The 54337-nt window shown below is 65.9% G+C and carries 53 protein-coding genes, 2 tRNA genes and 1 riboswitch (1 of these 56 cut by a window edge); of the genes, 15 read left to right on the top strand and 40 right to left on the bottom strand.

Annotation, left to right across the window (positions count from 1 at the left end; genetic code table 11):
• A protein-coding gene (locus tag YH64_RS04835; protein WP_052945935.1) for a tripartite tricarboxylate transporter substrate binding protein crosses the window boundary here: on the bottom strand, positions 1-548 show its 5' portion. It extends 439 nt beyond the left edge of the window; only the first 548 of its 987 coding nucleotides appear in the window; its start codon is at positions 546-548; its stop codon lies off the left edge, out of view.
• 218 nt (positions 549-766) lie between these two features.
• Positions 767-1690: a LysR family transcriptional regulator gene (locus YH64_RS04830; RefSeq protein ID WP_046803229.1), complete on the bottom strand. Its 924-nt coding sequence runs from the start codon at positions 1688-1690 to the stop codon at positions 767-769.
• A gap of 174 nt (positions 1691-1864) precedes the next feature.
• On the opposite strand from YH64_RS04830, the gene YH64_RS04825 reads away from it, so the two are divergent.
• Positions 1865-3037 (top strand): M20 aminoacylase family protein, encoded by a 1173-nt coding sequence (locus YH64_RS04825; protein ID WP_046803230.1) that lies wholly within the window; start codon positions 1865-1867, stop codon positions 3035-3037.
• Here YH64_RS04825 and YH64_RS04820 read toward each other — a convergent pair.
• The 11 genes from YH64_RS04820 to YH64_RS04770 form a co-directional block, all read right to left on the bottom strand.
• On the bottom strand, positions 3034-5634 hold the full coding sequence (locus YH64_RS04820; protein WP_082134357.1) for a mechanosensitive ion channel family protein: 2601 nt from the start codon (positions 5632-5634) through the stop codon (positions 3034-3036). The genes YH64_RS04825 and YH64_RS04820 overlap by 4 nt on opposite strands.
• Before the next feature lie 44 nt (positions 5635-5678).
• A complete protein-coding gene (locus YH64_RS04815) occupies positions 5679-6458 on the bottom strand; it encodes a 3-oxoacyl-ACP reductase (RefSeq protein ID WP_046803231.1) in 780 nt (259 codons plus the stop codon).
• A gap of 1 nt (position 6459) precedes the next feature.
• Positions 6460-7473: an ABC transporter substrate-binding protein gene (locus YH64_RS04810; protein ID WP_046803352.1), complete on the bottom strand. Its 1014-nt coding sequence runs from the start codon at positions 7471-7473 to the stop codon at positions 6460-6462.
• Positions 7474-7493: 20 nt separating this feature from the next.
• Positions 7494-8258, bottom strand: a complete 765-nt coding sequence (locus YH64_RS04805) for an ABC transporter permease (protein ID WP_046803232.1) — start codon at positions 8256-8258, stop codon at positions 7494-7496.
• Positions 8255-9019 carry an ABC transporter ATP-binding protein gene (locus YH64_RS04800; protein ID WP_046803233.1) on the bottom strand — a complete coding sequence of 255 codons (765 nt, stop codon included), beginning with the start codon at positions 9017-9019 and terminating at the stop codon, positions 8255-8257. The genes YH64_RS04805 and YH64_RS04800 overlap by 4 nt, the downstream gene beginning before the upstream one ends.
• Positions 9016-10476 carry an acyl-CoA reductase gene (locus YH64_RS04795; RefSeq protein ID WP_046803234.1) on the bottom strand — a complete coding sequence of 487 codons (1461 nt, stop codon included), beginning with the start codon at positions 10474-10476 and terminating at the stop codon, positions 9016-9018. The genes YH64_RS04800 and YH64_RS04795 overlap by 4 nt, the downstream gene beginning before the upstream one ends.
• Positions 10473-11555, bottom strand: coding sequence for a long-chain-fatty-acid--CoA ligase (locus YH64_RS04790; protein WP_046803235.1), 1083 nt, complete (start codon positions 11553-11555; stop codon positions 10473-10475). The genes YH64_RS04795 and YH64_RS04790 overlap by 4 nt, the downstream gene beginning before the upstream one ends.
• Before the next feature lie 69 nt (positions 11556-11624).
• Positions 11625-11716, bottom strand: a riboswitch (TPP riboswitch).
• Between the two features lie 14 nt (positions 11717-11730).
• Positions 11731-12228, bottom strand: a complete 498-nt coding sequence (locus YH64_RS04785; RefSeq protein ID WP_046803236.1) for a hypothetical protein — start codon at positions 12226-12228, stop codon at positions 11731-11733.
• The gene (locus YH64_RS04780) at positions 12225-12998 is read right to left on the bottom strand and encodes a hypothetical protein (protein WP_046803237.1); all 774 of its coding nucleotides are present in this window, start codon (positions 12996-12998) and stop codon (positions 12225-12227) included. Before YH64_RS04780 ends, YH64_RS04785 begins: the two co-directional genes overlap by 4 nt.
• Before the next feature lie 131 nt (positions 12999-13129).
• Positions 13130-13205 (bottom strand) — tRNA-Phe (locus YH64_RS04775).
• A gap of 85 nt (positions 13206-13290) precedes the next feature.
• Positions 13291-13366 (bottom strand) — tRNA-Phe (locus tag YH64_RS04770).
• A gap of 215 nt (positions 13367-13581) precedes the next feature.
• On the opposite strand from YH64_RS04770, the gene hemA reads away from it, so the two are divergent.
• From hemA to YH64_RS04745, 5 genes are all read left to right on the top strand, one after another.
• The gene (hemA, locus tag YH64_RS04765; protein WP_046803238.1) at positions 13582-14856 is read left to right on the top strand and encodes a glutamyl-tRNA reductase; all 1275 of its coding nucleotides are present in this window, start codon (positions 13582-13584) and stop codon (positions 14854-14856) included.
• 84 nt (positions 14857-14940) lie between these two features.
• Positions 14941-16023, top strand: a complete 1083-nt coding sequence (gene prfA / locus YH64_RS04760; protein ID WP_046803353.1) for a peptide chain release factor 1 — start codon at positions 14941-14943, stop codon at positions 16021-16023.
• 10 nt (positions 16024-16033) lie between these two features.
• A complete protein-coding gene (gene prmC, locus YH64_RS04755) occupies positions 16034-16867 on the top strand; it encodes a peptide chain release factor N(5)-glutamine methyltransferase (RefSeq protein ID WP_046803239.1) in 834 nt (277 codons plus the stop codon).
• Between the two features lie 131 nt (positions 16868-16998).
• Positions 16999-17325 carry a Grx4 family monothiol glutaredoxin gene (gene grxD / locus YH64_RS04750; RefSeq protein WP_006227137.1) on the top strand — a complete coding sequence of 109 codons (327 nt, stop codon included), beginning with the start codon at positions 16999-17001 and terminating at the stop codon, positions 17323-17325.
• 7 nt (positions 17326-17332) lie between these two features.
• Complete coding sequence (locus YH64_RS04745) at positions 17333-17896, top strand: UbiX family flavin prenyltransferase (RefSeq protein WP_046803240.1); 564 nt, start codon at positions 17333-17335, stop codon at positions 17894-17896.
• Positions 17897-17975: 79 nt separating this feature from the next.
• Here YH64_RS04745 and YH64_RS04740 read toward each other — a convergent pair whose 3' ends face one another.
• Complete coding sequence (locus YH64_RS04740) at positions 17976-19049, bottom strand: DUF6817 domain-containing protein (RefSeq protein ID WP_046803241.1); 1074 nt, start codon at positions 19047-19049, stop codon at positions 17976-17978.
• A 182-nt stretch (positions 19050-19231) separates the two neighbouring features.
• On the opposite strand from YH64_RS04740, the gene YH64_RS04735 reads away from it, so the two are divergent.
• Entirely contained in the window at positions 19232-20026 is a 795-nt protein-coding gene (locus YH64_RS04735) for a MetQ/NlpA family ABC transporter substrate-binding protein (protein ID WP_082134363.1), read from the top strand.
• A 61-nt stretch (positions 20027-20087) separates the two neighbouring features.
• On the opposite strand, the gene YH64_RS04730 is transcribed toward YH64_RS04735, so the two are convergent.
• Genes YH64_RS04730 through YH64_RS04715 form a run of 4 tightly spaced genes read right to left on the bottom strand, consistent with a single transcriptional unit; the run spans position 20088 to position 24295 of the window.
• On the bottom strand, positions 20088-20906 hold the full coding sequence (locus YH64_RS04730; protein WP_046803243.1) for an SDR family NAD(P)-dependent oxidoreductase: 819 nt from the start codon (positions 20904-20906) through the stop codon (positions 20088-20090).
• Entirely contained in the window at positions 20903-21694 is a 792-nt protein-coding gene (locus YH64_RS04725) for a citryl-CoA lyase (RefSeq protein WP_046803244.1), read from the bottom strand. The genes YH64_RS04730 and YH64_RS04725 overlap by 4 nt, the downstream gene beginning before the upstream one ends.
• Positions 21691-23286, bottom strand: coding sequence for a class I adenylate-forming enzyme family protein (locus YH64_RS04720; RefSeq protein WP_046803245.1), 1596 nt, complete (start codon positions 23284-23286; stop codon positions 21691-21693). Before YH64_RS04720 ends, YH64_RS04725 begins: the two co-directional genes overlap by 4 nt.
• A gap of 16 nt (positions 23287-23302) precedes the next feature.
• Positions 23303-24295, bottom strand: coding sequence for a tripartite tricarboxylate transporter substrate binding protein (locus YH64_RS04715; protein WP_046803246.1), 993 nt, complete (start codon positions 24293-24295; stop codon positions 23303-23305).
• Positions 24296-24398: 103 nt separating this feature from the next.
• Here YH64_RS04715 and YH64_RS04710 point away from each other — a divergent pair, with 103 nt between their 5' ends.
• Positions 24399-25217: an IclR family transcriptional regulator gene (locus YH64_RS04710; RefSeq protein WP_046803247.1), complete on the top strand. Its 819-nt coding sequence runs from the start codon at positions 24399-24401 to the stop codon at positions 25215-25217.
• Here the strand turns inward: YH64_RS04710 and YH64_RS04705 are convergent.
• The 4 genes from YH64_RS04705 to YH64_RS04690 form a co-directional block, all read right to left on the bottom strand.
• On the bottom strand, positions 25165-25710 hold the full coding sequence (locus YH64_RS04705) for a DUF934 domain-containing protein (RefSeq protein ID WP_046803248.1): 546 nt from the start codon (positions 25708-25710) through the stop codon (positions 25165-25167). The genes YH64_RS04710 and YH64_RS04705 overlap by 53 nt on opposite strands.
• On the bottom strand, positions 25703-27445 hold the full coding sequence (locus YH64_RS04700) for a nitrite/sulfite reductase (RefSeq protein WP_046803249.1): 1743 nt from the start codon (positions 27443-27445) through the stop codon (positions 25703-25705). Before YH64_RS04700 ends, YH64_RS04705 begins: the two co-directional genes overlap by 8 nt.
• Before the next feature lie 402 nt (positions 27446-27847).
• Positions 27848-28039, bottom strand: a complete 192-nt coding sequence (locus YH64_RS04695; protein ID WP_046803250.1) for a DUF2970 domain-containing protein — start codon at positions 28037-28039, stop codon at positions 27848-27850.
• Positions 28040-28113: 74 nt separating this feature from the next.
• Positions 28114-29049: a LysR family transcriptional regulator gene (locus YH64_RS04690; RefSeq protein ID WP_046803251.1), complete on the bottom strand. Its 936-nt coding sequence runs from the start codon at positions 29047-29049 to the stop codon at positions 28114-28116.
• Between the two features lie 247 nt (positions 29050-29296).
• Here YH64_RS04690 and YH64_RS04685 point away from each other — a divergent pair, with 247 nt between their 5' ends.
• Positions 29297-30634, top strand: a complete 1338-nt coding sequence (locus tag YH64_RS04685) for a DUF3100 domain-containing protein (protein WP_046803252.1) — start codon at positions 29297-29299, stop codon at positions 30632-30634.
• 84 nt (positions 30635-30718) lie between these two features.
• On the opposite strand, the gene YH64_RS04680 is transcribed toward YH64_RS04685, so the two are convergent.
• The 4 genes from YH64_RS04680 to YH64_RS04665 all read right to left on the bottom strand — a co-directional run bounded on the left by YH64_RS04680 (position 30719) and on the right by YH64_RS04665 (position 33332).
• The gene (locus YH64_RS04680) at positions 30719-31351 is read right to left on the bottom strand and encodes a hypothetical protein (RefSeq protein WP_046803253.1); all 633 of its coding nucleotides are present in this window, start codon (positions 31349-31351) and stop codon (positions 30719-30721) included.
• A gap of 131 nt (positions 31352-31482) precedes the next feature.
• Complete coding sequence (locus tag YH64_RS04675; RefSeq protein ID WP_046803254.1) at positions 31483-32091, bottom strand: glutathione S-transferase; 609 nt, start codon at positions 32089-32091, stop codon at positions 31483-31485.
• A 71-nt stretch (positions 32092-32162) separates the two neighbouring features.
• Positions 32163-32813: a carbonic anhydrase gene (locus tag YH64_RS04670; protein ID WP_046803255.1), complete on the bottom strand. Its 651-nt coding sequence runs from the start codon at positions 32811-32813 to the stop codon at positions 32163-32165.
• Positions 32814-32993: 180 nt separating this feature from the next.
• Entirely contained in the window at positions 32994-33332 is a 339-nt protein-coding gene (locus tag YH64_RS04665; protein WP_046803256.1) for an FxLYD domain-containing protein, read from the bottom strand.
• Between the two features lie 353 nt (positions 33333-33685).
• Here YH64_RS04665 and YH64_RS04660 point away from each other — a divergent pair, with 353 nt between their 5' ends.
• Positions 33686-34018, top strand: coding sequence for a PsiF family protein (locus tag YH64_RS04660; protein WP_046803257.1), 333 nt, complete (start codon positions 33686-33688; stop codon positions 34016-34018).
• A gap of 86 nt (positions 34019-34104) precedes the next feature.
• Here YH64_RS04660 and YH64_RS04655 read toward each other — a convergent pair whose 3' ends face one another.
• From YH64_RS04655 to YH64_RS04630, 6 genes are read right to left on the bottom strand one after another with little or no spacing between them, the layout of a single operon-like run.
• Positions 34105-35145, bottom strand: coding sequence for a cyclase family protein (locus YH64_RS04655; RefSeq protein ID WP_046803258.1), 1041 nt, complete (start codon positions 35143-35145; stop codon positions 34105-34107).
• Between the two features lie 4 nt (positions 35146-35149).
• Positions 35150-35929: a 3-oxoadipate enol-lactonase gene (gene pcaD / locus YH64_RS04650; RefSeq protein ID WP_046803259.1), complete on the bottom strand. Its 780-nt coding sequence runs from the start codon at positions 35927-35929 to the stop codon at positions 35150-35152.
• A gap of 53 nt (positions 35930-35982) precedes the next feature.
• Positions 35983-36279 (bottom strand): YciI family protein, encoded by a 297-nt coding sequence (locus tag YH64_RS04645; protein ID WP_006216052.1) that lies wholly within the window; start codon positions 36277-36279, stop codon positions 35983-35985.
• Positions 36280-36291: 12 nt separating this feature from the next.
• The gene (catC, locus tag YH64_RS04640; protein ID WP_006227165.1) at positions 36292-36567 is read right to left on the bottom strand and encodes a muconolactone Delta-isomerase; all 276 of its coding nucleotides are present in this window, start codon (positions 36565-36567) and stop codon (positions 36292-36294) included.
• A 15-nt stretch (positions 36568-36582) separates the two neighbouring features.
• Positions 36583-37227, bottom strand: coding sequence for a 3-oxoacid CoA-transferase subunit B (locus YH64_RS04635; RefSeq protein ID WP_046803260.1), 645 nt, complete (start codon positions 37225-37227; stop codon positions 36583-36585).
• Positions 37224-37913: a 3-oxoacid CoA-transferase subunit A gene (locus YH64_RS04630; RefSeq protein ID WP_046803261.1), complete on the bottom strand. Its 690-nt coding sequence runs from the start codon at positions 37911-37913 to the stop codon at positions 37224-37226. The genes YH64_RS04635 and YH64_RS04630 overlap by 4 nt, the downstream gene beginning before the upstream one ends.
• Positions 37914-38107: 194 nt before the next feature.
• On the opposite strand from YH64_RS04630, the gene YH64_RS04625 reads away from it, so the two are divergent.
• Positions 38108-38890, top strand: coding sequence for an IclR family transcriptional regulator (locus YH64_RS04625; protein WP_046803262.1), 783 nt, complete (start codon positions 38108-38110; stop codon positions 38888-38890).
• 50 nt (positions 38891-38940) lie between these two features.
• On the opposite strand, the gene YH64_RS04620 is transcribed toward YH64_RS04625, so the two are convergent.
• From YH64_RS04620 to ppc, 4 genes are all read right to left on the bottom strand, one after another.
• Positions 38941-39669 carry an SDR family NAD(P)-dependent oxidoreductase gene (locus YH64_RS04620; protein ID WP_046803263.1) on the bottom strand — a complete coding sequence of 243 codons (729 nt, stop codon included), beginning with the start codon at positions 39667-39669 and terminating at the stop codon, positions 38941-38943.
• A gap of 38 nt (positions 39670-39707) precedes the next feature.
• Positions 39708-41048: a short-chain fatty acid transporter gene (locus tag YH64_RS04615; RefSeq protein ID WP_046803264.1), complete on the bottom strand. Its 1341-nt coding sequence runs from the start codon at positions 41046-41048 to the stop codon at positions 39708-39710.
• A 178-nt stretch (positions 41049-41226) separates the two neighbouring features.
• Positions 41227-42162, bottom strand: coding sequence for a 3-hydroxyacyl-CoA dehydrogenase family protein (locus YH64_RS04610; protein WP_046803265.1), 936 nt, complete (start codon positions 42160-42162; stop codon positions 41227-41229).
• A 233-nt stretch (positions 42163-42395) separates the two neighbouring features.
• A complete protein-coding gene (gene ppc / locus YH64_RS04605; RefSeq protein ID WP_046803266.1) occupies positions 42396-45245 on the bottom strand; it encodes a phosphoenolpyruvate carboxylase in 2850 nt (949 codons plus the stop codon).
• Positions 45246-45410: 165 nt separating this feature from the next.
• Here ppc and queC point away from each other — a divergent pair, with 165 nt between their 5' ends.
• Positions 45411-46130, top strand: a complete 720-nt coding sequence (queC, locus tag YH64_RS04600) for a 7-cyano-7-deazaguanine synthase QueC (RefSeq protein ID WP_046803267.1) — start codon at positions 45411-45413, stop codon at positions 46128-46130.
• Between the two features lie 79 nt (positions 46131-46209).
• On the opposite strand, the gene YH64_RS04595 is transcribed toward queC, so the two are convergent.
• Together YH64_RS04595 and YH64_RS04590 are read right to left on the bottom strand one after the other, a co-directional pair.
• On the bottom strand, positions 46210-47412 hold the full coding sequence (locus YH64_RS04595) for an MFS transporter (RefSeq protein ID WP_143215250.1): 1203 nt from the start codon (positions 47410-47412) through the stop codon (positions 46210-46212).
• Entirely contained in the window at positions 47409-47954 is a 546-nt protein-coding gene (locus YH64_RS04590) for a GNAT family N-acetyltransferase (protein WP_046803269.1), read from the bottom strand. Before YH64_RS04590 ends, YH64_RS04595 begins: the two co-directional genes overlap by 4 nt.
• A 118-nt stretch (positions 47955-48072) precedes the next feature.
• On the opposite strand from YH64_RS04590, the gene YH64_RS04585 reads away from it, so the two are divergent.
• From YH64_RS04585 to YH64_RS04575, 3 genes are all read left to right on the top strand, one after another.
• Positions 48073-48963, top strand: coding sequence for a LysR family transcriptional regulator (locus tag YH64_RS04585; protein WP_046803354.1), 891 nt, complete (start codon positions 48073-48075; stop codon positions 48961-48963).
• A 77-nt stretch (positions 48964-49040) separates the two neighbouring features.
• A complete protein-coding gene (ilvD, locus tag YH64_RS04580; RefSeq protein WP_046803270.1) occupies positions 49041-50909 on the top strand; it encodes a dihydroxy-acid dehydratase in 1869 nt (622 codons plus the stop codon).
• Between the two features lie 179 nt (positions 50910-51088).
• On the top strand, positions 51089-51970 hold the full coding sequence (locus YH64_RS04575; protein WP_046803271.1) for a LysR family transcriptional regulator: 882 nt from the start codon (positions 51089-51091) through the stop codon (positions 51968-51970).
• A gap of 122 nt (positions 51971-52092) precedes the next feature.
• Here YH64_RS04575 and lpdA read toward each other — a convergent pair whose 3' ends face one another.
• A complete protein-coding gene (gene lpdA / locus YH64_RS04570; RefSeq protein ID WP_046803272.1) occupies positions 52093-53490 on the bottom strand; it encodes a dihydrolipoyl dehydrogenase in 1398 nt (465 codons plus the stop codon).
• 8 nt (positions 53491-53498) lie between these two features.
• Positions 53499-54337, bottom strand: an 839-nt coding sequence (locus YH64_RS04565) for a 2-oxo acid dehydrogenase subunit E2 (protein ID WP_185975335.1), incomplete at its 5' end; no start/stop codon positions are given.

Here is a 54337-nt window from a genome sequence, read left to right as displayed (position 1 = left end):
TGCAGGAACTCCGCGCCCACGCGCCGGCCCAGGTATTCCGTCATGATGTGATACAGCGAACCGACGCCCACGCTGCCGAAGGTCAGGGGGCTGGCGCCCGGTCGCTTGGCGTAGGCAATGAATTCGTCCACGGTATTGACCGGCAGGTCCGCGCGCGCGAGCAACACGATGGTGGCTTCGCTGATGGGCTGCGTCAGCCGGAAGTCTTCGGGCTTGTAGTGCGCGGCGGCGTTCAGGAACGGGCTGAGGATGACCTCGTTAGGCGACCCGTGCAAGAACGTGTAGCCGTCCGGCGCGCTGGTCAACACGCGGCGCGCGCCCAGCATGCCCGCACCGCCGCCCACGTTTTCCACCACCACCTGTTGCCCGAGCGCGTGCGCGATGTGTACGCCGAACTGGCGCGCGGACGCATCGCTGGCGCCGCCCGCCGGATACGGCACCACCAGGCTCAGCGGCTTCTTGGCCGGATAGTCCGCATGGGCCAGCGGCGTCATGGCACAAGCGGCAAGGCAAACGGCGGCCATCCGGGCCGGTAGATTCCAACGCATGCTGCTTCTCCCTTGTCATTTCTGTTGGCGCGCAGCCGGTTGTCCGGTCTGCCGTATGCAGTCTAGGCAGCGGCGATTGTTCGCATCAATGACTGGCGGGAGGTCCGATCATTGTGATTTTTGCATCGATGGAAGCGGCCGGCCAAGGCGCGGCCGGCCCGGGCGTGGCCGGGTCAGGCGCTGCCGGCTCAGGCGCGGCCGGCTCAGGCGCGGCCGGCCTAGGCGCGGCGGGACTCCAGGGCGGGAAAGGTCTTCAGGATGTGGCGCAGCATGCTGGCCGTGGCGGGCGGCAGATGCCGGCCGGCCAGGCTGATGACGTGCGTGCGGCTGTTGTTCAGGATGGGGTTGGCCAGCGGCAGCGACACCATCTGGCGAAACTGCGCGCCCTTGAGCGGCACGGACAGCGGGTTCACCACATAGCCCAGCCCCTGGCTGGCGAATTCCCACAGGATCTTGAAAGAGTTGGTCAGCAGCGCGGGCTTGAGCTTGACGTTTTCGTCCAGCTCGGCCGCCTGGATGTGCTGGCGCACGCCAAACGATTCGTCCATGGCGGCCCACCCGTAGGGCGCCAGGTCGGCCAAGCGCAACGCACGGCGCGACCGCGCCAGCGGGTGGTCTTTGTGCACGTGCACGCGCATCGGCGCGGCGCGCGAATAGTGCGACCGCAAGCGCACATCGTTGGGCGGCTGAAAGGCCAGCGCAATCTGTACGCGCTCTTGCACCAGGCAACGCACGGTCTCGTTAGTGCCGGCCACGTGGATGCTGTAGGTGATGTCGGGGTGCTTGCGCACGAAGGACAGCAGCACGGGCTCCAGCACCATGTCGACAAAGCCCTCGCCCAGCGCCAGTTCCACGTGGCCACGCGTTGCGCTTTTCAGGTTGTTGACTTCGGCCTGGAAGGATTCGTTCAGGTCCTGCTGACGGCGGGCGAACAGCGCCACCAGGCGCCCGGCGTCGGTAGGCACCACGCCGCGCCCACGGCGTTCCAGCAGCGTCAGCCCGGTGTCTGCCTCCAACCGGGCGATGGCGCGACTGATGGCGGACGGATCGGTATTGAGCTGATCGGCGGCGGCGCGCAACGTGCCGGTTTCTATCACTTGCAGCAAGCAGAGCGTCCGTTTGAACTCCAGGACATCATCCATGATTGGTTTCCATGACGGGCTTCCAAGAAAGACGCACCCCGCGTATTCGGCCGGATTGCATCGTTGCAAAAACCGCATCGATAAGACGCAATCATTGCTATCGGCTTTGTACCCGCGCCTGTCTATAGTCGATAGCCGTATTTCCCCCAAGCCTGCCTACGGAGAGACCGCAACATGGCTAACGTCCCATCGCCCATCAGCCCGGAACTGCTGCGCAACATGCGCGAATGGCGTCGCGACCTGCACGCCCATCCCGAAACCGCCTTCTGTGAATTCCGCACGGCCGACGTGGTGGCGCGCGAATTGGAGCGCGCGGGTGCCGCGGTGCATCGGGGCTTGGGCAAGACCGGCGTGGTCGGTACGCTGGCGCGGGGCGCGGGGCCGGTGATCGGGCTGCGCGCCGACATGGACGCGCTGGACATGCAGGAACTGGGCGACGCGTCGCACCGGTCGACCATTGCCGGCAAGATGCACGGCTGCGGCCACGACGGGCATACGGCCATGCTGCTTGGCGCTGCGCACCACCTGGCCGTGGACCCGGAATGGCGCGGCACGCTGCACCTGATCTTCCAGCCGGCCGAGGAACACGCGGGCGGCGGGCTGGCCATGGTGCAGGACGGCTTGTTCGACCTTTTTCCCTGCGACGCGGTGTACGCGCTGCACAACTCGCCCAATCTGCCGTTCGGCACCGTGTCCACGCGGGTGGGCACGGTGATGGCGAATTGCGACACGTATGAAATCAACGTCACCGGCAAGGGCTGCCATGCGGCGCAACCCGAGCATGGCATCGATCCCATCGTGGCGGCCGCGCAGCTGGTTACCGCCATGCAGGCCATCGTCAGCCGCAATGTGAAGCCCACCGACGCGTTGGCGCTAAGCATCACGCAGATTCATGCCGGCGATACCTGGAACGTGGTGCCCAACAGCGTCATGTTGCGCGGCAGTTGCCGCACGTTGACCGCCGCCACGCGCGACTTGGCCGAACGCCGCCTGCGTGAAGTGTGCGCGGGCGTGGCGGTGAGTTCCGGCGCCCGTATCGATGTGCAGGTGTTTCGCGGCTATCCGGCGTGCGTGAACACGGAAGCCGAGGTGCAGCTGGTGGTCCGTGCGGCGGCGCGCGTGGTGGGCGCGGACAAGGTTGATGCGGCTTGCACGCCGCGCATGGGCTCGGAAGATTTCGCCTATATGCTGCAACAGCGCCCGGGCGCGTACGTGTTTGTCGGCGCCGGGCGGCCAGGCGTTGAAAACCCGCCTGTGCATAACCCGTACTACGATTTCAACGACGACATTCTGCCGCTGGGCGCGCATTACTGGGTGGAACTGGTGAAAGCGGCGATGCCGGTTTAGCGCGGCGGGGGGCGGGGTTCTGACGGTTCGTGGGTGGCGGAAGGTGCGGAAGGGACGCGAGTAGTGCGAGTAGTGGCAGTAGAGGCAGCAGAGGCAGTAGAGGCAGTAGAGGCAGCGGACGCCGATTCGGCTGCCGCCGATGCGACGGGTGCGCCTGCACGCGCCAACGCCGCGCCCGCTTCCTCCGAGACCGTGCGCAGATGCAGATCGCGCTGCGGGAAGGCGATTTCGATGCCGGCCTGGCGCAGCGCATCGTACAGGCGCGTCAACAGGTCGCTGCGGATGTCGATCCAGCGGTCGAAATCGTACGTCCACGCGCGCACACTGAAGTCCAGCGTGCTGGCGCCGATGCCCATGAACAGTACCGTGGGCGCGGGGTCGGCAACGATGCCTGGCGTGTCGCGGGCGACGGCATCAAGCAGCGCGATCGCCTGGCGAGGGTCGGTGCCGTAGGCCAGGCCGATGCTGGCTTCAATGCGGCGGCTGCGGTCCAGCATGGTCCAGTTGGTCAGCTTGTCCGACAGCAGCGTGCCGTTGGGCACGATCACGTCGGCGCCTTCGAATGTCTTGATGCGCGTGGCGCGCATGCCAATGTCGCGCACCTGGCCGGACGTGCCGCTGATCTCTACCACATCGCCCGGTTGGATCGGCCGCTCGAACATCAGAATCAGGCCCGATACGAAGTTGTTCACCACGCCTTGCAAGCCAAAGCCGATGCCCACGCCCAGCGCGCCGAAGACGATGGTCAGCTGGCTGGTCTGGAAGCCCGCCGCCGACAGCGCAATGCCCAGGCCCAGCAGCAGCACCAGGTAGTACGACAGCGACGCAACGCTGTTGCCCACGCCACGCGGCAAGGCCATGCGGGTCAGCACTTCGTCGCGCAGGATCAGGCGGATGGTGCGCGCCGCCCAGAAGGCGATGATCACCGAAATAAAAAACAGCAGCACGTTGCCCAGGCTGATGGAAACTTCGCCGATGGTCAGCGTGTAGGACAGCACTTCGGTAACGAATGCATAGGTGGCGCGCAGGATGCGAAAGCGGTCCATCGCGTAGACGGCCCAACCCACCGCGGCCGTTGCGGTCAAGAGGCGGATCAGCAACTGCACCAGCGGCGGCGCGTGTTCGCGCCCCAGCCGGAAGCGCGAGATGCCTTGCCGGGTCAGCAGCAATTGCAGCAGGGTGATGATGACCGTCACGCCGGCATAAAGCACCAGCCCGAAGTAGCCGCAGCCGATCACCGCGCTGGTCAGCATTTCGGCCAGCGACACATTGCCGAACAGGTTCGCGACCAGCGACACGCCCAGCAAGGCGGCGGCGCCCCAGGCGATGGCGCGCAAGATGGACGCCAGCCGTGCCGAGGCGGCAGGGTGGACCTGACGGCGGGTGCGGTGCAGCAGCCACAAGATGGCGGCCAGCGCCAGCGCGGTCAGCGCCACGGTGGACAGGCGGTAGAACAGCGTGTTGGCCAGGAACAGAAAGCCCAGGCGCTCGGCCAGGAACAGTGCGGTGATTACGTGCGGCCATTGGTCCAGCTGGCGTCGCGCGGACGGCGGCAACAGGCGCAGCACCGGCACGGCGGCCAGCACCAGCGCTACCTGCTGCACCATCAACGGTGCGTCGGGCTCCAGCGCCAGCACGCCCAGCATCGATAGCAGCAACCAGGTGGACAAGGGCCGGCCCAGCACCCCGGCGGCGGTTTCGCTCATGACGCCCGCGCGAATCGCGTCGCGACTTTTTCTTGCCAGCCACAGCAGCAGCGGCAGCAGCAACAGTTGCAGCACATGCAGCGCGCGCTGATTGCCACTGCCCGCGGCGCCGTAGTCGCGCGCGAAGCGCACTTCGATGTCCAGGCCGGTGCGCAACAGGGCCAGGGTATCTTCGCCCGTGTCCTGCGATTTGCCTGCATCCCAGAGCGGTGGCGAATCGATGCGCATCAGCCGCGCGTCGATATCGTTGATGGCGTCACTGACCGCGCGGTGACCCGCCTTGATGCGTTCTTCGACGGCGTTGGCGCGCTGTTCAAGCGCGGCCTGGCGCGAAAGCGGAATGGACAGGGCCTGCGCCGCTGCCGTCAACTGCGCCTGGACGGCATCCACCCGGTCGGCCAGCGCGGGCGGCAGGCCGGCGGCGGAGGAAGAATCCTTGATGGCCTGCCATGCGGCGCGGCGGCGCAGCAGTTCGGCGGCGTCGCTGGCGTACCAGGCGGTAGCCTGGCGCAGGTCCGCCTGCCAGCGCGCCAGCCGGTTGGCGTCAAAGACCCAGTGCCGCTCCAGGCTTTCCACGCGCATGATGGGCAACGTGCGCAGTTGGGCAGGCTGGAATTCGTAGAGTTTTTCGTCGGCGGATTTGCCGATGGCCTCAAGCGCCGGGCCCAGGGTAGCGTCGGGGTCGGTCACGGCCACGCGCTGCAACACGCCCTCTGCGTAGCGGGTGTCGCTGTCCGCTCGCAATGGAATGTCCGCCATCTGGATGGCGGCGGGCGGGGCAGGCGGCGATGCGGAAGGTGGGTCGGCGATGGCCACGCGGGCGGCGGCCAAGGCCAGCAAGCCTAGGGAACATCCGAACAGGTACTTGAGGACTCTGGCTCGGACGCGCATGTCGCGACTCCGTAGGGATGCTGCGAGGCGGGGGGCAACCCACTCTAGCGCATCACCAGTCCGCCGTCCACGAACAGCACTTGCCCCGTCATGAAACCGCTCCAGTCAGACGCCAGGAACAGCACCGGCCCGGCGACATCCTCGGGGCGGGCGATGCGCCGCAGCGGCGTGGCGGCAATCAGTTGCTCGCGAAACGATTCTTGCGTGGCGCCGCTGGCGTCGGTCGGGTAAACCAGGCCGGGGGCCACGCAATTGACGCGCACGCCATACGGCCCCAGCTCAACCGCCAGATTGCGGCTGAATGCCACCAGCGCGGCCTTGGCAGTGGTGTAGTCGTGGTACGGCACCACCGGATGTTCGACCAGGTTGCTCGCGATGTTGACGATGCAGCCTTGCGCGCGCTGCTTGAAATGCGGCAGGGCGGCGCGGCACACGTTGAATGCGGCGCCGACCGCGCCATCGAACTGCGATTGATAGTCCTGCCATTGCAGCGAGTCGAAAGCGGTGCGCTGGCGGGGGTCGAACGCGTAGGGCCGCAAGGCATTGTTGACGACGATGTCCAGGCGGCCGGCGTCTTGCACGATGCCGTCGACCATGGCGCGCACGGCGTCGGGCACGCCGACGTCCGCCTGCACGGCCCAGGCATCGCCGCCGGCGGCCTGGCATTGCGCGACCACGCTGTCGGCCGCGGCCGTGTTGCGCAAATAGTTGACGACCACGGTGGCGCCTTCACGCGCGAAGCTGCGCGCGATTTCGGCGCCGATGCCTCGGCTGGCGCCCGTCACCAGCACCACCTTGCCTGCGAATTTCAACGCCGCATTCATGTCATGCCTCCGGCAACAAGTGCGTGTCGACAACGGCGGCGATGTCGATGGGCTGCTTGATGAGGCCCAACGCGTGGTAAGCGTCCGCCGCCTGTTGCAGCAAGCCGATATCGATGGTGCCCAAGGGCCTGCCGCCGGATGCGATGGATGCGGCGTTGCGCAGCCGGATCACTTCCAGGTTGACGGCCAGATCGGTGCCGTCAAGGGCGCGCTTGCCGGCCAGTTGGGCCGCTTCTTCGGGATGCGCGATCATCCACGCGGCGCTGTCGCGATAAGCCTTCAGGAAGGCACGCAGCAGGGCCTGCTTTTGCGGCAGTGCCGACTCGCGCACGACGAACAGGTCGCTGGATACGTTCAGGGTGTCGCTGACCTGCATCACATCGACCTCGCCCAGGCCGCGCTTGCGCCCCACCAGCAAGCCGGTGTCGGTGGCGGCGGTGGCGTCCACTTGCCCTTGGAGCAGCGGCGCAAAGTTCAGCACGCCGGTGACGACGATTTCAACATCGGCTTCGGTAAGCCCGGCCTGATGCAGCATCACCAGCAGGTTCTGGCGCGTGCCGCTGGACAGGCTGTAGACGCCGATGCGCTTGCCCTTCAAGTCGGCCGGCCGCGTGATGTTGGCCGACTTCAACGACACCACGTTGAAGACGTTTTGCGGATAGATGTCGTAGATGGCGCGCAGCTTTTCGCCCTTGTCCAACGCCATGAAAAACGAGCCGGGGTCGGTGAAGGCCACGTCGGCCTGGCCGCTGAGCAGGTTGCGGATGGCGTCGCCACCGCCCGCGCCGGGCAGGTAGACAAGGTTGACGCCCTGCGCCTTGAAGAAGCCCTTGTCGGGCTCGGCCAGCAGGTTGGTGATTTCGCTGATGGGCTTGCTCCAGCCCGCCAGCGTGACGGTGCCGCTAATGGCTGTGGCCGAGGCGCCCTGGGCGCGTGCCGCCAGCGGCGCCACGGACGTGGCGGCAAGGCCTGCGGCGGCCGTCAGCAAGGCGCGGCGGGTGGGGGAAAAATGCATGGATGCGGTCCGGATGAAAGTCATGATTGATCGGCGTAGGGACGCAGCAGGCGTCGTTCCAGCATCAGCGTGGCCTGATAGCCCAGCAATCCGATGGCCGCAATGGCGGTCAGCGCGGCGAACATCAGGGGCGTGTCCATCATGCCTTGCGCGGCGATGATGACGGCGCCCAAGCCTCGGCTGGCGCCGATGAATTCGCCCACTACGGCGCCCACCAGTGCCAGCACCAGCGCCACGCGCAGTCCCGCCAGGATGCCCGGCAGGCCGGCAGGCAGCTTCAGCCGCAGCAAGGTTTGCGCGCGCGTGGCGCCCAGCATGCGAAACAGTTGCAGCCGGTTCGGATCGACCTGGCGCAGCCCGGTCAGCGTGTTTTCCATCAAGGGGAAAAAACAGATCAGCGCGGTCATGACCACCGTGGGCGCCATGCCGAAGCCGAACCACACCACGAACAGCGGCGCCAGCGCCAGCTTGGGGACAACCTGGCTGACGATCACGTAGGGCTTGAGCACGCGGTCCAGCAAGGCCGATTCGGCCAACGCAATGCCGATGCCCAGGCCCGCCGCGCCGCCGATAGCCAGGCCCAGCAGCATCTCGGCAAGCGTTGCGCCGATGTGCGGCCACAGGTAGCCGGTGGCCAGGCTGGTCCACAAGGTTTTTGCGACGGCGGACGGGGCGGGCAGCACCAATGCCGAGATACCGGCTTGGCGCACGGTGATTTCCCAGGCGCCAAGCAGCGCGACAAGCAGCGCCAGCGCCAGCACGCGGAATCGAATGGCGGGCGTCATGGGCGCGCCCCGGTCATGAATTCGTACACCTGCGCGCAGGTGGCGTTGAACGCGGCGCCGTGCCGCATGGCTTGCGTGCGGGGCGCGGGCAGGTCCACCGGCAGGTCGGCCAGCATGCGGCCCTGGTGCATGACGGCCACGCGGTCGCCCAGGTATACGGCTTCGCTGATGTCGTGCGTGACGAACAGCACGGTGGTATTGCGCAAGCGGCACATGCGCAGCAGGTCGTCTTGCAGCTCGCCGCGCGTGATGGCGTCCAGCGCGGCAAAGGGCTCGTCCAGCAACAGCAAGGCGGGTTCAAGAATCAGCGCGCGGGCCAGCGCCACGCGGCTTTGCTGGCCGCCGGACAGTTGGCGTGGGTAGTGTTGTGCGTGGTCGGACAGGCCCAGCATGGACAGCAGATCGTGCGCGCGCCGTGCGTCTTCCGGCAGCGGTCGGCGTTGCAAGGACACGGGCAGCAGCACGTTGTCGATTACGTGTTGCCAGTCCAACAGCGTCGGCGCTTGAAATACATAGCCCAGCTGCGGGCCGGGCGCGGCGGGCGTGCCGTCTTGCAGCACCACGCGGCCGGACTGCGGCGTCAATAGCCCGGCGGCAAGTTTCAGCAGCGTGGTCTTGCCGCAGCCGCTGCGGCCTACCAGGCAATGAAAGCCGCCGGCTTGCAGGCGCCAGTCGATGCCGTTCACGATGGGCGCGCGGCCGGGGTAGGTGTAGACCGCCCCGTCGATGTGCAGGAAGGGGCGGGACGGGTCCGCCATCATGGTTCGTACGGCGCGTAGGGGTCGGCGGCGGTTTCGGCGGACTGTTCGATTTCCGTCATGCGCACCAGGTCCAGCAGGTTGAAACGGCCGTCGTGATGCCAGCCCGCTTCGGGCATGCTCATCGCGCCAATCGCGCTGACGCGGGTAACGCCTGCCGCGCCCAGCTGATCGGCCAGGCGATACAGCTCTTCGGGCGTGGCGGCCACGCCCGCCGTTTGCAGGTAGTGGTGGTGGGGCGCCACGCGCGCCGCCACCTCATCCAGCATGTCGATACCGGCCACCACGATGCTGCGTTGCAGGGCCGTGGGCGACAGCGCGGGCGCGGTGTCCACATAAGAGACCGTCCACGCGGCATCGGGGTCGCCGATCAACACGTCGGCAGCGTTGGACGGCAACTGCCATTCGATGGACTGCCGCCATTTGGCCAGCGCCGCCGATTCGGCCAGATCCAACGCGCGGCGCGGAAAGCGGCGATGCAGATTGGCCAGCTCGCCCGCCAGGTAAGCCGCAAAGTCGCGCGGCGATACCAGGCCGCCACGCTGCACGTAAAAGATCTGCGGCGAATAACAGCCCTGCTGGTCGTAGCGCATCACGTCCCATGCCGCACGGCGCGCCAGGGCGGGGGCCTTTTGTGCGTCCAGCGCGGCCGCGCTGACCACGCCAAAGCCCAGCTTGTGGCCATGCGGCAGAAAGCGCGTCGTGACGGGCAGGCGGCGCTGGATGGCATGCAGGGCATCGTTACCGCCGTACGCCACGACGGTATCGGCCTGCGCGTACAACGCGGCGGCGTCGTCCTCGCCCGCGCCACGCCACCAGACCACGGCCAGGCAGTCGGCCAGCGGCGGGTGCACCTCGGCCAACAGGTGCGCGAACCAGCCGGCAAACAGCGGCTCGGCGCTGGGCAGCTTGCCAATATTGCCGGCCTTGACCAGCAGGCCGCAGATCAGGCTCCACAACGCCAGCGCGGGCACGTTGCCGGCCCAGCTGTGCACCAGCAATTGCGGGCCATGCGCGCGCACCGCGCCGCCCTTGGCCGCGGGCTGAAAGCCGTCCAGCACCTTGGGGTTGGCGAAGTCTTCGGCCACAAAGCGATGCAGCTGCGGCGCACGAAAGGTCTTGAAAAAGCCGGTCAGGCCCAACCGCACCATCTGCGCGTCATAGCCGCTGACGATCGGCAACAGCGCATCGGCTTGTTGCCGAACCGGGTCGTTGGGGTCCAGCAACCGGGCGATGGCGCGGTCGATGACGTTGATGATCTCCGACACCGTCATCGTCTTCAGATGCCGCGCGCTGGCCTGCTTGACGCGTTCGGCCAGCGCTTGCATCTGTGCGGCGGTCAGCACCGGCACGGCCACGTCCACGCGCCGGCCGTCCTGCTCGAAGGGCAGGGTCTGCCATTGGGCATCGGCCGAGGTCAGCCCCGGCAGATAGCCCGCTTGGACGCGTTGCACGCTCATGGCCGCGCCGACTGAATGAATGCTTCGACGGCCAGCGAGCAGCCCTTGGCCTGCGCGCCTTCAGCACGGCCCAGCAGCAAAAAGCCGCCATCGGCGGGTTGCCCGACGTCTTCAGTGAGGATGGTGCTGACCGAATTGAAGTTGCCCAGGTCGCAGTGCGCCAGGATGCCGCGTTCGCCCGCGGGCACGGTGCGGCCGCTGGCGGGGTCGACCAGGCGCGAGCGAATCCAGTGCGGCCCCGATTTCACGGAAGGGACGGTGGCATTGCCGTCGTCATAAAACTGGGTGCTGAGTTCGGTCATGCCATACATGTTGATGCACAGCGATCGCGGCACGCCCAGCAGCTCGGACAGCTCGGAATAAAAGGTGTCCAGCGGCAGCTCGCGCGACTGGCCCTTGTAGCCGCCGGTGTCCAGGATGCGGCTGCCCGGCGGCAAACGGAACGTGCGGCCCGCGGTGCGCAGCGCATCGATCACATGCACGAAGCTGAAACTGGCTCCCAGCAGTGCATAGGGCTGGCCGTCGCGTTCAGCCTCTTCAAGGCGGCGCCACAGCCCATCCAGGTCGATGCCCTGCGGCGACATGAAATAGCGGCTGTCTTCGGTGCCGAACGCGGTCTTGGCCAGGGCCAGATAGTGGGCCAGCGACGAATTGGGCATGGCGACTTCGTCCGGAAACAGAATGCCCATCGGCAGGCGCGGCGTGCCCCGCATGACGCGCGCGGCGAAATTGCGGGTCATGGACAGGTCGTAAACCTCAAGATGCGGGTGAAAGTGCCGCCCGCGCATATCGGCGCGTGTCGTGCCGCTGGTCATGAAGACACGCTCGTCGGCCCGAGGCGCCTCGCAGCGCAGCTCCATCGCCTTGAAGGCGTCGATGGGCACGGCGGGAATGTCGCTCCAGGTCTTCACATTGCGCACGGTCGCGCCGCGCCGCTGGCAAAACGCGCGATACGGCGCGTTGGCGCCATATTGATACGCAAAAAGCCGGAGCGCCATCCGGTCGAACTGCGCATCGGTGCAGCCGTCCTGGGCAATGAATTCAAGAAGTTCCGCGACGGGCGGGGCAGCGTTGTTCATGGGCGTTCGTCGATTCCGGTACAAGGAAGCTCCGAAGCCCGCCCGCGCAAGCGGCGCAAGGGCGCGGCAGGGTCGGACGATTGCTCTTCTTACGCCGGCATGAACCGGGTCAAGTTCGCGGGTCTGAATCTCAGCACTGGCGTGCACCCCGGAGCGAAGGCAATGTTAACCCGCTCTAGGGTTCGCCGCTTAGGTCGAATCCTTGCTGACCATCCATTCGGAAGGCTGCGGGGTCATAACCGCTGGCCAGGACGATGGAACGCACCTGGCATACGCCAGCCTCACGTAGCCGTTCGCAGTATTTGTGCAGCGAGGAAGCGTCCTCATTGAGGACAAAGGGAATGCGCTCGTGACAAGCCTGGGCAATGAGTTTGATGTCATCACGCGCAACTGCGCGCCCGGTGCCATCGCCCCTTGGGCCCAGCGCATTCCACAATTGGGCGGCTCGCTGCCCGTGCGGGATGTTGAACGGCAGGTGGCGAAACTTTTGCAGTGGTAAGTCGGTCAGTGCTTGCTTGATGCCGAATTCCGCGGCAACGACTGCCGAAAAATAAATCGGCAGAGACTCGTCGAGCATCTGCCGGAAGTACCGGGTGGCAATTTGGTGGTTGGGGCGAGTCGCGTCGACGAGCGAGATCAGATAGCTGGTATCCAGCAACACTGCTGCCGTCATGAGTCGTCGCCACGCAGTGATTCAACCCATCGTGTTGCGTCGGGTACGTCCGCCCAGGCCGCGGTGCCTTTGCGTACCATTCGCTGGAATTCATCGTCGTCGTACGCGGGGTGGTGCACCTCAAACGAGCGCAGATTCAAATTGCGCAATTCACCGGTTCGTAGATTCTCTTCAGCGGTCACGTGCAGCAAGGCTGGGCGATAGAGGCGATTTTCGCTCTCCTGTGCCAGTAATTGCTGAGTGGCGGCTACCGTAAGCGATTTGCCATTTTCAAGCACAAGGTGAACGTTCGCTTTGGTCTTGCCGCCCCAGTCCACGATTTTGCCGTGTAAGTACTTTTCCACGGTTACCCAAATATCGACGGATTGTTTGAAGTCTGACTGGGCATTGACGATCGTCAGCGCGCGCCGCGTGTTGTCTTCAAGGGCGTAAACACGATCGGGATTGTTGCGTGCCTGGGCTTGCCAGCGCTCGATGACCGCCGCGCGCCGGGGATCAATGACTTCGAGAGAATTCGGGACGGCTAAGCGTTCCACATCGGCCCAGAGCGTTGATGCCGCCAACAACCCTTCGGCGACTAAAACCAGCGACCCTTCTTCTATCGACACCAGCACTGCGGCCGGGTTGACCTCTCGGGTGGACCCTTGCAGAAAGTCGCTGACGTCTTTTTGAAACTCGCCAAGCAGGCTCAAGGGAACAGCCTTTGGGCCCACATCAACGCCGTTGATGCGGTCGCGCACAGCGAAGCGAAGATTGGCGGCCGGTTTCATACCGACGATTGTAGACCTCGTGCCCGGCTTTTTTGCCGGCATGTAATATTTTGCAAGCGGGCGCCGAGGCGGGGGTAAACGCCAGAATTTGGACGTAAAAAAATCCCCACAGCGGTGGAGATCAGGAGGGCTGGTGGCCTGGGGCGGAATCGAACCACCGACACAAGGATTTTCAATCCTCTGCTCTACCGACTGAGCTACCAGGCCAACACGTACACGGTGCAAAAAGCCCAGCGCGGCGGCTGGGCTTTTTTGGGACTTGATATTGCTATCGCAATCCCAATAATTCTTTTGGTGGCCTGGGGCGGAATCGAACCACCGACACAAGGATTTTCAATCCTCTGCTCTACCGACTGAGCTACCAGGCCAACGAAGTCCGCAACTATACACAATTTTTTTTGCCCACGCCAGCCGTAGGGGCGGATCCGCCAACTATTTTTCGCGCCGTCGCGCCTGCCGACTGTTGGGTGAATGGAACGGAAGGTGCGACGCAGGGTCGCGGAAGTGGGCGCAAATGGGCTGGGGATAACCCGCAGGGGTATAATCTTTCAGTCATTTTCGTGGCAGTTCTTTACGCATCCACATGTCGGTCGCTGTCCTTGCCTTCGGTCTGAACCACACGTCCGCGCCGGTTTCGGTTCGCGAACGCGTGTCCATGCCCGTCGATCTGGTCAAGCCTGCGCTGGAAGGTCTGCGTTCGGCATTCGGCGGTTCCGTCCGTGAAGCCGCCATCCTGTCCACCTGTAATCGCACCGAAATCTATTGCGCGGCCGACGGTCACGTCGCTGATCAATTGCCCGCCTGGCTGGCTGAACATAACCGCCTGGACGCCGGCACGCTGCGCCCGCACCTGTACCGCCATCATCAAGACGACGCCGTCCGTCACGCTTTCCGCGTGGCCAGCGGGCTGGACTCCATGGTGCTGGGTGAAACCCAGATCGTGGGGCAGATGAAAGACGCCGTGCGCGCCGCCGGCGAAGCCGGGTCGCTGGGCACCTTGCTGCACCAGATGTTCCAGCGCACGTTCTCGGTGGCCAAGGAAGTCCGGTCGCAGACCGCCATCGGCGCACAGTCGGTGTCCATGGCCGCCGCCGCCGTCCGCCTGGCCGAGCGCGTGTTCGGCAACCTGGACCAGGCCCGCACGCTGTTCATCGGCGCGGGTGAAATGATTGAACTGTGCGCCACCCACTTCGCCGCGCAACGCCCGCGCAGCATGGTGGTGGCCAACCGCACGGCCGAGCGCGCCGAAATCCTGGCCAACCGTTTTTCGGCCAGCACCATGAAGCTGTCCGACCTGACAGATCGCCTGTCCGAGTTCGACGTCATCGTTTCCTGTACGGCAAGCTCCCTGCCCATCCTCGGCCTGGGGATGGTGGAACGGGCTACGCGCCTGCGCCGCCACCGCCCCATGGTCATGATCGACCTGGCCGTGCCGCGCGACATCGAACCCGAAGTCGGCCGCCTGGACGACGTCTATCTGTATTCGGTGGACGACCTGGGCCGGCTGGTGCAGACCGGCACCGACGCGCGCCGCGCTGCCGTGGTGCAGGCCGAAGCCATTATCGAAACCCGCGTCCAGGGCTTCATGCACTGGATGCAGTCCCGCGAAGTGGTGCCCGTTATCCGCGACCTGCACCAGGCCGCGGAAGACGTCCGCGCCGCTGAACTGGAACGCGCGCGCCGCCTGCTGGCGCGTGGCGAATCGCCCGAAGCCGTGCTGGAACAGCTGGCGCACGGGCTGACGCAAAAATACCTGCACGGCCCGCTGGCGGCCTTGAACCGCAGTGAAGGCGACGACCGCAAGCAGCTGCTTGCCTGGATGCCGCGCCTGTTTCCCGGCCGCGATTCCCGCCGTTAGCGAATCTGCCCCACGCCCCGCCTCCTGGCGGGCGTTCGTCTTGTGGGCGCCCGCTATTCCCGTTTTTTCTTTGGTCATTCCCCCATGAAATCTTCCATGCGCAGCCGGCTGGAGCATCTGTGTAACCGCCTGACCGAGGTGGACGCGTTGCTGGCCCAACCGGAAACCGCGTCCGATATGGACCGTTTTCGCAAGCTCTCGCGCGAACGCGCCGAGCTGGAACCCGTGGTCGACGCGTTCACCGCATTTGCCCGCACTGAAGAAGACCTGGCGACGGCGCAGGAAATGCTGTCCGACCCCGACATGAAGGCCATGGCCGAAGACGAGATCAAGTCGGGCCGTGGCAAGCTGGAAAGCCTGGAAAGCGCGTTGCAGCTCTTGCTGCTGCCGCGCGACCCCAACGACGGGCGCAGCGTGTTCCTGGAAATCCGCGCCGGCACGGGCGGCGACGAAAGCGCGTTGTTCTCGGGCGACCTGCTGCGCATGTACACCCGCTATGCGGAAGCGCGCGGCTGGCGCGTCGAGCTGATGTCGGAAAGCGCCTCGGAGCTGGGCGGCTACAAGGAAGTGATCGCGCGCATTGATGGCGACGGCGCCTACGGCCGCCTGAAGTTCGAATCCGGCGCACACCGCGTGCAGCGCGTGCCGGCCACCGAAGCGCAAGGCCGCATCCACACGTCGGCCTGCACCGTGGCCGTGATGGCGGAAGCCGACGAGATGTCGGAAATCGTCATCAACGCCAACGACCTGCGCATCGACACGTTCCGCGCCAGCGGCGCGGGCGGCCAGCACATCAACAAGACCGATTCAGCGGTGCGCATCACCCACTTGCCGACCGGCCTGGTGGTGGAATGCCAGGATGACCGCTCGCAGCACCGCAACAAGGACAAGGCCATGCAGGTGCTGGCCGCGCGCCTGAAAGACAAGGAAACGCGCGAGCGCCAAAGCAAGGAAGCCGCCGAGCGCAAGAGCCTGATCGGCACGGGCGACCGCTCCGAGCGCATCCGCACCTATAACTTTCCGCAGGGCCGCGTGACGGACCACCGCATCAACCTGACGCTGTACAAGTTGCAGCAGATCATGGAAGGCGACCTGGAAGAACTGACCGGCGCGCTGATCGCCGAGCATCAGGCCGAGCAGTTGGCGGCGCTGGGCGACGACCTCTGACGCGCGCGCCATGACGACGCCTCAGCTCAAAAGCCTGCTGCTCGACACCCGCCTGCCGCGCCTGGAAGTGCGGATGCTGCTTGAGCACGTGCTGCAAAAGCCGCGCGCATGGCTGCTGGCGCACGACACCGACCCGCTGGACCCCGACGTTGCCGCCGCGTTCAACGCGCTGCTGGCGCGCCGGCTGGCGGGCGAGCCGATGGCGTACCTGCTGGGCCACCGCGAATTCATGGGTCACCGATTCACCGTGACGCCCGACGTGCTGATTCCCCGTCCTGACACCGAAGTGCTGGTGGAAACCGCGCTGGAGTGCGTGGCGGGTATCGCCGGGCCTGCCGTGCTGGATCTGGGCACGGGCAGCGGCGCCATTGCGATCTCCATCGCCCTGGCCCGACGCGATGCGCGTGTCATGGCGTCCGACGTCAGCGCCGCCGCGCTGAAGGTGGCGGCGGCCAACGCGTGGGATCTGACCGCATCGGTGCGTTTCGTGGAAGGCAGCTGGTTCGATGCGGTGCCGGCCGGCGAGGGTTTCGATCTGATCGTGTCCAACCCGCCCTATGTGGCCAGCAACGACCCGCATCTGGACCAGGGCGATCTGCGCTTTGAACCTCGCGGTGCGCTGACCGACGGCGCGAGCGGGCTGCAAGACTTGAGCCGCATCGTGACGGGCGCCGCCCAGCACCTGAGGCCGGGGGGCGCGCTGTGGCTGGAACACGGCTGGGACCAGGCGCAGGCGGTACGCGGCTTGCTGGCCGATGCCGGGTTCGAGAATGTGCACAGCCGCCACGACCTGGCCGGCATCGAACGAATTTCCGGCGGACGCCGGCCTGCCGCGCGCGGTTGACCCGGGCCGTCTGTTACAAGAGTTTGGCGCGGAAAACGCGTTTGGCCTGACCCGCTTCCGGGGATTTCGGGCGGATTTTTCCGCTGTACCTATAATTGGCGTATTCCGTTATGCCTGTCCAAGAGACCACCATGAGCGACGTTCAAGAATTCATCCGCGAAACCGTGACCCAGCACCCCGTTGTGCTGTTCATGAAGGGCACCGCCCAATTCCCGCAGTGCGGCTTTTCCGGCAAGGCCATTCAAATCCTGAAGGGCTGTGGCGTGAAGAAGCTGGTCACCGTCAACGTGCTGGAAGACGACGAAGTCCGCCAGGGCATCAAGGAATTCTCCAGCTGGCCCACCATTCCCCAGTTGTACGTGGCCGGCGAATTCATCGGCGGCTCGGACATCATGAACGAGATGAATGAATCCGGCGAACTGAAGACGCTGCTGGAGCAATCCGGCGCCACGGCTTAACGCCGCGATGCGGCGGCTTGTTATCGGCATCACCGGCGCCACGGGCGCGTTGTACGCGGTGCGCATGCTGCAAGCCTTGCGCGGCGTGGATGATGTCGAGACGCATCTGGTGGTGTCCGCCTCGGGTGTGCTGAACATCAAGCACGAGCTTGATGTCAGCCGCCACGACGTCTACGCGCTGGCCGATCACGTGCATTCGGTGCGCGATGTGGGCGCCACGCTTGCCAGCGGCGCGTTCCAGACCGCCGGCATGGTGATCGTGCCGTGTTCAATGCGCACGTTGGCGGCGGTGGCCCATGGCCTGTCGGACAACCTCATCACACGCGCGGCCGACGTCACCTTGAAGGAACGCCGGCGCCTGGTGATGCTGGTGCGCGAAACGCCGTTCAACCTGGCGCACCTGCGCAACATGACGGCCGTAACCGAAATGGGCGGCATCGTGTTTCCGCCGCTGCCGGCCTTCTATCACCGCCCGTCGTCCATTGAAGAAATGGTGGATCACACCGTAGCGCGCGTGCTGGAATTGTTCGACATCATCGTGCCCGGCCCGCATTGGGAAGGCATGAAGTAGCCAGGCCGCTGCCGGTGTGCCGCGTGAAATGAAACAGCCCCGCATGCGGGGCTGTTTGCATGGTGGCGGCGCCCCGGGCTTACTCCACCAGCCCCAAGCCATTAAGCGCTGCCAGATTTTCCGGCCATTGACGCGCGCGGGCGTTTTGCAATTCGATGCGCGCCCAGGCCATCCAGCCCGCCCATTCAATGCGCTTGTCCCACGCCGTGCCCCAGGCCTGCAAAGCCGCCAAGCCAGCTGCCGCATGCGTTTGGGCCGCGTCGAAATCGCCCGTGGTCAGCGCCAGTTGCGCCAGCAGCAAACGCGGTTCGCCCACCCACGGGTTATGCGCCACGGCGGCTTCCAGAAGATGGCGCGCGCTATCCATTTCCGTCAGCGGGTGCATGCGCGTGATGACCTGCCAATACAGCGCGCTGGCGGCGGCTTCGTCGCGCGGGCTGAGCGTGGCGCGGCATGCGTCGAACGCCGGCGGGACGGGGATGCCGGTATCGGCCGGCATGCCGGACAAGGGCGCCAGCAAGTGCGACAGCATCGACAGGATATTTGACGGCGGCTTCAGCGGGCCGGGCCACAACGACGATGCCCAGTTGGTTTTCAGATCACGCCGCTGCTGCTGCGGATAACCGGCGAAGATTTCGTCTTGCCAGCTGTGCCATTGTTCGCCGATGTCGGCGGCGGACACGACGATGAACGCGGCGACCTGGCGCGGCGTCAACGTAAATACCTGGCCATCGGTGCCTTCAAGCGTCATGCCCGCACTGCCCGTGCCTTGGCCCGCCAGCACGGCCTGCACGAACTTCGTGCGAGGCATGGCGCAGAACAGGCTGACCCATTCCTCGGCTTCGTCGCCCAGCACGTTGCGCAACGTCTCGCGTTCGCGCTCGCGGTCGAACAAGGTCAGGTCCACGTATTCGTTGCCGTACACGCTGTGGAACAAGCCCAGCATGCGCACTTCGCGCGGCTGGTTCCACAGCGCCAGCGTGCGGTACACGCCTAGCAGATGGTGCTTGAAGGTGCCGGCCTTGTGCCAGTCTTCACCGGCGCTGCGGGCGAACAGCAGGTCCAGCAACGCGGGCAGGTCCGCATCGATCGCTTGGTAGTGGTCGGCAAGCAAGGAGCGCGCGTGCGGGTGTAGTTCGGCGGATGTGGGCATGGCGTGAATGCGGATGATTGATGGCAGCCGCTATTGTGTCCGCATGACGCGGGCTTGTCATGGCGCGGCGCTTTATACGATTTCGCGCATATCAATATGAATATTCATCGCTTCCGGTTTTGTAGGGCGCTGCATAGAATCGCGGGTCATTCTTTCTACTTTCAGAGATCCCTATGCGCCCCATGCGCCTTCGCCATTCCCTCGCCGTATTCGCCGTTGTGCTCGGTTTTGCCGGCACCCAAGCCATGGCGCAGGACGCCGAACTGAAGGTGGGCGTCACCGTGGGTCCGCACGCGCAGATCGGCGAAGTGGTGCAGCAGGTGGCGGCCAAGCAGGGCCTGAAAGTGAAGCTGATCGAATTCAGCGATTTCATCCAGCCCAACGCCGCGCTGGACGCCAAGGAACTGGACCTGAACATCTATCAGCACAAGCCTTTTCTGGACTCGCAGAACAAGGCGCGTGGCTACAAGCTGGTGCCGGTGGCCACCGCCGTGGTGCAGCAGATGGGCATCTATTCCAAGCGCCTGAAGTCGCTGGACGACCTGCCGCAAGGCGGCAAGGTGGCGATACCCAATGACCCCACCAACGGCGCCCGCGCGCTGCTGGTGTTGCAGGCGGCCAAGCTCATCAAGCTCAAGGACGGCGTGACGGTGACGGCGTCGCTGTTCGACATCGTTGAAAACCCCAAGCAGCTAAAGTTCATAGAGATCGAAGCGGCGCAGTTGCCGCATTCGCTGTCGGACGTGGACGCGGCGGCGGTCAACTCGGCCTACGCCATCCCGGCGGGCCTGTCGCCCGCCAAGGATGCGCTGGCGCTGGAAAGCAAGGACGCGCCCTTTGCCGCCGTGGTGATCGCCGCGCGTGAAGACAACAAGAACGACCCGCGCATTGCCCGCTTCATCAAGGCGTACCAGTCGGACGAGGTGAAGGCGTTTGTGGCCAAGCAGTTCCCGGGGGCGTACTCCACGTCCTGGTAAGCGTCGCGCCTGCGTCTGGCGCCTGACGATCAGGCGTAGCGCCTGAGTCCGGCGCCCACGATCAGGCGTACTTGCCCGTCAGCCCGCCGTCCACGACCAGCTCGGTGCCGGTGATGTACGACGCATCGTCCGACGCCAGGAACGCCACCGCTTTCGCCACCTCCCAGGGCGTGCCCATGCGGCCCATGGGCACCTGCTTGTCGCGCGCGGCCAGCGCGGCTTGCAGGTTGTCGGGGTCGAACATGCGCGCCACGTTCTGCGCCACGCGCGGGGTGTCGATCAGCCCGGGGATCACGGTATTCACGCGGATGCCGTCACCGGCATATTGCTGCGCCGCCATGCGCGCAAAGTGGATGACGGCAGCCTTGCTGACGCTGTAGGCCAGGTGTGGGTAACCCGTGTACCGGATGCCAGCAATGGACGACACCGTGACGATGGCGCCGCCGCCCTGTTGCCGCATCACGGGCGCCAGCAGGCGCGTGGCAATCAGCAGGCTGGTCACGTTTACCTGCTGGATGCGGTCCCAGTCTTGCAGCGAAATATCTTCCGGCCCGCCCACCTTGCCGATGCCCGCGTTGGCTTGCAGGATATCGATGCGGCCGTAGCGGCGCAGCGCGGCGTCCACCGCCGCCTGCATGGCGTCGGGGTCTGCCACGTCGGCTTGCACGGCCAAGGCGCTGCCGCCAATTTTTTCGACTTCATGGGCGGCGTCTTGCGCGGCCGCCAGGTTCACGTCCAGCGCCACGATGGCGGCGCCTTGCCGCGCCATCGTCACGCAGCTGGCGCGGCCGATGCTCCAGCCGCTGGCGGACGCGCCGGCGCCGGCCACCAGCGCGACCTTGCCCGCCAGCCGGGTATCGGTGCCCTGCGCCGCCGTCATGCCGGTCCTCCGTCCTCTTGCTGATGCGTCTTGCCCTTGCCGACGTAAGGAATGGCGTGGTCGATGGTTTCCCAGATGTAGCGGCCCGATGGGCTTTGCTGTTCTTCGGCCACGTGCGACACCAGGCCGGCCGCGCGCGAGATCACGGCAAAGCCGCGCATCAGGTTCGTGGGTACGCCGATTTCGCTAAGCAACGCGGCCACCGCGCCCGTGGCGTTGATGGTGATGTGCTTGCCATAGGTCTCGTCCACGGCGGCGGCCAGCAGGCGCAACGCGTTCAGCGACGCGCCCTCCAGGTCCGGCTCGGCCTCGGCCAGCGCCAGCAGCTTGATGGAACGCGGGTCGTCGGGCTTGTGCAGATGGTGGCCAAAGCCGGGCAGCGCCTGGCGCTGTTCGCGGAATTCGCGCGCGATGGCCAGCGCTTCGGCACGGCCGTCCGCCGCCTGCTTGATACGGTCCAGCAGGCGCGAGCAATTTTCCATGGTGCCCACGAATTGGCTGCCCACCGCCATCAAGCCGGACGCCACCGCGCCTTGCAGGTTTTCGGGGGCGCTCATGTAGATCAGGCGCGTGGCGATGGCGCTGGGCGTCATGCCGTGTTCCATCAACGTGACCAGCACCGCGTCCACGATGCGCATGTCCACCGGGCGCGCGTCGCGGCCCAGGATCTGCATGATCATGACTTCGGTAAAGGTCTTCTTGCCGATCAGGCCGTCAACCAGATCGACGTCGCGGTACGACATGCCGGTCAGGTGATGGGCGCAAAGGCGGGTTTCAGGTGGGTTCATGGCGTCTCCTTTTGTGCGGCGTCGCGCACGGCATTCTTCAGGACCTTGCCCACGCTGGAGCGCGGCAGGCTGTCGTGGATATGGAATTGCTTGGGCGTGGCGACCGGCCCCAACAGTGCGCGCACATGCGCCTTCAGCGCGTCGGCATCGGCCTGCGCGCCTGGGTGGAACTGCACGGCGGCGTGCACGGCTTCGCCCCATTTGTCGTCGGGCAGGCCGAACACCGAGCATTCGTACACGGCCGGGTGTGACGACAGCGCGTTCTCGACATCGACCGGGTACACGTTGAAGCCGCCGGTGATGATGACGTCGCGCAGCCGGTCTTTCAGAAACAGATAGCCGCGTGCGTCGATCAGGCCCGTGTCGCCGGTATGCAGCCAGCCGTCCACCAGCGTTTCGGCGGTTTTCTCGGGCAGGCGCCAGTAGCCCGTCATCGTCAGGTCGCCCTGCACCACGACTTCGCCGATTTCACCGCGCGGCAACAGCGTGCCGTCGGGCGCCATGATGGCGACGTCGGACAGCCATGTCGCCCGCCCGACCGAGGCCCGGTTGCGCGGATCGTTCAAGTCCGACGGGCGCAGCACGGTGGCGATTTGCGGCGCTTCGGTCTGGCCATAGGTGGTGCCCAGCACGGGGCCGAAGAAGTCGCGCGCGCGGTCTATTTTTTCCGGCGGCATCGGCGCGCCGCCGTAGATCAGGTTGCGAAGCTTGGGAAAGTCGGCGCGCGACACGCCGTCCTGCGCCATGATCATGTAGATCAGCGTGGGCGGCATGAAGCTCAGCGTGCCGCCGCGCTCGCGAAAGGCGGCGGTGATGGTGGCCGGCGTCACGCTGTCCAGCAGCAGGTGCGCGCCGCCGCAGGCCAGTATGGGCAGCATGTAGGTGCCGGTGCCGTGCGTGATGGGCGCGGACACCACGTAGCGGTCCTCGCACGTCAGCTGCCAGCTGGCGATCTGGTTGATGATGCCGGCGTTCCACGCGCGGTACGGTTGCATGACGCCCTTGGGCAGCCCGGTGGTGCCACCGGTGAACTTGATGGCCTGCGTGGCGTCACGGGACAGCGCGTGGCGCGTGGGCTCGTGTCCGGCGTACTGACGCAGCAGCGCGTTCAGGCGCAGGCTTGCACCGGTGCGGGTGCTCGTGTCCTTGCCGCTGCCCGTGGAGGTATCAGCGGCTGTGGCTGTGCCCGTGTCAGCGTTCCCGTCTCCGTCCCGGTCGGCATCGTCGAGATGGATGCGTGCGCCGTCCGCCCACGGCGCCAGCGGGTCGCCGGTGGCGTCCACGATGACGATGGACGGCGTGGTCGCATCCAGGATGCGCCCGATCTCGCGCGCGGTGCTGCGATAGTTAAGCGGGACCCAGATCTTTCCGCTGGCCAGCACGGCCAGCAGCGCCAGGATGTGCCGCGCGGAATTTCCCGCGCACAGGGCCACGCGCGTTTGCGGTTCGGGGTCCAGGTCTTGCAACGCGGCCGCCAGGGCGCGGGTACGGGCAGCCAGTTCGGCGTAGGTCACCGCGCCTTCGGGGCCGTCCAGCGCAATGCGTTCGGGATACTGCTCGGCCGCGCGGAAAAAGAAATCGATCGGGTACACCCTGTGCTCCTGAAAACTAGTTGGCCTTGATGTCGGCCCGTTTGACGACGGCGGCCCATTTGTCGATTTCGCTGTCGATCTTCTTGGCGAAGGTCTCCGGCGTGTTGGGCGTGGTCGGCGCGTAGAAGCCGGCCTGCTTGTAGGACGCCTGCAAGGCGGGGCTGGCCAGTGCCTGGTTCAGCGCTTCGTTCAGGCGCGCGATGACGGGCTGCGGCGTGCCGGCGGGAGCGACCAGGCCAAACCACGATTCCACGTCAAAGCCCGGCAACCCGGATTCAGCCAGCGTGGGCACGTCCGGCGTAGCGGGCAGGCGCTGCGGCGATGTCACGCCAATGGCGCGCAGCTTGCCGGCCTGCACGTGCGGCAACGACGAGGGCAGGTTGTCGAACATGGAATCGACCTGTCCGCCCAACAGGTCGGCCACAGCCGGACCGCTGCCGCGATACGGCACGTGCAGAATGTCGGTGCCCGTTTCCATCTTGAACAGCTCGCAAGACAGGTGGATGGACGAGCCGCTGCCCGACGACGCGCAGGTCAGTTTGCCCGGATGCGCGCGGGCGTAGGCGATGTATTCCTGCACCGTCTTGACCGGCACCTTGGGATTGACCACCAGAATGTTCGGAATGGTCGCGACCAGGCCGACGGGCTTGAAGTCCTTGATGAAGTCGTAGTTCAGCTGGCTATACAGGCTGCGGTTGATCGTGTTGGCGATGGAACCCACGTACAGCGTGTAGCCGTCCGGGGTGGCGCGCGACACGATCTCGGCGCCGATGTTGCTGTTGGCGCCCGTCTTGTTTTCCACGACGAAAGTCTGGCCCAGCGCCTCGGACAGCGACTTGGCCATCAAGCGCGCGACGATATCGGTGGCGCCGCCCGCCGCGTAGCCCACCACCAGCGTGACGGGGCGATCGGGGTAGGGCTTGGCCGCCAGGGCAGGGGCGCCGGCGACCAGCGCGCTGCCCAGGGTCAGCGCAAAGGCGGCCAGCCGCCTTGTGTATGCAGTCTTCATGAATGTCTCCGTCCTGTTTTGTCTAATATTTGGACAGATCTTCGTCTGCCCGTTTTGATATTGGGCTTTGATGCAAGCGTCAGCAACGCAGGGTGTCCAAAATATGAACAAAGCGGAATCGGATTCGGAATCGCAGTCCTCGGGGCCCGTGGTCTTGCGCCGGGGCCTGCGGGTGCTGGGGGTGTTGCGGCAAGCGGGGGCGGGCGGCATGCACGTCACCGACATTGCTCGCGCGGCGGGTATGCAGCGCTCTACCGCGTATCGCTACCTGGAAGTGCTGGTGCAGGAAGGCTATGCCCTGCGCGAGTCCGAGGCGCCGCGCTGGCGTATCGCGGAACTGGGCGTGATGATGGCCGGCGACCCACACGCGCAGGCCGTGCGCGGCTTGCGGCCGGTGCTGCGCCAGATCAGCGACGTGACGGGGGATTCCGCCTTTCTGATTTGCCGCGCGGCAAACGATTCGCTATGCCTGCATCGCGAAGTGGGCAATTACCCGGTGCAGGTATTGGCGGTAACGGTGGGGCACCGCCAGCCGTTGGGCGTGGGCGCGGCCGGCCTGGCGCTGTTGGCGGCATTGCCGCCGGCCGAGGCCGATGAAGTGGTGACGCAAAACGAAAAGGCCTTGCGCGCCTATGGCGGCATGACCGGTGTGCAGATGCGGCGGCTGGTTGAGAACACGCGCGACCGGGGCTGGTCGGTGGTGGGCAACGCGGCGGTGCCCGGCGTGCTGGGCGTTGGCGTCGCCGTGTGCGACGCCAACGGTTATCCGCGTCTGGCGGTCAGCGTATCCAGCCTGATCGACCGGATGCAGGCGCCGCGCCAGCGCAGCATCGCGGAACTGATCCGCGGCCAGCTGGCGCAAGACGACGTCAAGCCGCGGCCGGGGTCGGTGCGCGATACGTTTTCTGGTAGTGCACCGTGAACGTATTGAAGGCGTCCAGCGCCTTTTTGGGGTCGTGGCCCGGCTTGACCAGAAAGCTGCTGAAGCCGACGCGCGCCTGATAGTGGATGGTGTCGATCATCACGTCGCCCACGGCGCGCAGTTCGCCCGTCCAGTGGTATTGCGTGCGCAGCAGCTGCGCCAGCGAATAGCCACGGCCGTCGGTGTAGTTGGGAAAGTCCACGGCGATGAAGGCGATGCCGGCGGGGTCCAGCGTGCCGTCGGGCTCAGCCAGGTCACGCAGGTCGGCGTCGGGTTCCAGCAGCACGGCCACGGGATGCTTGTGGCGGCGCAAGGTGGCGCGCGAGGTTTTCCAGATGGAAAGCGGCACGATCCAGCCGGGTTCGTCCGTGGGCACCTGGCCCTCGGCGGCCACTTCGGGTTCGGGCACGAACGGGCGCGCCGTGTCGGCTTGCAGGCGGCCGTCGCGGATCAGGTGCGGGCCGGGGGCGTCGTGGGCGTAGAGGTCAGGCATGGGCGGGTTCGGCGCTTTGTACGGGTTTGGCGAAGGCGGGATCGGCGTAGACGTCCTGCTTGAAGGGGTCGATGCCGACGCGGTCCACCACGTCGATGAAGCGTTCGGTTTCGCTGTCGCGCAAGCCCAGGTAGGTGCGGATCAGGCGATCGACAACGCCGGGCACCTGGTCGCGTGCGAATGACGGGCCGATGATGCGGCCCACGGCAGCGCCGCCGCCGCGCGTGGATTCCAGGTCGGGCAGGGGCTTGGCGGCGCCGTTCTGGCGGCCACCCAGCGTGACCTGATACCACTCTTCGCCGGCCTTATCGACACCCAGGATGCCGATGTGCCCCACGTGGTGGTGGCCACAGGAATTGATGCAGCCGGAGATGTTCAGGTCCAGTTCGCCGATTTCGAACAGGTAGTCCAGGTCGTCGAATTGGCGTTGGATGGCTTCGGCCACGGGGATGGACACGGCGTTGGCCAGCGCGCAGAAGTCGCCGCCCGGACAGGCGATGATGTTGGTCAACAGGCCGACGTTGGGCGTGGCCAGGTTCAGCGCTTCCAGCTTCTGCCAGAGCTCGTGCAGGCGGGCGCGGCGCACGTCGGCCAGAATCAGGTTCTGTTCGTGCGAGACGCGCAATTCGCCGTAGCCATAGGCATCGGCCAGGTCGGCCACGGCGTCCATCTGGTCGGCGGTGATGTCGCCGGGCGGCACGCCGGTGGGTTTGAGCGAGACGGTGACGGCGGCGTAGCCCGCGACCTTGTGCGCGTGCACGTTGGTGCGCAGCCAGCGCGCAAAGCGCTTGTCGCCGGCGGCCAGCGCGTCGGTGTTGTCGGCATCTTGCGCGGCGGCGGCATCGTATTGCGGCCACACGAAGCGGGCCTTGATGCTGTCCACGAAGTCCTGGGTGATGGTGTCGGGGCCGTCTTTGATCAGTTGCCACTGCTCATCGACCTGCTGCGCATAGACCTCGGGCGTCAGGTCCTTGACCAGGATCTTGATGCGCGCCTTGTACTTGTTGTCGCGGCGGCCGTGCAGGTTATAGACGCGCAGCGCGGCTTGCAGGTAGGTCAGCAGATGCTGCCATTCCACAAACGGGTTGATCAGCTTGCCGACGATGGGCGTGCGGCCCATGCCGCCGCCGACCCACACGCGAAAGCCCAGCGTGCCGTCGCGTTCAACGGCTTGCAGGCCGATGTCGTGCACGCCGACGGCCGCGCGGTCTTGCACGGCGCCGCTGACGGCGATCTTGAACTTGCGCGGCAGGAAGGCGAATTCGGGGTGCAGGGTGGACCACTGGCGGATGATCTCGCACCACACCAACGGGTCGACAAGTTCATCGGGCGCGACGCCGGCGAAGTGGTCGGTGGTGGTGTTGCGGATGCAGTTGCCGCTGGTCTGGATGGCGTGCATCTGTACGGTGGCCAGTTCGGCCAGGATGTCCGGCACGTCTTCCAGCTTCGGCCAGTTGAACTGGATGTTCTGGCGGGTGCTGAAGTGGCCGTAGCCGCGATCCCATTTACGGGCGATGTGCGCCAGCGTGCGCAATTGGCGCGACGCCAGCATGCCGTAGGGAATGGCCACGCGCAGCATGGGGGCGTGGCGTTGGATGTACAGGCCGTTCTGCAGGCGCAGAACGCGGAATTCATCTTCGGTGAGCTGGCCGTCGAGGAAGCGGCGCGTCTGATCGGCAAACTGCGCCACACGCTGCTCGACAAGCTGCTGGTCGACGGGGTCATACACGTACATGTCTACTGCCCTTGTGGTCTTCTCGGTCTATGCCCTGTAGCGTCCGGCGCGCAGCGTCGGAAAAGGGGATTCATAACCGTAACAGCCAGCAGACGGCAGCGTCTAAGTCATTCTCGTAATATGGAAATAAGGCCCCCACGCTTCGCGCCTTCGGCGCTCTCTGCCCCCCAAGGGGGCGTTTCCTCCCTTGGGGCGGCCCTGCGGGAGGAATGAAGGCCCCCACGCTTCGCGCCCTTCGTGCGCTCTCTGCCCCCCAAGGGGGCGTTTCCTCCCTTGGGGCGGCCCTGCGGGAGGAATGACGGCCCCCACGCTTCGCGCCTTCCGCGCTCTCTGCCCCCCAAGGGGGCGTTTCCTCCCTTGGGGCGGCCCTGCGGGAGGAAAGGGTCCCTTCGCGCAGCGCTATTACAAGGCGGCGGTCACTGCCCAGCGCGCGACCAGGACCAGCAGGATCACCAGCACCGCCGCCAGCAGCAGCCCTGTTGCAATCAGCGGGCCGGGTTTGTTGTGGGCGATGTCGGCGTGGTAGCCGCGGCCGCGCCGCACGCCGAAGAAACCCCAGAGCACGGAGCGGACCGTGCGCAGGAAACTAAGCATATGCGCCTCGTGGCGGATGAGGGGAACTGGCACTGTAGGCGCTGGCGGGCGCGCCAAACAGAGGCAGATTCGCGTCAGGCGACCGTATCAGTTGGCGGCGGCGCCGGGGTGCCGATGCCGCGCACGATGTGTTCCAGCAATTCGCGCGCAGCGGGCGAAATGTGGCGGCCGGCGCGGCTCAGCACGTGCAGGCTGCCCTGGTTCAGGATGGGGTTGGCCAGCGGCAGGCTGGCCAGGCGCTGGGCACGCATGTCGGCCGTGACGGCGATGGGCGGCGTCAGCGCGTAGCCGATGCCCGCCGCCGCGAACTGCCACAGCGCCTTGAACGACGACGTCGTCAGCACGTTGCGCAAGCGCACCTGTTCACTGATCTCGGCCGCCTGAATGTGTTGCCGCACCCCAAACCCTTCCTGCATCGACGCCCCGGGGTAATCCGCCAGATCGGTCAGCAGCAGGGGGCGGCCCAGCCGGGTCAGCGGATGGTCCTGCCGGACGATGGCGCGGATAGGCTCGGGCCGCGAATAATGCGTGCGCAGCCGCGCGTCGTTGGGCGGCTGGAACACCAATCCTATATAGGCGCGGTCGTCCACAATGCGCTGCACGATCTCGGACGTGCGCGCGACATCGATGTCCAGCGTGACTTCCGGGTGGCTGCGCCAGTACCCGGGCAGCACGCGGTCGAACATCAGTTCAACGAAGCCTTCGCCCAGCACCAGGTCGATATGGCCGCGCTCGGCTTTGCGCAGGCTGTCGATTTCAGAGAAGAAGCTTTCCTGGATGTTCTGCTGCCGCTTCACATAGCGGGCCAGGATGTGGCCGGCGTCGGTGGGCACCACGCCGCGTCCGCGCCGTTCGAACAGCGCCATGCCGCAGTCGCGTTCCAGCGCGGCGATGGCGCGGCTGACGGCGGACGGGTCCATGTCCAGCACTTCGGCGGCGCCACGCACCGAGCCCCGGCTCATGACCTGCATGAAATAGTGAGTGCGGCGGGCGTCGAGTTTTTCGTCCATGGCGGGTTCCAGGCGGGCGGATGCGGCGGCAGATACACAGTTCCGGTTAAGGGTTTACCCGTATCGAAACCGATGCCGTGCAAAATTTTCCCAGGAAAAGGCCGTGCGTTGCATTTTACGCAACGTTTATGCGCGGGCGGTGTCATGGTTGCCTGAAAGACCCCCGGCGAAAATTCCGCCTGCTGCCGCAGCGCTGCGTTTGCCCGGCACGCGCACAAAATCTACTCACGTTCATCAGGGGAAATCGATGTCTCTCGCCAGCGCCAGTCTGGCCGCGCCTTCCATGTCGCTATCCGCCCGCGTTCGAATGCTTGCCGCCATTTTGTTGGTGGTGGGTATTTCCGAAGCGATCGGCAGCGTCACGTTTTCGGTGGGTCCGGGCAAGATCGTTCTGCAACCGATGCTTTGGGCCATCTTCATCGGCGCTATCGTGGCGGCTTTCGGCCAGCGGCTGCCCGTGGGCGCCGGCATCGACAAGGCCATGCAGACCCGCATCAGCGGCTATCTGCAATACGCCTTGCTGCCCTTCCTGGCCAAGCTGGGCCTGATGGTGGGCGGCGCGTTGCCGCAGGTGCGCGAAGCCGGCTGGGCGCTGGTGTTCCAGGAATTCGGTCACTTCTTCGGCACCATGGCCATCGGCCTGCCGCTGGCGTTGCTGCTGGGCATCAAGCGCGAAGCCATCGGCGCCACGTTCTCGGTGGGCCGCGAGCCCAGCCTGGCCATCATCGGTGAACGCTACGGCATGAATTCGCCCGAAGGCCGTGGCGTGATGGCCGAGTACATCACCGGCACGGTGATCGGCGCGCTGTTCGTCGCCCTGATGGCCGGCTTCATCACCAGCCTGAACATTTTTGATCCGCGCTCGCTCGCCATGGGCGCCGGCGTGGGCTCCGGCAGCATGATGGCCGCGGGCGTGGGCGCCATCGCCTCGCAGCAGACGCCTGAAATGGCGCATCAGGTGGCCGCGCTGGCCGCCGCCGCCAACTTGCTGACGACCGTGGTTGGCGTGTACTTCACGCTGTTCATCTCGCTGCCGACCACCATCTTCCTGTACGGCAAGCTGGAGCCGGTGCTGGGCCGCTGGTCGCGCGGCAAGGCCTCTGAATCGGTTGTGGATGACAGCGTGTCGGAAGACGTGCCGGCGCATAACGCCAAGATGGGTTTTGGCGACCGCCTGACCGCCTATGTCATCTGCGGCCTGTTCGCGCTGGTGGGCAACCGCCTGGGCTACAACGTGCCGTTCATGGACGCCTTGCCGGGCATGGGCATCATCATCCTGCTGGTGGTGCTGACCGACCTGATCCTGCGCGTCGTGCCCAAGCTGCCGGCCGTGTTCGTGCTGTCGCTGATCGCCATGACGGCCGGGTGCCCGGGCGTGCTGCCGTACTCGGACCAGATCATCGCGCTGGTCGGCAAGGTGAATTTCCTGCCGTTCACCACCGTGATCCTGGCCATGGCCGGCCTGTCGATCCTGAAAGACCTGCCGGCGTTTCGCAAGCTTGGCTGGAAGATCGTGGTGGTGTCCCTGGCCGCCAACGCCGGCACCTTCATGGGCGCCACAATGATCGCGGAATTCTTCCACTGATCGATCCGCGCGGGGCGGCGCCGATGGCGCCGCGCTGAACGCGAATGAAAAAGCCGCCTGGCGTTGTCAGGCGGCTTTTTCGTTTCAGGCCAGGCGTGCGGCAGCGCCCGAGCGATAGCGCGCGTTGTCCGTGACGTTTTCCGTCGGCCCGATGTTGACGACCGCCGGCACGGCGACGGCGGCGGCCTTCACGGCCACGGCTGCCTGCAATTCCACTTGCGGGTTGGCCATCGCAACGCGATACGGCTGCAACGGCGTCAGCCCTTCGATGGTGCCCAGATCGTTCGCGTTGCCGGCGCGCTGGGCGACCGGATCCGATTGCGCCGCATAGGCGTCCAGCGCGCGGCGCAAGCGCGCATCGGCGAATTGATCGCGCAGGATATCGGGGTTGAGTACGTCGGCGGCCAACGGCGCCAGCGCCTCGGCGCGCAGGCCGGTGTGGGCAGTGGTGTGGGCAGTGGTGTCGGTACGGGTATTGGCGGCCGGTCGGGTTCGCGCAGCCTCGGAGGCCTCGCGCGCGCGAGCAAGGCGTTGCGCTTCCCAGGCGGCCTGGGCCTGCTTGGTGCGCTGGGCTTCGCGCAGGGCAGCCTCCCGCACGGCGGCTTCCCGCGCCAGGCGCTCGGCTTCAAACGTGGGTCGGGTGTCGTCCACCAGCGGCACGCGCGCCGGATAGGGCGCGGCAACACGGGTAATGGGCGAAATCGCAGAGACGTTCATGGTTGCTCCCTGTGCAAGTCGACAAGACCCGAATCGTCGGGTCTGCCGGGGGCTGACATGGGGAAAATTTACCGCGTTGCGGGCGCGGCGTCGTGTCAGCCCGTCGCACTAGGAGTCAAGGCGTAACCGCGTCAGACGGGCGGCAGGGTCGCCTGCATGGAGGGGCGTGCGTTAAAGGTCTTGAACCAGGCGGCAACGCCGGGGTGCGTGGCGCGCCAGTCGTAATCGCCGAAGCGGAAGTCCAGATAGCCCAGGGCGCAGCCGATGGCGATCGTGCCGATGTCCATGCGGCCGTCCAGGCGGACCACGTCTTTTTCCAGCTGAGCCAGGGCGTCGTGCGCCTTGCTCAGTTGGCCGTCGACCCAGTCGGTCCAGCGCAGGGCTTCGGGGCGCAGCGCCACTTCATAGCGCGCCAGCAACGCGGCGTCCATGACGCCATCGCCCAAGGCCTGGTCGGCCAGTGCCTGCCAGCGCGCGGGGCCGTTCGCGGGGAACAGCGTGCCGCCGCCCAGGTCGTTCAGGAATTCGCAGATGACGCGGCTGTCGTACAGCACCTGGCCGTCGTCCGTGATCAAGGTGGGCACCTTGCCCAGCGGGTTGCTCGGGATGATGCTTTTGTCGCGGGCGACGGGGCCGGCGGCGCTGGGCAGTTTCTCGATGCGGTCGGTCAGGGCCAGTTCGTGCGCAATGACCATGCATTTGCGCACGAAAGGCGAAGCCGGCGAGAAGAACAATTTCATATCGGTCCTTGGGGTTGCGTAACGTCTTTGAAGAAAGCGAAAAGCAGCCGCAAGCGTACCGGATATGAGGCTTATTCGGTGATGCCGGTTTCCAGGCAGGGATTGAATTCGCCGGTTTCCGGATCGCGCAGGAACAGCACGCCGGTGGCCACGCCGAAGTACGTGCCGTGCAGCTCCAGCTCGCCCTTTTCAACACGGCGGCGAATCGACGGGAACGTCATCAGGTTGTTCAGGCTGTGTTCGACCACGGCCAGTTCCAGGCGCTTGAGCTTGGTCTGGCGGTCGCCGCTGCCCGGGCCCAGGCGTTCGGCCACGGGTTCAATCTGCGACATCCATTTGCCGATGAAGTCCCCCTTGGACAACGGCTTGGCGTCGTCGAAGAATGAACGGATGCCGCCGCAGGACGCGTGGCCCAGCACGACGATGTGCTTGACGTTCAGGCCGTTGACCGCGAATTCGATCGCGGCGCTGGTGCCGTGATAGGACGATTCCGAATCCGGCTCACAGGGCGGAACCAGGTTGGCCACGTTGCGCACGACGAACATCTCGCCGGGGCCGGCGTCAAAGATCACTTCGGGCGACACGCGGGAATCGCAGCAGCCAATAAGAAGAATTTCCGGGCTTTGCCCGAGTTCAGCCAGCTTCTGATAACGGCTGCTTTCCGAGTGGAAACGGCCGTCCAGGAACGATTGATAGCCTTCGGTGAGTCTTTTGGGGAACATGATGGTCGCTTCCTAGAAACAGGGCCAGGCTTGCTGGCACGCCGACAGACGCAATAAGGGGCTTCGTATGGAAGCCCCTGTTATCGAGTCGGCAAGCGGAATTTTCCCATATTTGTCCCTACAACCCCCTGTCTAAACCCTGATTCGATCAGGGTTTTTTGAGGTCGTCTCCGTCATCGGCTATTGCGCCCGCACATCCAGTACCGTGACCTTGGTGAATTTCAGCGGCGTCATCGCTTTGACCAGGCGGATCTGCCCTGGGGGAATCGGGCCGATCACGTCGTCATTCACCCGGCCCACCTCGCGCCCTTGCGCGTCGTACAGCACATACGTCAGCACCGCGCTGGACACCGGCCGGCCGGACAGGTTGGCCAGCGAACCCGTGATGGTGGACATGTTCATATTGGTGTCGCGCACCGCCTGCACGTTGCCCAGCGTGACGCCGTACGTCAGGCTTTGCGCGCCCGCGGCGCCGGACAGGCCGGCAAGCAAAAGAACAAAGGCATGGGCAAGTTTCATGGCGGTCTCCTGGTGTGCCGGCGTAGGGGGCGCTTGACTGTCCGCGCTGCCGTTTGCGCCGTCCGCGCTTCTAGCGGACAGGGCTATCTCACTCCATTCCCAGGCCAGGCACAACGGGTCAAAAGGATGAATCGGTAACAGGTTGCGTGGGTTGTTCCGATATTCGTCGCTTACTGACAAGGATGCGTCGGAATGTCTCCAAATTGAGATCTTTCGGCCTTGTCTTTTCCTAACTTTTCGATGCTTGCCGTGTGTGGCCGTTTGTTCGATGATGGCGGGGCCGGCACGTGGCCGGCCGCTCGTCCGGGTGCGCGCATCCACGCAAACGGGCGCCTAACGCAAGGGAGAAACTCATGCTTTCCCGTACTAGCCAGTTGGCCTCGGCCATCGTGTTGTCCGCATGTTTTTTCGGGGCCTACGCCCAGACCCCCGCCGCGCCCGCGCCCGCCAAGACGCCCACGCCGCAACAGCAACGCATGGCCGACTGCAACAAGTCCGCCACCGGTAAAACGGGCGATGACCGCAAGGCCTACATGAGCAGCTGCCTGAAGGGCGAAGCCCCCGGGGCCGAAAAGAAGCTGACGCCGCAGCAACAAAAAATGAAGGACTGCAACGCCAAGGCCGGCGATCAGAAGCTGACGGGCGATGCGCGTAAAACCTTCATGAGCACCTGCCTGAAGGGTTGAAAACGCTTGCACGAATAAAAAAAGCGCCAGGCTCTCGTCTGGCGCTTTTTTTTGCGTGGCCGTTGGCCGCGCCGATTGCCGTGGACTTACACCGTCGCAATCGGCGTGACCGGCGACCCGATCGCATGCGGCAGGCGCAGCGGCGGGGCGGTCAGCATGAAGTGATGGCGGCCGTTGGCATGGAGAAAGTCCGCCAGGTCTTTCAAATACCAAAGCTCCGCCAAGGGCAGGCCTAGCTTGAACAGGCAGTGATGGTGCAGCGGCAGCATGGCGCGCGGGCCGGTCTTTTCCCGCGCGGGATAGGCCTCAACCGCGTAGTTGTCGGCGCAGATCGCGGCGATGCCGCTGTCCGTGATCCATTGCAGCAAGGCCGTGTCGGTGCCGTCCAGCGCGGCGCCGTAGGTGTGCAGCACTTGCGGGTCCGGCGTGCCGTTCATGGCCACGACCGCCTCGGCGTAACCGGTGCGCAGCACCAGCATGTCGCCGCGTTCAACCGTGATGCCATCCGTGTTCAGCACATGCATCAGTTCGGCATGGCCGATCAGCGTGCGGCCCGAGCCGTAGTGTCGGAACAGGTCCACCAGCACGCCGCGCCCCTGCATGCCTTTTTGCGCCAGGTTTTCCACGCCCAGCTTCAACGCGGCGGACGGGCCGCCGGTTGAGCAAGCGCAGCCGGTATGTTCGCTATCGGCCGGGCCGACCACGTCCACGCCCGCCTGAAAGCCGTTGTAATAGCGCAGTTCCGGCGTGCCGTCGCCATCGGCGTCAAACAGCGCGCCCACGTGCGCCAGCGCGTCCCACTGCGTGGAATATTGCATCGACAGCAGCACCTGGTCGTCGCTAAGCACGTCCACCGCGTCCGGATTGACGTTACGCAGCGGAAAGTTCAGGTACGGCGTGTCGGCCAGCCGCGTCGGGCTCAGTTGCGGCGGGTGGCGGCGCGGGTTCAGCACGTTGCCGCCGGGCAGGTCCAGCGGCAACGACAGGCAGAACGTCTTGCCCGCGCGGATCTCGCGCGCGCCCTTAAGCACTTGTTCTTCGGTAATGAGATTCAAACGGCCCAGTTGGTCGTCGGGTCCGAAGTCGCCCCAGTTGGAGCCTTCGGGCCGATGTTTCCAGCGCTGCATGCGGTTACTCCGTCAGGAAGTCGACGACCGCGCGGGTGAAGGCTTCCGGTTGCTCCCAGTTCGAAATATGGGAGGTGTTCAATTCGACATAGCGCGCGCCGGCGATGGCGGCGGCCAGTTCCCGGCCTTGCACGGGTGTGGCGGCCATATCGTGCGAGCTGCTGATGACCAGCGTGGGCGCGGTGATGGCCGACACTTGATCGCGGTAGTCGGCGTCGCGCAGCGCGGCGCAGTTGGCCGAATAGCCGGCGTCCGGCGTGCGGCGCAGCATGTCGATCAGCACTTGCGTCAGGCCCGGTTCGGCGGCGCGGTAGCCGTCGGTCAACCAGCGTTCGACCAGCGTGGGCGCCATTTTTTCCAGCGTCTGCTCGGCCACGGCGGCGATGCGCGTGCTCCAGCCTTCCGCTGATCCGATGCGGGCGGCGGTGTTGCACAGGATCAGCTTGCCGATCCGTTCCGGGTGCGCCAGCGCCAGCGCGATGCCGGTGGGGCCGCCCATCGACAGGCCGCAAAAGTGCGCGCGCTTGATGTTCAGGTGCGCCAGCAGTTCGGCAACGTCGCCGGCAAGCTCTGCAAAGGTGTATTCGCCATCGGGTACCGACGACTTGCCATGGCCGCGCGTGTCGTAGCGCAGCACGCGGAAATGCTGGGTCAGTTCGGGAATCTGGCGCGCCCACATGTCGGAGCAGGTGCCCAACGAATTGGAAAGCACAAGCACCGGTGCGTCGGCGGGGCCATCGATGACGTAGAACAGCCGGGCCTGGCTGAGATCGGCGTAAGCCATGTGGGAAGTCCTCGGATGAAAACGCGGCCGCGCAAAAGGCGGCCGCGACAGGATTACAGGTGGCAGGTGCCGTCGACGTAGGCTTTGCGCCAGCGCGTGATGGTCACGCGGTCGAATAGATTGGCTTGCGAAAACGGGTCGGCGTCGATGAACTGTTGCGCGGCTTCGCGCGTGTCCAGGTCAACGATGTACAGGCCGCCGCCGGCGTCCTTGCCGTCGTCTTGCAGCTTGGCGCCGCACGCCAGCAGCAGCTGCTTGTTGGCGTCCAGGTATTCCAGGTGCGCCGCGCGATGTTGCTGGCGCACTTCCTGGTGGTTGGGCTTGTCGAACGTTTCGATGATGTAGGGCATGAAGTGCTCCTGTCAGATCGCCGAGGGATGGCGCGCCAGCGCCGTGACGTTGATGTCCATGTACGGAAACAGCGGCAGCGACGCCAGCAGCGTGTGCAGCTCGTCATTGCTTTCGACGTCGAAAATGCTCACGTTGGCGTAGCGGCCCACCACGCGCCACAGCTCTTTCCACTTGCCGTCGCGTTGCAGTTGTTGGGCCAGGGCCTTTTCGTCCGCCTTGAGCTTGTCGGCGCGTTCGGCCGGCATGTCGACGGGAAGATTGACTTGCATTTGAACCATGAACAGCATGATGGGGGCTCCTGATTAGCGGGAAAACTTCAACGGCAGGCCGGTCAATGCCAGCAGCTCGTCAGCGGTGACATCGCCGAACATGTCGGTCACGGTGACGCCGTCGGCGCGGATGTCGAACACCGCCACGTCCGTGTACACGCGCGACACGCAGCGCACGCCCGTCAGCGGATACGTGCACGCCTCGACCAGCTTGCTTTGGCCTTCGCGCGTTTGCAGTTCCATCATCACGAAGACGTCTTTGGCGCCGATGGCCAGGTCCATCGCGCCGCCCACGGCGGGGATGGCGTCGGGCGCGCCGGTGTGCCAGTTGGCCAGGTCGCCGTGCTGCGACACCTGGAAGGCGCCCAGCACGCAGATGTCCAGGTGGCCGCCGCGCATCATCGCGAACGAGTCGGCGTGATGGAAGAACGAGCAGCCGGGCAGTTCGGTCACGGGCTGCTTGCCGGCGTTGATCAGGTCGTAGTCTTCCTGGCCCTTGGCGGGCGCGGGGCCCATGCCCAGCATGCCGTTTTCGGTATGCAGGATGACTTCGCGGTCAGCCGGCAGGTGGTTGGCCACCAGCGTGGGCAAGCCGATGCCCAGGTTGACGTAGGCGCCTTCGGGGATGTCCTGCGCGACGCGGGCGGCGATCTGGTCGCGGGTCAGTTTGGTGCTCATTGCTGCTCCTTGGCGGCCGGGGCGGCGTCGATCTGCACGACGCGCTGCACGAAGATGCCGGGGGTGACGACGGTTTCGGGGTCCAGCGTGCCCAGTTCAACCACTTCGCGCACCTGCGCCACGGCCACGCGCGCGGCGCTTGCCATGATGGGGCCGAAGTTGCGGGCGGTCTTGCGGTAGACCAGGTTGCCCCAGCGGTCACCGCGTTCGGCCTTGATCAGCGCGTAGTCGGCGTGCAGCGGATATTCCAGCACGTAGTGGCGGCCGTTGATCTCGCGCACTTCCTTGCCATCGGCCAGCGGGGTGCCGTAGCCGGTGGGCGAAAAGAACGCGCCGATGCCGGCGCCGGCGGCGCGGATGCGCTCGGCCAGGTTGCCCTGGGGCACCAGTTCCAGTTCGATCTTGCCGCTGCGGTACAGGCCGTCGAAAATCTGCGAATCGACCTGGCGCGGGAACGAGCAGATGATCTTGCGCACGCGGTTCGCGCCCAAGAGGGCGGCAAGGCCGGTGGTGCCGTTACCGGCGTTGTTGTTGATGATGACCAGGTCTTTGGCGCCCTGTTCGAGCAGGGCGTCGATCAATTCCATGGGCTGGCCGGCAGTGCCGAAGCCGCCGATCATGACGGTGGCGCCGTCGGGTACGTCCGCCAGGGCGGCCGCCGCGCTTGCAACAAGCTTAGAGATCATGATGTTCGCTCATAGGTGGCGTGTCATAATTTGTTCTTCACTAGAACTTTCGTTCTTCTGAAGAACATCGTTTCATGGGGACCGCACAGCGTCAAGGCAACCCGACGCATGACGATCCTCCATCGTTTGGCGTTGCCCGCAATGGCAACGAACGGCTCGCCAGCGGCGAGCTTTTTACTCTTGGGACCTACCGGATGGCCGAGCAAGACCCCCAGCAGCCCAGCGACAGCTACGTGCAATCCTTCGCGCGCGGCCTGTCGGTGATCCGGGCGTTCGGCCCGGGCCGTTCGCAGATGACGCTGTCCGAAGTGGCCGCCGTGACGGGGCTGACCCGCGCCGGCGCGCGCCGCATCCTGCTGACGCTGGAACACCTGGGCTACGTCACCGTCACCGACCGCAAGTTCGAACTGACCCCGCGCATCCTGGAGCTTGGCTACGCCTACCTGTCCGGCACGCCGCTGTGGAACCTGGCCTTGCCGTACATGGAAGAAGTGGCCGAGCAGACGCGCGAATCGTGCTCGGTGTCGGTGCTGGAAGGCGCCGACATCGTGTACATCCTGCGCCTGTCCACGCACAAGGTGATGACCATCAACCTGGCCGTGGGCAGCCGCCTGCCCGCGTGGGTGACGTCGATGGGCCGCGTGCTGCTCGCCGGCCTGTCGGACGCGGAACTGGACCGGGTGCTGGCCATGAGCCAGATCCAGGCCTACACCCCGCAAACCGTTACCGACGTTGCCGAACTCAAGCGCCTGCTGGCCGGCGTGCGCGCCGACGGCTACGCGTGCGTGGCGCAGGAACTTGAACCCGGCCTGCAATCGGTGGCCGTGCCCATCGTTGACCGCAGCGGCCGCGTGATCGCCGCGATGAACGTCAGCGGGCAGTCCAACCGCTTCACGCGCGAGGCCATGCTGGACGCGTTTTTGCCGCCCTTGCGCCACGCCGCCGACCAGATCAACCACGCGCTGCTGCGCCGCTAGGCGCGGCGGGCAGGCACGAAGGTCGGGGCGGTTCGGCATGGCGAGCGGGCTCAGATCGGGGCGACGCCCAGCGTCGTGCCGCCACACACATACAGCATCTGGCCCGTTACGAAGCCGTTGTCGGGCGACAGGAAGAACATGGCGGCGCGCGCCACATCTTCCGGCGTGCCCAGGCGCTTGACGACGATGCTGTTGATGATGCGCTCGGTTTGCGGAGCGCCCGCCGGATTGCTCTTGGTGAACAGGTCGGTGGCGATCGGGCCGGGGCCGATGGCGTTGACGGTGATGCCGTCGCCGCCCAGCTCCATGGCCAGCGTGCGCGTCAGGCCCACCAGCCCGGCCTTGGTGGCCGAATAGACCACGCGATCCGGCTTGCCTAAAGCGGCGCGCGACGACATGTTCACGATGCGGCCAAAGCCGGCTTCGCGCATGGCGGGCAGCGCGGCCTGCACCAGGATCAGCGCGGTGCGCAGATGCAGGTTCACCACATAGTCCAGATCCGCCAGGGTGGCCGTGTCGGCCGTGCCCGGGCGGGTGGCGCCGGCGTTGTTCACCAGGCCCACGATGTTGTAGGCGGCGGTGACTTCGGCGGCCACTTCCTTGGTGCGCGCTTCATCGGTCAGATCGGCCTGATACGAGACCAGCCCGGCCGGCGGATTCTCGGGCAGTCGGTAGTCGATGTTGACCACCTTGTGGCCCGCATCCAGCAGCATGCGGATGATGGCGGCGCCTATGCCGGCGCTGCCGCCGGTGACGAGATACGCAGTCGGTTTGCTCATATCGGTTTCCAGTCTTGTTCAAAGAAAGCGCGTGGGGATCAGTGCGTGGCGTAGCCCCAGGCCAGCACGGCGGTGATGTGGATCACGCCCACCCACAGCATCATGATGACGGTGTAGCCCATCACGTCGCGCAGCTTCAGCTTGGACAGGGCCAGCGCCGGCAGGATCCAGAAGGGTTGCACCAGGTCGTTCCAGGCGTTGCCCAGCATGACGGCCATGGTCGTCTGGTTCATTGCGCTGCCGATTTCCTTGGCCGCGTCGATCATGAACGGACCCTGGATGACCCAGTGGCCGCCGGCCGACGGCGCAAAGAAGTTGATGAAGAACGAGCTGATCAGGCCCCAGAACGGCAGCGTGGCCGGCGTGGCAAGATCCACGAACACTTGCGAGATCGACGTCACCAGGCCGGACGCGGCCATGATGGCCATGATGCCGGCGTAGAACGGGTATTGCAGGATGATCCCGGAAATCGTCTTGATGCCTTCGGTCAGCTTGGCCACGTAGGCGGCCGGCGTGCCCAGCAGGATGATGCCCAGGAACAGGATGATGAAGTTGATCAGGTTCAGGTCCAGCGAGCCGCCGTCCATGAAGTGGAACGTGACGTAAGCAATGCCCAGCGCGCCGATCAGCAGGCTCAGGATGCGGCTGTTGTTCAGCTTCGAGGCGATGGTGCCTTTTTCCAGCATGTCTTCGCTGGCGTTGGAGGCATTGGCGTCGCGGTCGATGCCCGGGTCCACTTCAACGATCTTCTCGCCCTTCTTGGGGTGCAGCCACGCGTTCAGCAGCGGCAGCGTGATGATGATGACCAGGCTGGTGATCAGCATGGGCACCGAGAAAATGGTTTCCGACAGCGGGATGGTGCCCATCTGCTTGGCGGTGGGGTGGCCGGGGGTGGCGACCAGCACCGGGATGCTGGCGGACAGGCCCAGGCCGTACATCGTGAAGCCGCTATAGGCGGCCGCGATGATCAGCGGGTAGTGCACGCCCTTGACCTTCAGCGCCAGCTTCTTGGCGACGATGCCGCCGATGACCAGGCCAAAGCCCCAGTTCAGGTAGCTGCCCACGCCGCCAACCAGCGTGGCGACGATGATGGCGGTGTGCGGCTTGTGCACGTGGCTGACGATGCGGTTCAGCAGGCGGTCGGTCAGCGGCGCGGTGGCCAGCACGTAGCCCATCGCCAGGATCACGGCCATCTGCGTCGTGAACGCCAGCAGGTTCCAGAAGCCCTTGCCCCAGGCGCGGGTCACGTCGCCGATGCTCTGGCCTTCGATGCCCATGGCCAGCAGCACGGTCAGCAAGGTCAGTGCAATCGCGAAAACAAAAGGATCCGGCAGATACTTGCGCATCAGCTCGGTAAAGAATGAAGCGAGTTTATTCATGGTGCCTCCAACAACTCCGTAGGCGGGTTCTTTAGTGCCGTGCCCCGCGCGCCATCGGGTGGCGATGCGCAACGGGGATCGACGATTGGTTTTCTTTGTGTGGTGGGGCTCGTGGCCCGATGGCGCGGTGGGCAATGCCCCGCGCCTTATCTGTTGTGAATTCGAAAAAGAAACGCCGTCAGGAGTCGTCGGCCTTGCTGTTCAGCCATGCCGCCAGTTCGCCCAGCGCCGCGCTTTTCTCGCGCAGCACGCGTTCGCGGCGCTCGGGGCTCCAGGTGTAGAAACCCTGGCCGCTCTTGGCGCCGATCTGGCCGCTGTCGACCTTGCTTTTCAGCAGGTCGGAAGGCTCGGTGCGGTTTTCGAGATCTTTGTACAGGTAGCTGGCAATCGCGTAATGCACGTCGATGCCGTTCATGTCGCGCTGTTCCAGCGGGCCGGACAGGGCCAGCCGGATGCCCAGGCTCCACTTGACCACTTCGTCGATGTCCTCGGCGCTGGCCACGCCCTTTTCCAAGAGCGAGATGGCTTCGCGCGCCAGCGCATGCTGGATGCGGTTGGCGATGAAGCCGGGGATGTCCTGGCGCACCAGCACGGGCCGCTTGCCGGCAAAGCGCAGCGTCGCCATGACCTGCGCGACGGTGGCGTCCGACGTGTCGTCGTTGCGCACGACTTCCACCAGCGGGATGACGTCGGCGGGCGTGAAGAAGTGCGCGCCCACGAAGCGGTCGCGGCGCGCGACGGCGCTGGCGATGGCGTTGATGGACAGGCCCGACGTGTTGGTGGCAAAGAGCGTGTGCGGGGGGCAAAGCGCGTCAAGCTTGGCGAAGATGCCGCGCTTGAGCTCCAGGTTTTCCGGCACCGCCTCGATCACCAGTTCGACGTCGGCCGCGGCCTCCAGGCCGGCATCCATGCGGATGCGCGCCAGGGATTCCTGCACCTGGTCGGGCGCGTAGACGTTCAACTGACGGTCGATGACGGCGCGGGCACGGTCCAGCGCGCCGGGCATCGGGTCGATCAGGACGATGTTCAGTCCCTTCGAGGCGAACAGGGCGGCAATGCCGCTGCCCATGGCGCCTGCGCCGATGACGGCGAGATTCTTGAGGGGAGTATCCATGACAGTTCGCTTGGGGCTGCTTGCAGCCGGGCGTTGCAGGCGGGCACGCGGGGAACCAGGCGGTTTCTGTCTCGTTCTCAGGGTGCCTTTCTGTGCGGCGCGGCCAGAAAAATCGTTATGTTCTATATACGAACATTTGTGCGTGTATAGAATTTCTGCCAGGGATAGTACTAAAAGTCTCCCGGGGTGGACAAATGGCCCCTCAACGGTGTTCGGCAGGTGGACGCTGCCGCCTAGCCGGAATTGCGCAGGCCCGCCGCGATGCCGTTGATGGTCAGGTGGATGGCGCGCTGCACGCGTTCGTCTATTTCCGCCTTGGGATTGTTCTGCGCCGCGCGGTGGCGCCGGATCAGGTCGATCTGCAAGTAGTTCAGCGGGTCGATATACGCAAAACGTTCGCGCAGGGAATCTTGCAGCGTGGGGTTGTCGGCCAGCAACTCGCGTTGGGTCAGCAGTTTCAGCATGGCCAGCGTGCGGCCATGTTCGGCGCTGATCAGCCCGAAGACGCGCTCGCGCAGGCCGCGCTGCGGCACCAGCTGCGCATAGCGCGCCGCGATGGCCAGGTCGGACTTGGCCAGCACCATTTCCATGTTGGACAGCAGCGTGCGGAACGCGGGCCAGTCGCGCGCCATCTCGCGCAGTTGCGCCAGCCGCGCGCGTCGTGAACGCGGGCCGCCTTCGGCGCCCACTTCCAGATAGGCCTCGATGGCCGAGCCCATGCCGTACCAGCCGGTCAGCATCAGGCGGCATTGCGCCCACGAAAAACCCCACGGAATGGCGCGCAGGTCTTCGATGCGCTGGCCCTTCTTGCGCGAGGCAGGACGCGATCCGATGTTCAGGCCGGCGATTTCACTGATGGGCGTGGCGGCAAAGAAATACTCGGCAAAGCGCGGCGTGTCGTACACCAGGCCGCGATAGGTGCGCTGCGCGGTGTCAGACATGAACGACATGGCCGGGCCGTGCTGCGCCATGTGCGCATCTTCCGCGCTGGTGGCTTCGGCGCGCGGGGCCAGGCTGGATTCCAGCGTGGCGGCCACCAGCAGTTCCAGGTGCCAGCGGCCAACCTCGGCGTCCTTGTACTTGCTTTGGATGACTTCGCCTTGCTCGGTCAGCCGGATCTGCCCGGCGACGGTGCCGGGCGGCTGCGCCAGGATGGCGTCAAAGCTGGAGCCGCCGCCGCGTCCCACCGAGCCGCCGCGGCCGTGGAACAGGCGCAGGCGCACGTGGCGCGACGAAAACACGTCCACCAGCGCGCGTTCAGCCTGGTACAGCGACCAGTTTGACGTCAGGAAGCCGCCGTCCTTGTTGCTGTCGGAATAGCCCAGCATGACTTCCTGCGCGCCGTTCTGCGCCTGCTTCACGCGCTGGCGCACTTCGGGCAGGTCCAGCCAGGCAGCCATGATGTCGGCGCCGCGCTGCAAGTCGGGAATCGTTTCGAACAAGGGCACGACCATCAGGCCGTCGTCGGGGTCCAGGTCCTGCCCGACCGGGGCGATCAAGCCCGCTTCCTTTTGCAGCACCATGACTTCCAGCAGGTCGCTCAGCGTTTCGGTGTGCGACACGATGGTCTGGCGCACGGCCTGCTTGCCGTAACGCGCGCGACCGGCGGCGGCGGCGCGCAGCACGGCCAGTTCGCGGGTGGTGTCTTCGCTGTAGGCGATCCACGGCGAAGCCAGCGGGCGCGCCTGTGCCAGTTCGGCACGCAGCAGCGCCACGCGGGCGTCTTCGTCCAGCGCCAGGTAGTCCAGCGGCTTGCCTTCATGCAGCGTGCCGGCGCGCTCGAACAGTTCGGCCAGCGCGCGTTCGTGCACGTCGGAGCTTTGGCGCAGGTCGACCGTGGCCAGGTGAAAGCCGAACACCTCCACCGCTTGTTGCAGCCCCGACAGGCGCAGCTTGGCGATGGGCGAGGCGTGGTGCGCGGCCAGCGACGCGGCAATCACGGCCAGGTCGGCGGACAGTTCCCGCGGTGCTTGATACGCGGGCGCCGCCACGGTGCTGCGGCGCGCCAGGTCCTGCCCCGTCAGCGCTTGCGCCGTGGCGGCCAGTCGGGCATAGACGCCAACCAGCGCGCGGCGATAGGGCTCGTCGCTGCGGTGGGGGGAATCGTCGCCGCTGTTATCGGCCAGCGCCAGCAGTTCCGGGTCCGCGGAGATCAGCAGGGTGGTGATCGACAGTTCCGCGCCCAGCGCGTGGACCTCTTGCAGATAGTGTTCAAACAGCACCGTGGCCTGGCGCAGCAGCGCGCGTTCCAGCGTGGCGGCGTCCACATTGGGGTTGCCATCGCGGTCCCCGCCGATCCAGCTGCCCATGCGCAGAAACGGTTCCAGCGGCGCGGGCGGCGCGGCAAACGGCTTGGTCGGTTCGCGGTTCAACAGCTTGGACAGGTCTGCGTACAGGCGCGGGATGACTTGCAGGAAGGTGCTGCGGTAGTACGACAGGGCGTTTTCGATCTCGTCGGCCACCGTCAAGCGCGTGTAGCGCAGCATGCGCGTCTGCCACAAGGTGGCCACGCGGCCAAGCAACGCGGCATCCAGCTCGGCCAGCTCGTCGGGCGTCAGCACGCCGTCGCGCTGGGTCAGCGCCAGGGCAATTTCGCGGTGCACGTCCAGCGTGCTCTTGCGCTGCACTTCGGTCGGGTGCGCGGTCAGCACCGGCACCACGCTGGCGTCGGCCAGCAGGCGGCGGATGCGCGCCACGCCCACGCCTTGCTTGCCCAATGTCTGCACGGCATCACGCAGGCTGCCACGCGGCGCGGTGTCGCCGGCCAAGGCGCGGGTGCGCTGGCGGCGGTTCTGGTCGCGGTCTTCGGCAATGTTGGCCAGATGCAGAAAATAGCTGAAGGCGCGCGCCACGGAATTCGGGTCGTTGCCTTGCAAGCGCTTGACGCGCTGTTCCAGCAGCTTGCTGTCCGCCTCGTTGCCTTCGCGCCGGAATTTCACGGCGGTGCGGCGCAACGTTTCAATGGTGTCGAACACCCGTTTGCCTTCGCATTCCGCGATCACGGCGCCCAAAAAACGGCCTAGCAGGCGGATATCGTGGCGCAAGGGTTCTGCGGACTCGGACTGCGGGCGGCTGGCTTTCATCGGGCGGGGGTTCCGTCAGGCTGAATGAAGAAAGGAAAGACGTGGGCGTTGCGGCACTACCAGGAAAATCGGACCGATTGATTTTACGCAGCGTTCCTTACGGGAACGGCGCTTTGCCTCGGTTAAAGTCCGGGATGTCCCTTCGTCTTTGTAGAAGCCCCCTTTATGCAAAATCATCAACGTCGCGCGCTCGTGCTGTTCTCGGGCGGCCAGGATTCCACCACTTGCCTGGCGTGGGCGCTGGACCGCTATGCCCATGTGGAAACGGTGGCGTTCGATTACGGTCAGCGCCATCACATCGAACTGTCGGCGCGCTTGAATGTGCTGCGCGACATCCGCGCCAACTTTCCGGATTGGGCGCCGCGCCTGGGCGAAGACCACTTGCTGGACTTGAAGGTGCTGGGCCAGGTGGGCGACACCGCCATGACCAGCGACCGCGCCATCGAGATGCAGGCTAACGGCCTGCCCAACACTTTCGTGCCGGGGCGCAACCTGCTGTTCCTGACGCTGGCGGCGGCGCTGGGCTATCGGCGCCAGCTGGACGTGCTGGTGGGCGGCATGTGCGAAACGGACTTTTCCGGCTACCCCGATTGCCGCGACGACACCATCAAGGCGCAGCAGGTGGCGCTGGGCTTGGGGCTGGGCACGCGGATGACGATCGAGACGCCGCTGATGTGGATCGACAAGTCCGAAACCTGGGCGCTGGCCTATCAGTTGGGCGGCGACGCCCTGGTGGAAACCATTGTCGAAGAAAGCCATACCTGCTATCTGGGCGAGCGCGGTGCGCGGCACGACTGGGGCTACGGCTGCGGCGAATGCCCGGCGTGCAAGCTGCGCAAGATCGGCTGGGAAAAGTGGGTGGCGGCCTCGGCCGCGGAAGGCTGATGGCCAGTGGCGGGCGGGATGCGGGCTTGGGGTTGCGCAGGCGTAGCCGGTGCAAGCCGGCGCGTGCGGCCCTCCAGGCCTAAGCCCGCCTGGACGCGGGCACAGCCACCACCCTGCCGATAAACCGCCGTCTTAATAAATAAGCCGCCGCCGCGATCACGCCCGCCAAGGCCGCCGACATCGCCATGGCGGTGCGCGCACCCTGCGTCTCGATCAAGAACGCATACGCCACGGGCGCCGTGGCCGTCAGCAAAAAGCTGGGCACCAGCAGCGCACCGACCAGCGTGCCGTAGCTGCGGAAGTCAAACAAGGCCAGCGGCAGCGTGCCGCGCGTGATGGTCAGCAGCCCGTTGCACGCGCCGTAAAGCAAGGCATAGGCGGCAATGGCGTACACGCTGCCGTTCGACAACCACGCCAGCACAAAGCACAGCGGCATCAAGGTGGTGACGACCCACGTCAACGTCAGCGGATGCAGTCTTGCGCCCAACGTCACGTCGGCCATGCGGGCGGCGAACTGGCCGACGCCCCACAAGGCCGCCACGCTGGCCGCCGACGCGCCGGCCACGCCCAAGCCCATCATCAGCGCGATCAAATGCGCGGCGTTGCCGGCGGCCAGGAAGTTGGTCAGCATGGCGATCACCGCGTAAAGCGTGCCGGCCAGGCGGCGTTCGGAGGCGTTGCGCGTCAAGCCGGCGCCCGGGCGGTCGGCGACAGCGGCGGGCGCGGCATACCGTTGGCGAGGCAGCGCCAGATACAGCGGCAAGGTCGCCAACGCCAGCGCGCCATAGACGAGCACCGCGCCGCGCCACCCCAGCCAGCCGGATAGCGCGTGTCCGGCCGGCCACATCACCGTGGATGCCAGCCCGCCAAACAGCGTGATCTGCGACATGGCCCGGCGCGCGGTCGGCCCGGCGGCGCGCGCCAGCGACGCAAACGCGGCGTCGTACAGGCACAGCCGCATGCCCACGCCCAGCACCAGCCACGCCAGGTAATAAGCGGCCGGCCCGTGCGCGGCGGCCAGCAGCGCGCAGCCCGTTGCCCCGATCAACACGCCCACCGGCATCACGCGATGCCCGCCCCAGCGGTCCACGGCCCGGCCCGCCAACGGCGACACCAGCGCCATCGTGACGATGGCGGCTGAAAACCCGCCATAGACGAGGGACGCGTTCCACCCCAGGTCGGCCGTCATGGCCGGGCCGAACGCGCCGATCAGGTAGAACGTGACGCCCCAGTTGACCAGCTGGGTCAACCCCAGGCAGACGACGGCGCGCGGCGCGATCACGGGCGCTGCGGTGGCGTCGTGTCGCCTTCGCCCAGGCTGCGCTGCATCAGCACCGTGTCACGCCATTCGCCATGCTTGTAGCCCACGGATCGCAGCGTGCCCACCGGATGAAAACCCTGGCGGGCATGCAGCGCCAGCGACGCGGCGTTGCGGCTGTCGCCCACCACCGCCAGCATCTGGCGCCAGCCGGCAGCGGTGCAGCGGTCGATCAGCGCGGCCAGCAGCTTGCCGCCGATGCCCAGGCCGGCGCGGCCGGCTTTCACATAGACAGAGTCCTCAACCGTGTGCCGGTAGGCCGGGCGGGGGCGGTACGGCGTGACATAGGCGTAGCCGACGACTTCGCCATTGATCTCCGCCACCAGGTACGGCATGTCTTTTTCCAGCACGGCCCCGCGGCGCAGCCGCATGTCGTTGATGGAAGGCGGCTCCAGTTCGAAGGACGCGGTGCCGTGTTCAACGTGGTGCGCGTAGATGGTTTTGATGGCGGGAAGGTCAGCATCCGCGCTGTCGCGGATGAGCAGGGTTGGCGTGTTGGGCGACATAAAGGGGGCGTAGCGAAGAGTAGGGGAAATGGGCCAGCCGCCAGTTTGGTCCGAAATAAATCATAAATGAAGCTTTGGAAGATTATGATTTGCATAAGAAAAACTTTTGGTTGGCGTCATGCGAGGCTTGAACCTGGTCCATCTACGCATCTTTGCGCAGGTAATTGAGCTTGGCAGTTTCTCGGCGGCCGCCGAGCGCGGGGGCGTCACCCAGCCAGCCGTCAGCCTGCAAATCCGCCAGTTGGAAAGGCGTTTTGGCCTGAAACTTGTCGAACGGGTCGGCCGCCGTGCCGGCCCGACTGCCGCCGGGCTTGAACTGCTGACCCATATCCGCGTGATCGACGCGGCGCTGGCGCAGGCCGAACAGGCCATGACCGCGCATGCGTCCCAGGTGTCCGGCCGCATCCGGCTGGGCACGGGCGCCACCGCCTGCACGTATCTGTTGCCGCCCATCCTGGCGCAGCTGCGCCGACGCTTTCCCGCGCTGGATATCGTGGCCAGCACCGGCAACACCGCCGATATGCTGCGGGCCCTGGAGAACAATACGCTGGACATGGGGCTGGTGACCCTGCCCGCGCCCGGCCGCATGTTCCAGGTGACGCCGCTCATGGAAGACGAGTTCGTGGCGATCTTCCCCGTTCGCGACTCTGCCTCGATTCCGGAGCAGGTGACGCCACAGGCCTTGTCTCCGTGGCCCTTGGTGCTGTTTGAGCCTGGCGCACGTACGCGCCGCCTGGTGGACGACTGGTTCGAGGTGGCGGGCGTGGCCTGCAAGCCCTTCATGGAGCTGGGCAGCACCGAGGCCATGAAGGAAATCGTGGCGGCGGGCCTGGGCTGCGCGGTGCTGCCCAAGCTGGCCGTTTCCGGCACGGGACACCGGGACGCGCTGGTGGTGCGTTCGCTGACGCCGCACTTGGCGCGCGATCTGGCCATCGTGATGCGCCGCGACAAGCCGCTGAGCCGGGGCTTGCGCCATTTGCAGGAAGCGTTACTGGCGCTCAGGGCATAGGCTGCCGGCACGCCTGCGCCCGATCCAGCGTATTATTTACCGTTTTGCCGCCACGCTAACAGCACTCGAGACAAATCATGCCGCACTACCGTTCCCGCACATCGACTCACGGCCGCAACATGGCCGGCGCCCGCGCCCTGTGGCGCGCCACTGGCATGAAGGACGGTGATTTCGGCAAGCCGATTATCGCGGTAGTGAACTCGTTCACGCAGTTCGTGCCCGGCCACGTGCACCTGCGCGACCTGGGCGCGCTGGTCGCCAAAGAGATCGAAGCCGCCGGTGGCGTCGCCAAGGAATTCAACACGATTGCCGTCGATGACGGCATCGCCATGGGCCACGGCGGCATGCTGTATTCGCTGCCGTCGCGCGAACTGATCGCCGATTCGGTCGAATACATGGTCAACGCGCATTGCGCCGACGCCATGGTCTGCATTTCCAACTGCGACAAGATCACCCCGGGGATGTTGATGGCCGCCATGCGCCTGAACATCCCGGTCGTGTTCGTGTCCGGTGGCCCGATGGAAGCGGGCAAGGTCAAGTCGCCCACCGACGGCAAGGTCATCGCCAAGATCGACCTGATCGACGCCATGATCAAGGCCGCCGACCCCAACGTGTCGGACGCCGAAGTGGCCGAAGTCGAACGCAGCGCCTGCCCCACCTGCGGCTCCTGTTCCGGCATGTTCACCGCCAACTCGATGAACTGCCTGACCGAAGCCATCGGCCTGGCCCTGCCTGGCAACGGCACCATCGTCGCCACGCACGCGTGGCGCAAGGGCTTGTTCGAACAAGCCGGCCGCCTGGTCGTCGACCTGTGCCGCCGCTACTACGTCGAAGAAGACGAATCGGTCCTGCCGCGCAACATCGCCACCAAGAGCGCGTTCCAGAACGCGATGGCGCTGGACGTGGCCATGGGCGGCTCGACCAACACCGTGCTGCACTTGCTGGCCGCCGCGCAGGAAGCGGGCGTGGATTTCACGATGGCGGACATCGACCGTATCTCGCGCAAGGTGCCGTGCCTGTGCAAGGCGGCGCCCGCCACCGACAAGTACCACATTGAAGACGTGCACCGCGCCGGCGGCATCCTGGGCATCCTGGGCGAACTGGCGCGCGCCGACCTGTTGGACCTGTCTTGTGGCAACGTGCACAGCGGCACGCTGGGCAACGCCATCCAGAAATGGGACGTGGCCGGTGACGCAAGCGAAGAAGCGCAGAAGTTCTACCGCGCCGCGCCCGGTGGCATCCCCACCACGGTCGCCTTCAGCCAGGACGCCACGTTCCTGACGCTGGACACCGACCGCAAGACGGGCTGCATCCGCAGCAAGGAAAGCGCCTATTCCAAGGACGGCGGCCTGGCCGTGCTGTACGGCAACCTGGCCGAGAAGGGCTGCATCGTCAAAACCGCCGGCGTGGACGAATCGCAATGGGTTTTCACGGGCCGCGCCCGCGTGTTCGAAAGCCAGGACGACGCCGTTGAAGGCATCCTGGGCGACAAGATCGTGGCGGGCGACGTCGTCGTGATCCGCTACGAAGGCCCCAAGGGCGGCCCCGGCATGCAAGAAATGCTGTACCCCACGTCGTACCTCAAGTCCAAGGGCCTGGGCAAAACCTGCGCCCTGTTCACCGACGGCCGTTTCTCGGGCGGCTCGTCCGGCCTGGTGATCGGCCACGCCTCGCCGGAAGCGGCCGAGGGCGGCACGATCGGCCTGGTGGAAGAAGGCGACATCATCGAAATCGACATCCCCAACCGCAAGATGCACCTGGCGGTTTCCGACGAAGAACTGGCCCGCCGCCGCGCCGCGATGGACGCGCGCGCCGACGGCTGGGAGCCGGTCGGCCGCGAACGCGTGGTGTCGCAAGCCCTGCAAGCCTACGCAGCATTGGCCACGTCGGCCGACCGCGGCGCGGTGCGCGACCTGTCGCAGCTGAAGCAAAAAGCCAAGCGCTGATCGCGGCGCAGGGCTGGGAAGAACGGCGCCCGAGGGGCGCCGTTTTATTTGCGCGGTGAGGCGTCATTGGGGTCGCAAGACACCGCGCAATGTAGCGGGATACCGCGAAGCACAGGGTTAAGGCTGTAAATTCGATATACAACAGACAGGCTGTTTTTTGGGCCCCAAGGACGCACCACATGGCTTTGAATTCCGATGCATTGCGCGTGTTTCTCGGCGTGGTTGACGCCGGGTCGCTTAGCGCCGCGGCCGAGCTGCTGGGCCAGACGGCGTCGGGGGTCAGCCGGGCCTTGTCACGGCTGGAAGAGGACCTGGGCGTGATGCTGCTGAACCGCACCACGCGGCGCATGGAGCTGACCGAAGAGGGCGCACACTTTCTGCCCAAGGCGCGGCAGATTGTTGCGTCGCTGGACGAGGCCGAAGAGTGCATGCGGATGGTGCATCAGCGGCCGGCGGGCAGGTTGCGGGTGGATGCGTCGGTGCCGGTGATGCTGCATTGCGTGGTGCCGCACGTGGGGGAATTCCGGCGTGAGTATCCCGAGATCACGTTGGAACTGACCAGCAACGATCGCATCGTGGACCTGATAGAGCACCGCACCGACATCGCGATTCGCATGGGACCGCTGACGGATTCCACCTTGCATGCGCGCGTGTTGCGGCCGTCGCCGCGCTGGATGATGGCCAGTCCCGACTACATCGCGCGGCGCGGCGCGCCGGAAACGGTTGAGGACCTGGCGCGGCATGAAGTGTTGGGCTTTACGCAGCCCGAAAGCCTGAACCTGTGGCCGCTCAAGCACGCGGGCGGCTCCAGCTTTCAGGCGACGCCGACGCTGGCCACATCAAGCGGAGAAACGCAGCGCCAGTTGGCGCTACGCGGCGTGGGCATCGCCTGCCTGTCGGATTTCGTGGTGCGCGAAGACATCGCGGCGGGCAGGTTGGTGAAGGTGATGGAAGGCGTGTACAGCGATCACCTGCAACCGATGCACGCCGTGTACCACCGCAACACGCAGCTGTCGCGGCGCATTGCCTGCTTTCTGGATTTCTTTGCGCAGCGGGTTTGAGGCGTTCTTGACGCGCTCTTGAAGCGCTCCTGAAGCGTTTCTGGCGCGTGGCTTGCACAGCCATGCAAGCCACGCGAAGGTCGAAGTGAAGGCGGCCCCGCCCGCATGCCGCCTTCTGCTCCTTACGCGTGCAGCGCCCGTCCGAACGCGGCCAGCACCGATTCGTGCAATGTTTCCGACAGCGTCGGATGCGCGAACACGGTGTGCATCAAGTCTTCCTCGGTGGCTTCCAATGACGCCGCCACGCCATAGCCGGTGATCAGCTCGGACGCTTCGGGATGGATGATGTGCGCGCCCAGCAGTTCGCCTGACGTCGCATCGAACACGGTCTTGACCAGCCCTTGGTCTTCGCCCATGGCGATGGCCTTGCCGTTGCCGGCAAAGGTGAATTTGCCAACGCGGATCTCGCCGCCGTGGGCCTTGGCGTGTTCGCGCGCGCGGGTTTCCGTCATGCCGATGCTGGCCACTTGCGGGTATGAATACGTGCAGGCGGGGATGCGCAGCGGGTCGATGGCGTGCACCGTCTTGCCCGCAATGGCCTCCACGCACAGCACGCCTTCATGGCTGGCCTTGTGGGCAAGCCAGGGCGCGCCGGCCACGTCGCCGATGGCGTAGACGCCGGGTTCGCTGGTGCGGCAGTGTGCATCGGTGACGATGTGGGTCTTCTCGACCTGCACCCGCGTCTTCTCCAAGCCCAGGTCTTCAACGTTGCCGACAATGCCGGCCGCGACGATGACGCGGTCCACCTCAAGCTGCGTCTTTTTACCTTGCTGGTCCAGCGTCACGTTGACGCCCGTGGCGCTTGGCGACGAGGCGGTGACGGCGCATTGCGTCAGCACGCGGATGCCTTGTTTCTCGAACGCCTTGCGCGCCAGCTGCGAAATTTCTGCGTCTTCTTGCGGCAGAATTTCGGGCGTCATGTCGATCAGTGTCACGTCCGAACCAATGGCGCGGTAGAAGCTGGCGAACTCCGCGCCGATGGCGCCCGCGCCCACAACAAGCAACGTCTTCGGGATCTGGGTGGGCGCCAGGGCCTGGCGGTAGGCCCATATGCGCTCGCCCAGCGGCAACGCGGGCAGTTCGCGAGCGCGCGCACCGGTCGCCAGGATGATGTGCTTGGCGGACAGGGTCGCGCCGTTGTCCAGCGCCAGCTTGCCCGCGCCGGCCAATTGCGCGCGCGCGGCGAACACCGTCACGCCGTTTTTCTTCATCAGATGCGCCACACCCTGGCCTAGCCGGCCCGCCACCTTGCGCGACCGCGCCACCATCGCGGCAAGGTCGGCGCGCGCCTCGCCAGCGCCGGTGACGCCGTAGTGTGACGCTTCCTGGCAGGCGCGCAGCACCGTTGCGCTGTGCAGCAAGGCCTTGGTGGGTATGCAGCCCCAATTCAGGCAGATGCCGCCCAGCTCGGCGCGTTCCACCAAGGCCACCGACATGCCCAGCTGCGCGGCGCGGATGGCGGCCACGTAGCCGCCGGGGCCGCCGCCGACGACGACCACATCAAGCACGTTCTTCGTCATCGTGGGGCTCACAGCAAAATGCGCACGGGGTTTTCGATCAGCGTGCGCAAGGCAGCCAGCCAGCGCGCGCCCACCGCGCCGTCCACCGCGCGGTGGTCGGCGGACAACGTCACAGTCATGACGGTGGCGGCGACCAGTTCGCCGTTGTCGCCGACGACGGGCCGCCGTTCGGCCGCGCCGACGGCCAGGATGGCGGCCTGCGGCGGGTTGATGATGGCGGCAAATTGGCTGATGCCGTACATGCCCAGGTTGCTGACCGTCAGCGAGCCGCCCGTGAATTCCTCGGGCTTCAAGCGGTTGATCTTGGCGCGCCCGGCCAGCTCGACGATTTCACCGGCAATGGCCGACAGGGACTTGATGTCCGCGTCGCGCACGATGGGCGTGACCAGGCCGCCGTCGGTGGCGACGGCCACCGAGATGTCGGCGCCCGCGTGATAGTCGATGGCGTCTTCGTGCCAGCTGACATTCACTTCGGGCACTTCGCGCAGCGCCAAGGCGGCGGCGCGCACGATGAAATCGTTGACCGAAAGCTTGACCGCGCCGCCGTGATTCGCTTGCGCGCGCAGGGCCAGCAGCGCGTCCATCTTGCAGTCCACCGACAGGTAGAAGTGCGGCACGTTCTGCTTGCTTTCCGTCAGGCGGCGCGCGATGGCGCGGCGCATGCCGGTGTGCGGCACGCGGCGCGCGGCCGGACGGCCGGACGGTGGCGTGGCGGTAGCGGTGGGCGCGGCGGGCGCGGGGGTGCGGTCGCGCGCGGCTTCCACGTCGCGGCGCACGATGCGGCCATGCGGGCCGGTGCCGGTCACGCCCAACAGGTCCACATGCCACTGCGCGGCCAGGCGGCGCG

Source organism: Achromobacter sp. LC458 (genome assembly GCF_001005835.2).
Lineage (GTDB): Bacteria > Pseudomonadota > Gammaproteobacteria > Burkholderiales > Burkholderiaceae_B > Achromobacter > Achromobacter spanius_B.
Note: the sequence above shows the minus strand (reverse complement) of the source record. Positions and strands in the feature narration are given on the sequence as shown.

What these genes read in the sequence shown, in the direction of transcription:
- YH64_RS04700 (WP_046803249.1), bottom strand. Translation starts at nt 27,445, where the DNA reads ATGTACGTGTATGACCCCGTCGACCAGCAGCTTGTCGAGCAGCGTGTG.
- catC (WP_006227165.1), bottom strand. Translation starts at nt 36,567, where the DNA reads ATGCTGTTCATGGTTCAAATGCAAGTCAATCTTCCCGTCGACATGCCG.
- YH64_RS04590 (WP_046803269.1), bottom strand. Translation starts at nt 47,954, where the DNA reads ATGTCGCCCAACACGCCAACCCTGCTCATCCGCGACAGCGCGGATGCT.
- YH64_RS04780 (WP_046803237.1), bottom strand. Translation starts at nt 12,998, where the DNA reads ATGAAACCGGCCGCCAATCTTCGCTTCGCTGTGCGCGACCGCATCAAC.
- YH64_RS04610 (WP_046803265.1), bottom strand. Translation starts at nt 42,162, where the DNA reads ATGGATACTCCCCTCAAGAATCTCGCCGTCATCGGCGCAGGCGCCATG.
- YH64_RS04725 (WP_046803244.1), bottom strand. Translation starts at nt 21,694, where the DNA reads ATGAACCCACCTGAAACCCGCCTTTGCGCCCATCACCTGACCGGCATG.
- YH64_RS04740 (WP_046803241.1), bottom strand. Translation starts at nt 19,049, where the DNA reads ATGCCCACATCCGCCGAACTACACCCGCACGCGCGCTCCTTGCTTGCC.
- YH64_RS04745 (WP_046803240.1), top strand. Translation starts at nt 17,333, where the DNA reads ATGCGGCGGCTTGTTATCGGCATCACCGGCGCCACGGGCGCGTTGTAC.
- pcaD (WP_046803259.1), bottom strand. Translation starts at nt 35,929, where the DNA reads ATGGCTTACGCCGATCTCAGCCAGGCCCGGCTGTTCTACGTCATCGAT.
- queC (WP_046803267.1), top strand. Translation starts at nt 45,411, where the DNA reads ATGCAAAATCATCAACGTCGCGCGCTCGTGCTGTTCTCGGGCGGCCAG.
- YH64_RS04830 (WP_046803229.1), bottom strand. Translation starts at nt 1,690, where the DNA reads ATGGATGATGTCCTGGAGTTCAAACGGACGCTCTGCTTGCTGCAAGTG.
- YH64_RS04685 (WP_046803252.1), top strand. Translation starts at nt 29,297, where the DNA reads ATGTCTCTCGCCAGCGCCAGTCTGGCCGCGCCTTCCATGTCGCTATCC.
- YH64_RS04785 (WP_046803236.1), bottom strand. Translation starts at nt 12,228, where the DNA reads ATGACGGCAGCAGTGTTGCTGGATACCAGCTATCTGATCTCGCTCGTC.
- hemA (WP_046803238.1), top strand. Translation starts at nt 13,582, where the DNA reads ATGTCGGTCGCTGTCCTTGCCTTCGGTCTGAACCACACGTCCGCGCCG.
- YH64_RS04825 (WP_046803230.1), top strand. Translation starts at nt 1,865, where the DNA reads ATGGCTAACGTCCCATCGCCCATCAGCCCGGAACTGCTGCGCAACATG.
- YH64_RS04695 (WP_046803250.1), bottom strand. Translation starts at nt 28,039, where the DNA reads ATGCTTAGTTTCCTGCGCACGGTCCGCTCCGTGCTCTGGGGTTTCTTC.
- ppc (WP_046803266.1), bottom strand. Translation starts at nt 45,245, where the DNA reads ATGAAAGCCAGCCGCCCGCAGTCCGAGTCCGCAGAACCCTTGCGCCAC.
- YH64_RS04615 (WP_046803264.1), bottom strand. Translation starts at nt 41,048, where the DNA reads ATGAATAAACTCGCTTCATTCTTTACCGAGCTGATGCGCAAGTATCTG.
- YH64_RS04730 (WP_046803243.1), bottom strand. Translation starts at nt 20,906, where the DNA reads ATGACGGCGGCGCAGGGCACCGATACCCGGCTGGCGGGCAAGGTCGCG.
- YH64_RS04625 (WP_046803262.1), top strand. Translation starts at nt 38,108, where the DNA reads ATGGCCGAGCAAGACCCCCAGCAGCCCAGCGACAGCTACGTGCAATCC.
- YH64_RS04705 (WP_046803248.1), bottom strand. Translation starts at nt 25,710, where the DNA reads ATGCCTGACCTCTACGCCCACGACGCCCCCGGCCCGCACCTGATCCGC.
- YH64_RS04665 (WP_046803256.1), bottom strand. Translation starts at nt 33,332, where the DNA reads ATGAAACTTGCCCATGCCTTTGTTCTTTTGCTTGCCGGCCTGTCCGGC.
- YH64_RS04800 (WP_046803233.1), bottom strand. Translation starts at nt 9,019, where the DNA reads ATGATGGCGGACCCGTCCCGCCCCTTCCTGCACATCGACGGGGCGGTC.
- YH64_RS04675 (WP_046803254.1), bottom strand. Translation starts at nt 32,091, where the DNA reads ATGAAATTGTTCTTCTCGCCGGCTTCGCCTTTCGTGCGCAAATGCATG.
- YH64_RS04670 (WP_046803255.1), bottom strand. Translation starts at nt 32,813, where the DNA reads ATGTTCCCCAAAAGACTCACCGAAGGCTATCAATCGTTCCTGGACGGC.
- YH64_RS04645 (WP_006216052.1), bottom strand. Translation starts at nt 36,279, where the DNA reads ATGCCCTACATCATCGAAACGTTCGACAAGCCCAACCACCAGGAAGTG.
- YH64_RS04620 (WP_046803263.1), bottom strand. Translation starts at nt 39,669, where the DNA reads ATGAGCAAACCGACTGCGTATCTCGTCACCGGCGGCAGCGCCGGCATA.
- prfA (WP_046803353.1), top strand. Translation starts at nt 14,941, where the DNA reads ATGAAATCTTCCATGCGCAGCCGGCTGGAGCATCTGTGTAACCGCCTG.
- YH64_RS04820 (WP_082134357.1), bottom strand. Translation starts at nt 5,634, where the DNA reads ATGCGCGTCCGAGCCAGAGTCCTCAAGTACCTGTTCGGATGTTCCCTA.
- YH64_RS04805 (WP_046803232.1), bottom strand. Translation starts at nt 8,258, where the DNA reads ATGACGCCCGCCATTCGATTCCGCGTGCTGGCGCTGGCGCTGCTTGTC.
- YH64_RS04655 (WP_046803258.1), bottom strand. Translation starts at nt 35,145, where the DNA reads ATGCAGCGCTGGAAACATCGGCCCGAAGGCTCCAACTGGGGCGACTTC.
- YH64_RS04585 (WP_046803354.1), top strand. Translation starts at nt 48,073, where the DNA reads ATGCGAGGCTTGAACCTGGTCCATCTACGCATCTTTGCGCAGGTAATT.
- YH64_RS04575 (WP_046803271.1), top strand. Translation starts at nt 51,089, where the DNA reads ATGGCTTTGAATTCCGATGCATTGCGCGTGTTTCTCGGCGTGGTTGAC.
- YH64_RS04635 (WP_046803260.1), bottom strand. Translation starts at nt 37,227, where the DNA reads ATGAGCACCAAACTGACCCGCGACCAGATCGCCGCCCGCGTCGCGCAG.
- ilvD (WP_046803270.1), top strand. Translation starts at nt 49,041, where the DNA reads ATGCCGCACTACCGTTCCCGCACATCGACTCACGGCCGCAACATGGCC.
- lpdA (WP_046803272.1), bottom strand. Translation starts at nt 53,490, where the DNA reads ATGACGAAGAACGTGCTTGATGTGGTCGTCGTCGGCGGCGGCCCCGGC.
- YH64_RS04795 (WP_046803234.1), bottom strand. Translation starts at nt 10,476, where the DNA reads ATGAGCGTGCAACGCGTCCAAGCGGGCTATCTGCCGGGGCTGACCTCG.
- YH64_RS04680 (WP_046803253.1), bottom strand. Translation starts at nt 31,351, where the DNA reads ATGAACGTCTCTGCGATTTCGCCCATTACCCGTGTTGCCGCGCCCTAT.
- YH64_RS04690 (WP_046803251.1), bottom strand. Translation starts at nt 29,049, where the DNA reads ATGGACGAAAAACTCGACGCCCGCCGCACTCACTATTTCATGCAGGTC.
- YH64_RS04660 (WP_046803257.1), top strand. Translation starts at nt 33,686, where the DNA reads ATGCTTTCCCGTACTAGCCAGTTGGCCTCGGCCATCGTGTTGTCCGCA.
- YH64_RS04710 (WP_046803247.1), top strand. Translation starts at nt 24,399, where the DNA reads ATGAACAAAGCGGAATCGGATTCGGAATCGCAGTCCTCGGGGCCCGTG.
- prmC (WP_046803239.1), top strand. Translation starts at nt 16,034, where the DNA reads ATGACGACGCCTCAGCTCAAAAGCCTGCTGCTCGACACCCGCCTGCCG.
- YH64_RS04630 (WP_046803261.1), bottom strand. Translation starts at nt 37,913, where the DNA reads ATGATCTCTAAGCTTGTTGCAAGCGCGGCGGCCGCCCTGGCGGACGTA.
- YH64_RS04735 (WP_082134363.1), top strand. Translation starts at nt 19,232, where the DNA reads ATGCGCCTTCGCCATTCCCTCGCCGTATTCGCCGTTGTGCTCGGTTTT.
- YH64_RS04810 (WP_046803352.1), bottom strand. Translation starts at nt 7,473, where the DNA reads ATGCATTTTTCCCCCACCCGCCGCGCCTTGCTGACGGCCGCCGCAGGC.
- YH64_RS04815 (WP_046803231.1), bottom strand. Translation starts at nt 6,458, where the DNA reads ATGAATGCGGCGTTGAAATTCGCAGGCAAGGTGGTGCTGGTGACGGGC.
- grxD (WP_006227137.1), top strand. Translation starts at nt 16,999, where the DNA reads ATGAGCGACGTTCAAGAATTCATCCGCGAAACCGTGACCCAGCACCCC.
- YH64_RS04790 (WP_046803235.1), bottom strand. Translation starts at nt 11,555, where the DNA reads ATGAACAACGCTGCCCCGCCCGTCGCGGAACTTCTTGAATTCATTGCC.
- YH64_RS04715 (WP_046803246.1), bottom strand. Translation starts at nt 24,295, where the DNA reads ATGAAGACTGCATACACAAGGCGGCTGGCCGCCTTTGCGCTGACCCTG.